General features: G+C 57.6%; 45 protein-coding genes, 1 tRNA gene and 2 pseudogenes (1 of these 48 running past the window's edge). 19 read left to right on the top strand and 29 right to left on the bottom strand.

What is annotated here, in order from left to right; all coding sequences use genetic code 11:
* On the top strand, positions 1-443 hold a 443-nt coding region (locus tag AC559A_RS08800; RefSeq protein WP_498817530.1), incomplete at its 5' end, for an exopolysaccharide biosynthesis protein.
* Positions 444-660: 217 nt separating this feature from the next.
* Here the strand turns inward: AC559A_RS08800 and AC559A_RS08805 are convergent.
* The 18 genes and pseudogenes from AC559A_RS08805 to AC559A_RS08890 form a co-directional block, all read right to left on the bottom strand.
* Positions 661-1,878: a 2,3-bisphosphoglycerate-independent phosphoglycerate mutase gene (locus AC559A_RS08805; protein WP_498817532.1), complete on the bottom strand. Its 1,218-nt coding sequence runs from the start codon at positions 1,876-1,878 to the stop codon at positions 661-663.
* A 343-nt stretch (positions 1,879-2,221) separates the two neighbouring features.
* On the bottom strand, positions 2,222-2,446 hold the full coding sequence (locus AC559A_RS08810; protein WP_498817534.1) for a hypothetical protein: 225 nt from the start codon (positions 2,444-2,446) through the stop codon (positions 2,222-2,224).
* Between the two features lie 42 nt (positions 2,447-2,488).
* A complete protein-coding gene (locus tag AC559A_RS08815) occupies positions 2,489-2,776 on the bottom strand; it encodes a hypothetical protein (RefSeq protein ID WP_498817535.1) in 288 nt (95 codons plus the stop codon).
* Between the two features lie 69 nt (positions 2,777-2,845).
* Positions 2,846-3,154, bottom strand: a complete 309-nt coding sequence (locus AC559A_RS08820; protein WP_498817537.1) for a sll1863 family stress response protein — start codon at positions 3,152-3,154, stop codon at positions 2,846-2,848.
* A gap of 72 nt (positions 3,155-3,226) precedes the next feature.
* A complete protein-coding gene (locus tag AC559A_RS08825) occupies positions 3,227-4,180 on the bottom strand; it encodes an L-lactate dehydrogenase (RefSeq protein ID WP_498817539.1) in 954 nt (317 codons plus the stop codon).
* A gap of 57 nt (positions 4,181-4,237) precedes the next feature.
* Positions 4,238-4,588, bottom strand: a complete 351-nt coding sequence (locus tag AC559A_RS08830; protein ID WP_498817541.1) for a putative PEP-binding protein — start codon at positions 4,586-4,588, stop codon at positions 4,238-4,240.
* Positions 4,560-4,736: pseudogene (locus AC559A_RS08835) on the bottom strand (PEP/pyruvate-binding domain-containing protein); the annotation flags it as partial. The gene AC559A_RS08830 and the pseudogene AC559A_RS08835, both read right to left, overlap by 29 nt.
* Positions 4,737-5,210: 474 nt before the next feature.
* On the bottom strand, positions 5,211-8,378 hold the full coding sequence (locus AC559A_RS08840) for a PEP/pyruvate-binding domain-containing protein (RefSeq protein ID WP_498817543.1): 3,168 nt from the start codon (positions 8,376-8,378) through the stop codon (positions 5,211-5,213).
* Positions 8,285-8,644, bottom strand: a complete 360-nt coding sequence (locus AC559A_RS08845) for a CNNM domain-containing protein (protein WP_498817545.1) — start codon at positions 8,642-8,644, stop codon at positions 8,285-8,287. Before AC559A_RS08845 ends, AC559A_RS08840 begins: the two co-directional genes overlap by 94 nt.
* A gap of 428 nt (positions 8,645-9,072) precedes the next feature.
* Positions 9,073-9,177: pseudogene (locus AC559A_RS08850) on the bottom strand (desulfoferrodoxin FeS4 iron-binding domain-containing protein); the annotation flags it as partial.
* A 65-nt stretch (positions 9,178-9,242) separates the two neighbouring features.
* Positions 9,243-9,584 carry a sll1863 family stress response protein gene (locus AC559A_RS08855; protein WP_498817546.1) on the bottom strand — a complete coding sequence of 114 codons (342 nt, stop codon included), beginning with the start codon at positions 9,582-9,584 and terminating at the stop codon, positions 9,243-9,245.
* A gap of 26 nt (positions 9,585-9,610) precedes the next feature.
* On the bottom strand, positions 9,611-11,461 hold the full coding sequence (treZ, locus tag AC559A_RS08860) for a malto-oligosyltrehalose trehalohydrolase (protein WP_498817548.1): 1,851 nt from the start codon (positions 11,459-11,461) through the stop codon (positions 9,611-9,613).
* A gap of 147 nt (positions 11,462-11,608) precedes the next feature.
* Complete coding sequence (gene radA, locus AC559A_RS08865; RefSeq protein ID WP_498817550.1) at positions 11,609-12,988, bottom strand: DNA repair protein RadA; 1,380 nt, start codon at positions 12,986-12,988, stop codon at positions 11,609-11,611.
* A 96-nt stretch (positions 12,989-13,084) separates the two neighbouring features.
* Positions 13,085-13,939, bottom strand: a complete 855-nt coding sequence (locus tag AC559A_RS08870; protein ID WP_498817552.1) for a DUF3426 domain-containing protein — start codon at positions 13,937-13,939, stop codon at positions 13,085-13,087.
* Positions 13,940-14,028: 89 nt separating this feature from the next.
* Positions 14,029-14,556, bottom strand: a complete 528-nt coding sequence (gene hpt / locus AC559A_RS08875; RefSeq protein ID WP_498817554.1) for a hypoxanthine phosphoribosyltransferase — start codon at positions 14,554-14,556, stop codon at positions 14,029-14,031.
* Between the two features lie 234 nt (positions 14,557-14,790).
* The gene (locus AC559A_RS08880) at positions 14,791-15,267 is read right to left on the bottom strand and encodes an N-acetyltransferase (RefSeq protein ID WP_028571569.1); all 477 of its coding nucleotides are present in this window, start codon (positions 15,265-15,267) and stop codon (positions 14,791-14,793) included.
* A complete protein-coding gene (locus AC559A_RS08885; RefSeq protein ID WP_498817556.1) occupies positions 15,264-15,755 on the bottom strand; it encodes a TlpA disulfide reductase family protein in 492 nt (163 codons plus the stop codon). The genes AC559A_RS08880 and AC559A_RS08885 overlap by 4 nt, the downstream gene beginning before the upstream one ends.
* Before the next feature lie 38 nt (positions 15,756-15,793).
* Entirely contained in the window at positions 15,794-18,250 is a 2,457-nt protein-coding gene (locus tag AC559A_RS08890; protein WP_498817558.1) for a homocysteine S-methyltransferase family protein, read from the bottom strand.
* Between the two features lie 273 nt (positions 18,251-18,523).
* Here AC559A_RS08890 and AC559A_RS08895 point away from each other — a divergent pair, with 273 nt between their 5' ends.
* The 8 genes from AC559A_RS08895 (at position 18,524) to AC559A_RS08930 (ending at position 26,463) form a co-directional block, all read left to right on the top strand.
* Complete coding sequence (locus AC559A_RS08895; RefSeq protein WP_498817560.1) at positions 18,524-19,696, top strand: sigma-70 family RNA polymerase sigma factor; 1,173 nt, start codon at positions 18,524-18,526, stop codon at positions 19,694-19,696.
* Positions 19,680-20,453, top strand: coding sequence for an HD domain-containing protein (locus AC559A_RS08900; RefSeq protein ID WP_035261365.1), 774 nt, complete (start codon positions 19,680-19,682; stop codon positions 20,451-20,453). The genes AC559A_RS08895 and AC559A_RS08900 overlap by 17 nt, the downstream gene beginning before the upstream one ends.
* A 92-nt stretch (positions 20,454-20,545) precedes the next feature.
* Entirely contained in the window at positions 20,546-22,255 is a 1,710-nt protein-coding gene (locus AC559A_RS08905; RefSeq protein WP_498817562.1) for a tetratricopeptide repeat protein, read from the top strand.
* Between the two features lie 289 nt (positions 22,256-22,544).
* Positions 22,545-23,327, top strand: a complete 783-nt coding sequence (locus AC559A_RS08910) for a hypothetical protein (RefSeq protein WP_498817564.1) — start codon at positions 22,545-22,547, stop codon at positions 23,325-23,327.
* 99 nt (positions 23,328-23,426) lie between these two features.
* Positions 23,427-23,819: a hypothetical protein gene (locus AC559A_RS08915; protein ID WP_498817566.1), complete on the top strand. Its 393-nt coding sequence runs from the start codon at positions 23,427-23,429 to the stop codon at positions 23,817-23,819.
* 25 nt (positions 23,820-23,844) lie between these two features.
* Positions 23,845-24,294, top strand: coding sequence for a ribose 5-phosphate isomerase B (gene rpiB, locus AC559A_RS08920; protein WP_498817567.1), 450 nt, complete (start codon positions 23,845-23,847; stop codon positions 24,292-24,294).
* Between the two features lie 15 nt (positions 24,295-24,309).
* Positions 24,310-26,295, top strand: coding sequence for a transketolase (gene tkt, locus AC559A_RS08925; RefSeq protein ID WP_498817569.1), 1,986 nt, complete (start codon positions 24,310-24,312; stop codon positions 26,293-26,295).
* A gap of 81 nt (positions 26,296-26,376) precedes the next feature.
* Positions 26,377-26,463 (top strand) — tRNA-Leu (locus AC559A_RS08930).
* A 285-nt stretch (positions 26,464-26,748) separates the two neighbouring features.
* On the opposite strand, the gene AC559A_RS08935 is transcribed toward AC559A_RS08930, so the two are convergent.
* From AC559A_RS08935 to AC559A_RS08955, 5 genes are all read right to left on the bottom strand, one after another.
* Positions 26,749-28,872, bottom strand: a complete 2,124-nt coding sequence (locus AC559A_RS08935) for a PAS domain-containing hybrid sensor histidine kinase/response regulator (protein WP_498817571.1) — start codon at positions 28,870-28,872, stop codon at positions 26,749-26,751.
* Entirely contained in the window at positions 28,869-30,137 is a 1,269-nt protein-coding gene (locus tag AC559A_RS08940) for an HDOD domain-containing protein (protein ID WP_498817573.1), read from the bottom strand. Before AC559A_RS08940 ends, AC559A_RS08935 begins: the two co-directional genes overlap by 4 nt.
* Before the next feature lie 99 nt (positions 30,138-30,236).
* Positions 30,237-34,916, bottom strand: coding sequence for a PAS domain S-box protein (locus AC559A_RS08945; RefSeq protein WP_498817575.1), 4,680 nt, complete (start codon positions 34,914-34,916; stop codon positions 30,237-30,239).
* A gap of 83 nt (positions 34,917-34,999) precedes the next feature.
* Positions 35,000-37,252: a PAS domain S-box protein gene (locus AC559A_RS08950; protein ID WP_498817577.1), complete on the bottom strand. Its 2,253-nt coding sequence runs from the start codon at positions 37,250-37,252 to the stop codon at positions 35,000-35,002.
* Positions 37,253-37,283: 31 nt separating this feature from the next.
* On the bottom strand, positions 37,284-40,565 hold the full coding sequence (locus AC559A_RS08955; protein ID WP_498817579.1) for a PAS domain-containing hybrid sensor histidine kinase/response regulator: 3,282 nt from the start codon (positions 40,563-40,565) through the stop codon (positions 37,284-37,286).
* 892 nt (positions 40,566-41,457) lie between these two features.
* On the opposite strand from AC559A_RS08955, the gene AC559A_RS08960 reads away from it, so the two are divergent.
* Both AC559A_RS08960 and AC559A_RS08965 read left to right on the top strand, forming a co-directional pair.
* Entirely contained in the window at positions 41,458-42,963 is a 1,506-nt protein-coding gene (locus tag AC559A_RS08960) for a sensor histidine kinase (protein WP_498817581.1), read from the top strand.
* On the top strand, positions 42,911-43,192 hold the full coding sequence (locus AC559A_RS08965) for an HU family DNA-binding protein (RefSeq protein ID WP_498817716.1): 282 nt from the start codon (positions 42,911-42,913) through the stop codon (positions 43,190-43,192). Before AC559A_RS08960 ends, AC559A_RS08965 begins: the two co-directional genes overlap by 53 nt.
* Positions 43,193-43,243: 51 nt before the next feature.
* Here AC559A_RS08965 and AC559A_RS08970 read toward each other — a convergent pair whose 3' ends face one another.
* On the bottom strand, positions 43,244-43,498 hold the full coding sequence (locus tag AC559A_RS08970; RefSeq protein ID WP_498817583.1) for a DinB/UmuC family translesion DNA polymerase: 255 nt from the start codon (positions 43,496-43,498) through the stop codon (positions 43,244-43,246).
* Between the two features lie 142 nt (positions 43,499-43,640).
* Here AC559A_RS08970 and AC559A_RS08975 point away from each other — a divergent pair, with 142 nt between their 5' ends.
* Complete coding sequence (locus AC559A_RS08975) at positions 43,641-44,060, top strand: Lcl C-terminal domain-containing protein (RefSeq protein ID WP_498817585.1); 420 nt, start codon at positions 43,641-43,643, stop codon at positions 44,058-44,060.
* Between the two features lie 138 nt (positions 44,061-44,198).
* Complete coding sequence (locus AC559A_RS08980) at positions 44,199-44,681, top strand: Lcl C-terminal domain-containing protein (RefSeq protein ID WP_498817587.1); 483 nt, start codon at positions 44,199-44,201, stop codon at positions 44,679-44,681.
* A gap of 76 nt (positions 44,682-44,757) precedes the next feature.
* On the opposite strand, the gene AC559A_RS08985 is transcribed toward AC559A_RS08980, so the two are convergent.
* Entirely contained in the window at positions 44,758-46,866 is a 2,109-nt protein-coding gene (locus AC559A_RS08985; protein ID WP_498817589.1) for a dipeptidyl-peptidase 5, read from the bottom strand.
* 331 nt (positions 46,867-47,197) lie between these two features.
* On the opposite strand from AC559A_RS08985, the gene AC559A_RS08990 reads away from it, so the two are divergent.
* The 3 genes from AC559A_RS08990 (at position 47,198) to AC559A_RS09000 (ending at position 48,909) form a co-directional block, all read left to right on the top strand.
* Positions 47,198-47,689 (top strand): TspO/MBR family protein, encoded by a 492-nt coding sequence (locus AC559A_RS08990; protein ID WP_035261369.1) that lies wholly within the window; start codon positions 47,198-47,200, stop codon positions 47,687-47,689.
* A 251-nt stretch (positions 47,690-47,940) separates the two neighbouring features.
* Positions 47,941-48,390, top strand: coding sequence for a nucleoside deaminase (locus AC559A_RS08995; protein ID WP_028571579.1), 450 nt, complete (start codon positions 47,941-47,943; stop codon positions 48,388-48,390).
* A 60-nt stretch (positions 48,391-48,450) separates the two neighbouring features.
* Entirely contained in the window at positions 48,451-48,909 is a 459-nt protein-coding gene (locus AC559A_RS09000) for a hypothetical protein (RefSeq protein ID WP_498817591.1), read from the top strand.
* Between the two features lie 61 nt (positions 48,910-48,970).
* Here AC559A_RS09000 and AC559A_RS09005 read toward each other — a convergent pair whose 3' ends face one another.
* The 3 genes from AC559A_RS09005 to AC559A_RS09015 form a co-directional block, all read right to left on the bottom strand.
* Positions 48,971-49,528 carry an arylesterase gene (locus AC559A_RS09005; RefSeq protein WP_498817593.1) on the bottom strand — a complete coding sequence of 186 codons (558 nt, stop codon included), beginning with the start codon at positions 49,526-49,528 and terminating at the stop codon, positions 48,971-48,973.
* A 65-nt stretch (positions 49,529-49,593) separates the two neighbouring features.
* Complete coding sequence (locus AC559A_RS09010) at positions 49,594-49,959, bottom strand: DUF4087 domain-containing protein (protein ID WP_498817595.1); 366 nt, start codon at positions 49,957-49,959, stop codon at positions 49,594-49,596.
* The gene (locus AC559A_RS09015) at positions 49,850-51,136 is read right to left on the bottom strand and encodes an ATP-binding protein (protein ID WP_028571591.1); all 1,287 of its coding nucleotides are present in this window, start codon (positions 51,134-51,136) and stop codon (positions 49,850-49,852) included. The genes AC559A_RS09010 and AC559A_RS09015 overlap by 110 nt, the downstream gene beginning before the upstream one ends.
* A gap of 605 nt (positions 51,137-51,741) precedes the next feature.
* Between AC559A_RS09015 and AC559A_RS09020 the strand changes: the two genes are divergently transcribed.
* The 3 genes from AC559A_RS09020 to AC559A_RS09030 all read left to right on the top strand — a co-directional run bounded on the left by AC559A_RS09020 (position 51,742) and on the right by AC559A_RS09030 (position 56,279).
* Positions 51,742-51,876, top strand: coding sequence for a hypothetical protein (locus AC559A_RS09020; RefSeq protein WP_498817597.1), 135 nt, complete (start codon positions 51,742-51,744; stop codon positions 51,874-51,876).
* 96 nt (positions 51,877-51,972) lie between these two features.
* Positions 51,973-54,402 carry a PAS domain S-box protein gene (locus tag AC559A_RS09025; RefSeq protein WP_498817599.1) on the top strand — a complete coding sequence of 810 codons (2,430 nt, stop codon included), beginning with the start codon at positions 51,973-51,975 and terminating at the stop codon, positions 54,400-54,402.
* Positions 54,399-56,279 carry a YgiQ family radical SAM protein gene (locus AC559A_RS09030; RefSeq protein WP_498817600.1) on the top strand — a complete coding sequence of 627 codons (1,881 nt, stop codon included), beginning with the start codon at positions 54,399-54,401 and terminating at the stop codon, positions 56,277-56,279. Before AC559A_RS09025 ends, AC559A_RS09030 begins: the two co-directional genes overlap by 4 nt.
* A gap of 13 nt (positions 56,280-56,292) precedes the next feature.
* Here AC559A_RS09030 and ligA read toward each other — a convergent pair whose 3' ends face one another.
* Positions 56,293-57,671: the 3' portion of an NAD-dependent DNA ligase LigA gene (gene ligA / locus AC559A_RS09035; RefSeq protein WP_498817602.1), read on the bottom strand. 673 nt of this gene lie beyond the right edge of the window; the window shows 1,379 of its 2,052 coding nt (coding positions 674-2,052); its start codon lies off the right edge, out of view; its stop codon occupies positions 56,293-56,295.

The raw sequence follows: 57,671 nt of genomic DNA on the forward strand, positions 1-57,671 counted from the left end.
ATCTCCTGGAAAACAGGGATCGAAAACCACTCACTCCGAATACAGATAGTACCACAGGGGAGAATTGCCAATTCCACGTCCAACGTCGAAGAGCCAAACATTTTTGGCTGCCGTTTTGGCTGCTGCAACGCTCCGTGGCTCATAACAGGCTCGAAAAGGCGCTGAAATTTTCGCGTCCGTATGCCCGCGTCATTGATCGCTGGCTCCGACCACGTCTGACTATTCTGGTCCGCCGGACCGGAACATACTTCATCGCACTGTTCTGCATCTTCATAGCCGTCGGCTTGCCGGCAATGGAGTTGGTGCCTTTTTTGGCCACAAGTGCCGGGGTTGCACTCACCATACTCGGCCTTTCGCTGGTCGTCCGCGACGGATTTCTGGCGCTGCTTGCCTACATATTCACGGCCGCCACCACTGGCCTGGTTATTTCTCATTTCCTATGAATTCTGCAAACAGCAATTCTACACTGACATTGATACTGGTATACATTGCGGGCGGCCCGAACTGGGCATATACCGAGCTTGGTGCAAAAAAAGTCATTTTGCACCAAGCTTGTTGATAGTTGATGGTTGAATGTTGAATAAAAACAGAATATTATATTATTAGTGTTACGTCCCGCAAAGACGTTTTTTGGACTTTTGCAGTGACATCATCGAATGGTTACGCGCCGAACTTGTCCAGGCGCAGGCCATTGGCCATAAGCAACGGCACGATGGATATGGCGGGGAAACGAGGACCCAGGCCGCCGGCGATGCAGGCTGTTTCCGAAAAGTGACGCACGCCGTCGGGGCGGCAATACGGTGATCCGATCATCAGCGGCACGGGATGCCAACTGTGCGCACGCAGAGCGGATGGTGTGGAATGGTCCCCGGTAATGCAGATGACGTCCGGCTCCAGGTGCAGTATCTCCGGGATTTTTCCATCCACTTCCTCGATCAATGAAACCTTGCGATCAAAATCGCCGTCTTCACCGGCACTGTCCGTAGGCTTGTAGTGGACGAAAAAAAAGTCGTAATCCTTCCAATCGTCCTTCAACATTTGCAGAGAAGCATCAAAATTTTCGCATTCAAGCGCATCCATGCCCACGAGCCTGGCCGCGCCGCGATACATGGGATAGTTGGCCAGTGCGGCCGCCTTGACTCCGTAGGTACCGGCCAAGCCGGGCCAAGCCGGACGCTGGGAAAACCCCCGCAGTAAAACCATGTTCGCGGGGTCTTCTTTCTTGAGCCGTTGCGCTGCCTGTCGCACAAACTCATTCACCATGTGCGCGGTCTTTTCTGAAGCCGCATCGTCTCTCTTTTTGGATTTTGCCTGCAATGGCTCCTTTCCAGTCGCCTGAGGATCGGTGTCCAACACCTCCGCGCCCAGATCCTCACCGCGCAGGACAAGCAGAAAACGGTAGTCCTTGACCGGTTCCAGAAACAGCTCAACGCCTTCAAGTTCAATATCCCGCAACAGTTCCAGCTTTTTCGCGGTGACCTCGGTGCTGATACGCCCGGCGCGGCGATCCGTGACCCGACCTTCCTGATCCACGCTGCAGAAGTTACCGCGAACAGCCACATCTTCGGAGCGCAGGTCAAAATTCACGCCCAGTGCCGCGAGCACTCCACGACCCACTTGGTATTGTTGCGGATTATAGCCAAAAATTGCCAAATGCGCCGGCCCACTGCCCAGGGTTACCCCGTCGGCATACGGCGTGTGCAAGCCGCAAATACAGCGCTGGACCAGGGCATCCATGTTTGGTGTTTTCGCGGCCTCGAGTTCCGTGCCGACGGCATTGCCGCCGGAAAGGCCGCCCAACCCGTCGATGACCAGCAGCACAATTTTTGTGTCCGCCGGCTTGGCCAGTGTTCGAAGTATATTGAAATCAATCTGCATGTGGTCCCTTTCCTTTTACGGTTCATCCGGCCTGAGATAGTTTTCTGAGCGTATTGTATCTACTCAACACATTTTGTGTCCGCCCTTGCTCCGGCAATCGGAGTCGGGGTCGCTATCGGAATCGGAATCGGAACAGGAAATATTATGGACGCTTCCCAGCGTTTTCGATCCCGATAGCGAAGCGCCGATCCCAACTCCGCCCCCGGCAACGGTATTACTCTATGCTGAAGAGATACAGCGTATTTTTGAATAATGAACCGCCCGCATCGTTGAAGCACCCCTGGCTGCGTTCCCACGCTGGAGCGTGGGAACGATAAAGCCGACGTGCGCCAATAACACCGAATCACCCCTTCCTGATTTGCTGATACAGGCGTTCCGCGTCCTCTCGGCGGCATAGCTCGGACCCCGGCGTCATGACCGCCGCTGCGCCGGCGGCCACCCCGAAGCGCAATGCATCCTTGCGAAGCTGTATTTTGCTCCGCAAAGAGGCGTAGCGGAGCAGAATCAGCCCATTTCTCGGGGACTGATGAACCAGGAAGCCAAACTGGTTTTCAAAAAAAAAGGCCATCCCGCGTCACGACGAGGGATGGCCCGTGCTTACCTTGTTCGGTTAATTGTTCCCAGTGACGCTCTCGATGGCCTCATCCACTTCTTCACCCGCCTCCTCGGCCGGACCGGATGGACTCAGAGCGTCGCCGATGCTCTCGGTGGCATCGTCGATCGTTTCTCCAGCCCGTTCCGCCGGGCCGGAGGGATCCACGGTGTCCTGAATGGATTCGACGGCTTCATCAACCTGCTCCCCAGCCTGCTCGGCCGGCCCCTGTTCAGAGCAGGCCAGGAGCAATGCACTCAAGCCCAGCAAAAAACTAAAATACAGCAATTTCTTCAGTAAATACATTGTATATCCTCCATTCAATCGTAAAAAGCTGTGTGCTCCGTCACAATAGATGTTCAATAGACGGCAAGCTTATTTCTTTTCAACATCCCGCTCAAAGCGGGCCTTGGCCGCCGAATACCCTTCCTTCAGCGCGTCCCAGGAAGTCTCGACGCCTTTTTTGAGGTCTTCCCAGGTGGATTCACTGGCCTGCTGCAGCTGTTCCAATTTGCTTTCCAGTTCTGCGCGCTTGGAGCGCAGGGACTCGATTTGTTCCCGGTACTCCACTTCCTTCTCGGCCTTGACCTGCCTGGCCTTGGCCGACAGTTTGTCAATATCAGCGTTCCATTCATCAATCTTTGCTTTGAATTTCTCAACATAGGCTTCTCGATTCTCGGACATGGTCGTTTCCTCCTGGTTGCTGGTAATTGTGAATTGTGCTGCTTGTCTGGCCAACCCGGCCAATCCGGAAGATCAATACCCAACCGAATCCAACCCCTCCCGCAAAACCTGGGCTGATTTGCGCAAGCCCTGCTCCTCGTTTTCGGCCAGGGGATTGGCCAGCACCTGCTCGATGCCTTTTGCGCCCACCACGCACGGTAAAGACAGGCTGACATCCTGCAACCCATACACCCCCTGCATCAAGGTGCCCACGGTGAGCACGCTGTTCTGATTCATCAGCACGGCCTCGGTGATCCGGACCATGGCCAGGCCGATGGCGTAGTAGGTGGCCTGCTTGCGCTTGATCACGTGATAGGCGGCATTCCGCACGTCGTCGTCGATCTCCTGCTTCTTGGCTTCAATGGATTTGCCGCAGGCCTCGCAATAGTCCATCAGCGGAATGCCGGCGATATTTACCCGACTCCAAACCAGCACCTCGCTGTCGCCGTGCTCGCCGATCACATAGCCGTGCACGTTTCGGGCGTCCACGTCGTAATACTCGGACAGCAGATGCCGGAAACGCATGGTGTCCAGGACGGTGCCCGAGCTGATCACCCGCCCCGGAGGCAGCCCGGAAACCTTCAAGGCCACTTGGGTCAGGATGTCCACGGGATTGCTGACCATCAGCAGGATTGCATCGGGGTTGTGCTCTATTATTTTGGGCACAATATCCTCGACGATCTTCACGTTGCGCTTGGCCAGATCCAGACGGGTCTCCCCTTCTTCCTGATTCGCGCCCGCGGCGATAACCACGATATGGGCACCCTTGCACATCTCGTAGCCGCCGGCACGGATGTCGATGGGCTTGGTGAAGGGCAACCCCTGGCTCAAATCCATGGCCTCGCCCTCGGCCCGGGCCGCGGTGCGGTTCACCAGCCCGATCTCCCGAACCAGCCCCTTGATGCACAGGGCATAGGCATAGGACATGCCCACCAGCCCGGTACCGACAATGGTCACCTTGCGGTGTCTGTACAAATTATCCTGCATAGGAACTCCTTGTTTGTTTCACTTTCCCGTCATGATTGAATCTTGCCCCAAAACCGCTCATTCGCTCTCAATTTCCGCCACGCGCTGAATGACCTGCAGTACGCTGTTCGGCTGCAGAGAGATGGAGTCGATGCCGGACCGGACCAGGAAAGCGGCGAACTCCGGATCGTTGCTGGGGGCCTCGCCGCAGATGACCACCGGACTTCCGGCCGTGTGCGCGGCATCGATGAGCATCCGAATCAATCGCTTGATCGATTCCTCGCTTTGATCGAAGAGTTCGGCCAACTGTTCCGCGTCCCGGATGATGCCCAGCACGAGCTGGGTCAGATCGTTGGACCCGATGGAAAAGCCGTTGAACCGTTTCGCGAAGGCCTTGGCCTCCAGAATCGGCCTGCGTGGTCGTGGCAAACCCGTCCGGGACCTGGATGTCCTTTTTTTTCAATTCCCTGATCATCTCGCCCAGCGAGGCGTTCTTGCCCCCCACCGTATCGACGTCCTTCGAACTCAGGTCTTCAAACCAGCTGATGTATTGGGTCTCGGAATTCGTGTCCTGCATGGGATCCTCCGTTGTTGCTGTTCCACCAATGTCGCTTGGTGACGGTATTGCGTCCGTCCGGCCGTCGGGCCGTAGGCCCGTCGATCCGTGGGCATTGGCGCCAGGAAGTTCCCATTATGTGGGTATTGCACGCTCGGAGGATATACGGGAAACCCTGTATTTCGATGGGGGAAACGGTGCACTCTGGAGCATGGCAGTCCGAAGTTTCGCGTTTCCGAGTGGAAAGGCGGGAAGGAGCATGAGGAGTTATACTCGGTTAGACTGAAAGTTTAAATTTAACGCAACTACACATAAATGGTACTGGTACTCGATTGGTACGTTACCGTAAATATTACTGTAATCCTGAAGGGATTCAATCGTAAAGCCGGTGGTTTCAACCACCGAAAAATGGTCTCCCCCAATCATCGAGTCCTGAAGGGACGACATAAGTCTCATGCACCCAAGACGGGACAAATATATCCAGCTGGAAACAGGTTACACCAGCAAATTGCGTTCTCCATGCTCATCCTGTGCGACCATCTGCTTGAAGGAGACAACCGCGTCAGCCTTGGACCAGAGGCCGCAGAAACCCTGAACAGGATCTTCGGCCTGGACTTCCAGCACCACGCTGCCGTCCATGCTTGCCTGGACAGTGCTTCCCTGGACGGCAACGGCCAGTTCGTACCATTGCCCTGTTTCCAGCACGAATTCCGTTTTGGCCAATTCATGACGTGTGCCTCTGACGAAGCGGAATAATGCGGCATTGCCTTTCAGGGCGTCGATCCGAAAAACAAAGTAATTACCGGCATTGGTCAAACCAAAAACCAGCCCGGCGGCCATGTCGATGCACCCGGACTCGCATCTGGCCGTGACCTTGACGGAACCGCTTTCAAGGTGGCTTTCCTTGGCAATGGCCAAGGGAAAATAAGAATACGCCTTGATGGATTCCAGGAAGGAATGGTAGCCCGAGCCCGTGACCTTGCCCAGCAAACAGGCCAAACCAGAGGAAACCGGATCGACGAGCTTGCCGCCGTCCTGACGAAGGATGCGTTCCCCGTCTTCTTCCAGTTGGCTCCAGTGCCCCTCGCGGAGGTAGAAGCCAGGAACGCCGTCTTGTCCGGTTTTGGCCAAGAAGTCGTAGTCTGCGTTGAAAAACATTTCGGTCAAGCGGTCCACGTCCTTTTCGTCTTCCAGGGCCACGTCCAAGAGCCGGCTGCATGCCAGCAAGCGACCCAAATGATCCAGCTTTTCCAGGACCAGAGGTGCGTCGTACCCCTTCAAGGAGGCTGAAAGAAAATCCCCTTTGGTTTCGGTCTGAAAATCGAGTTTTTGAAGGATGTTCGCCAACAGCAGGACTCGCAGCGATTTGCCGTAATACCCGCCGGCCCCGCCGGAAAACTGGAACGTCACGTGGTTGCCCGATCCCTCTTCCGCGCAAAGGACATCCAGGTTGGCGTAATGGAATCCGAACTTGGCATTGAGGTTTAGATAATCCCGGGCCACCAGGGCGTAGCTGTGCTGCTCCCCGCCGCGCTCCATTTCTCCCAGGCCGCCACCGGCCATCAGGCCACCCAGATTGCGCAGATTCAGGTCCACGGAACTGGACCAGTTCAGTCCCGGGTGGGTCAATCCGTGCCAAAGGGCCTGCAAGGGGATGGACCGGACCTGGTCCGGTGAGACGGTGTCGCAGCTTGTAACATCGGAATCCAGGCCACCGCCCAGGTCAATGATCCGAATGCGCAAGGGGATGTCCGTGACCAGTTCCGCGGAAGGGTGTTGCTCATGGTGCGCATCGTCGGACAGGGAAAACATCTCTGTGATGCTCTTTTCATGCAGATAGCGGATCACGTCGTGAATGGTCCGGCAATGGTCCGGGGAGAAGGTTTCGGCCGCTGGATCCGTCAGGTTCAAGGGCGAGATTTTTTCCATGATCGCGCCCAATCGCCGGTGCATCGCCCCCGGCATGGCCTGACGCGAAAAGACCGGGGTTTGGTCAAGCCAGTCCTGGATGCGCCCCGCGTAAACCGTCGTGGTCCCGGCATCCATGGTGATCTCTGTACCCTGGTCGATCCGATGGGTCGCCTCCTTGGCGTCCACGATCGCGGGGATGCCGAACTCCCGGGCCACTGAGGCCAGATGGCTGCCCACCGCGCCCATGTCCGTGATCACCCCCTGAACCACGGACATGTACCGGGCGAGTTCCGGAGAGGTGGTCCGAGCCACCAGAATCACTCCTTCGGGGACATTCCCAGGATCCGCGGAGGTAACCACAAAAGCCTCCCCTGCAGCCAGCCCCGGGGATGCGGTCTTGCCGGCGCTGAGCAGCACCGGATGCTTGGCCGAGTCAATCTCCGACCGTTTCGTCGAAGCCTTTTCCGCCACCTTCAACGGACGAACCTGCAGGATCCGGATGCGGCCCTTCTGGTCAATGGCCCACTCAATGTCTTGGGGGCTCTGGAAATACTCCTCCAGTTGGATGCCATAGCGGGTCAACATTTCAATATGCCGGTCGTCCAATACCGGCGTGTCTTGCCGCTCGGCGGAGACGTCCTCGGTCCGGGTGCCGCCCTGGTCATCCAGAACAAGCATTGTCTGCTTGCGGGCGATGTCGCGACCCACCACGCTGAGTTTGTCTTTTCGGACCCGGTAGACATCCGGACTTTGCTCTCCCCCCACCAGCGCCTCCCCCAGCCCCCAAACCGCGGAGACGGTCAGTTCATCGGGTTTCGCGCCGGAAGGGTCCACGCTGTACAGGACGCCGCTGCCCATGGCGTCCACCATGGGCAGCACCAGCACGGCCATGGGCGTTTCCTCGTCCGTCAAGCCATGCTGCATGCGATACGTCAGGGCCCGGGCACCGTATTTGCTCGCCACGACACGTTGATAGGCTTGCAAGAGCCCGGCCTTGTCCACTCCCAGGACCGAGGTGTACTGTCCGGCAAAGGACACTTCGCCGTCTTCGCCCACCGCGCTGCTGCGCACGGCCACCGGACAGTTCTCCCCATAGCTTTGTTCCAACGCGGCATAGGCCTCGGTGATCGCCTTGTTCAGCTCCTGCGGCATTTCAGCCTGGAGCACGGCTTGCCGGAGCTTTCTACTGGCGCTGTCCACCTCATCCTGGGAATCCGAGCGCAGTTTGTCCAGCTCCTGCTTGAACGTCTCCTGAAGCTCGTTCTCCCGCAGGTAGGTCCGAAACCCCTCGGCCGTGATCACAAAGCCGGGGGGGACCGGCAGGTCCAGTTGACCGGCCATGATCCCCAAATTCGTGGCCTTGGCCCCGACGAAGGTGACCATTTCCGGAGTAATGTCCGTCAACGGCAATACCAATTCTTTCCGGGATTCGGCCATGGGCTGCAACTCGGCCAAAACCTCGGCGCCAATCTTCTCCACCACGCGCTCCAACTTGGCATATCGTTCCCCGCGCAAGATCTGCATGGACGAGGCCATGGCCTTGACCGACTGCAACAGCAGGCCCAGCTTGGTATTGATTTCCGCGGCACTCAGGACCCGGCCGCCATGATAGGCCGTTTCCATCTCGGCCATGGCGTCGAGTGCCGCGTAATTGTTCTCTAAAAAATTCTTGAACTGACTGTATATTTCCGCATAGGGGGACTGTTCGTCCACCAAAAGAAAGCATCGGTTTTTCGCTTCGGATTTGGGCATATTGGCGCCTTTGTTTTTTGAGGTTCAGCACTCACGGCCCCGGTCAAAATGGCAACCATGGTAATCCCGATCTGGGCCGTGGACAAAAACTTGTCCATCTTGTTCTTCAGCAGCAACGCTACGCGGGCCCTGCGACTGCCCTCATCCCCCAATGTCTTGAGCCGCGCCTTGCGCGCCGCCATCAAGGCCATCTCGGACATGGCGAAAAAACCATTGACCAGAATCAGGACAAGAATGAACACGGCTTCGAGAGAAGCGTAGGACACGTGAATCCTCCTATGTTCAGGCTCGATGAATGCTGATTATCGTTCCCACGCTCCAGCGTGGGAACGCAGCAGGGGACGCTCCAGCGTCCCGTCTTGTTCAGCACCAGGGATCAATTCCGACCAGCACCGGCTGCCCGAGGCAGCCATGCGACGACGGTGCAGGCCAAAAAATGGGGCTTTTCCGGCTCCTGGATGACATATCGGCTTCTGGCCATGACTGCTATTATTCGGGACGCTGGAGCGTGGGAACGATCGGATGAATTCACAATAAAAAACAGCAGAGTGGCGGCAACTTGCCGGTCCACTCTGCTGTCGGACGGGTTCAGCTGGCTTTGAGATGCCTGGGAGGTGTCACACGCATGTCATTATTCGTTTGATGTTTCCCCGGTGCCGACGCTCATCCAGACATTCTCCTTGAAAACCGCCTTTTTCATCGGTTCGCCGCAGCAGACCAGCTCTCCGCCACCGGCCTCTTTCACTTCCACGACATTGCCGCACAATTCACACTTGTAGCTTTCTCCGACGCTGGGCATGAAAACCTCCTGGTATTGTTAGATGTTGTGAGACAAAAACACGAAGTGCAGAGTTGCACCAAAGGCTACTCTTCTCGCTTCTTGCTCCGCCCTTCTTCCCGGCCTTCCTGATACCCCTTTTCAAAAGCGGTTTTCGCCCGGGAAAAGCTTGCCTTCCAGACCTCCCACGACGATTCGACGCCCTGCTTGAGTTCTTCCCAGGCGGATTCTCCGGCATTTTGGAGATCGGCAATCATGTCTTCCAACTCTTGGCGCTTTGCCCGCAACTCTTCAAGTTCCTGCTGATACTTGATTTTTGCGTCCGCTTCGGCCTGGTCCGCCTTGGCCGTCAATTTGTCGATATCCGCGTTCCATTCATCAATCTTGGCTTTCAGTTTCTGGATATACGCATCTCTTGTTTCCGACATGATCTGTTGCCTCCTTGTTCAATTCGTCATTTTGGGACCACGGTCCACATTACGCCCCAGCCCTCCAATTCCACGCCACTTTTTTTTCGTTGAGCGGAAGGCGAAACATAGATGATATCCAGTGAATCAGGATCAGTTTTCAGGTCAAAGTTCGTCAGGAACAGCTTGGAACCGAGATTGCCCGTCATGCGCAGGACGCGGCCATCGGTCAAGGGCCAGTCCACGGTCAGCACACTGGACGCCTGGATGTGCCAAGTTGCGGCTTTGGGCTGGATCAGTCCCAGCAGGGGCACGATGCGCTCCTGGCGCAGGGCCAGGAGATCCCGGTAGAAGGTCAGCCATTGGGAGTGCTCCACGGAATAGCGCTCATCCCAGTTCAAAACGGCGCTCAGGGCCGTGGCCGGGTCGTTGGGGTCCGGGATGCGCTCGCGCATGGCAGGGTCGGCGAACTCGGGAAAGGCCGCGAACTCCTTGCGCCGGCCTTCCCGGACCGCGTCGGCCAGATCGCCCTGGAAGTCGCAAAAAAACGGAAAAGGCTGCTCCGAGGCCCACTCCTCGCCCATGTAGAGCATGGGGATCTGCGGGCTGAGCAGGTACATGGCCGTAAGGGCCGTGCGTCTTTCCATCGGGGCCAACCGGGTCAGCCGATCTCCCAGGGCCCGGTTGCCGATCTGGTCGTGGTTCTGGATAAAAGCCACGAAGGCTTCCGGCGGAAGATGAGAGCTGGGCTCACCCCGAACCTGGTCCTCCCGGTGGGGTGAGGGCTTGCCCTGATAGGCGAAGCCCTGGGCCAGGCACCGGCCCAGCCGGTCCAGCACGTTGTCCGCGTAATCCGCATAGTAGCCCTGGGTCTCCTCGGTGCCCAGCACATGGTAGACGTGATGAATGTCATCGTTCCACTGGGCCACGTAGTATTTCGGTTCGCCGTTTTCCGCCCGGTCCAGAAACCGGGCCTGATTGGCGTCGTTTTCCAGGACCAGGTGCACGTGCCGGTCCTTGGGCAGGACTTTGGCCACGGTCTGGGTCAATTCCTCCAGAATATGCACCGGCCCGTCGTCCTGGATGGCATGCACCGCGTCCAGGCGCAGACCGTCAAACCGGTACTCCCGCAGCCAGTACACGGCGTTGGCGATGAAAAAGTCCCGGACCTGGGGCACCGAAAAATCAATGGCCGCGCCCCAAGGCGTCTGGTGGGCATTGGTGAAGAACTGGGGAGCGTAGAGATGCAGGTAGTTTCCTTCCGGGCCGAAATGGTTGTAGACCACGTCCAGAAAAACCATCAGCCCCAGCCCGTGGGCCTCGTCGATCAGACGTCGCAGGTCTTCAGGCGTGCCATAGGCCGAATCCGGGGCAAAGGGCAGAACCCCGTCGTAGCCCCAATTGCGGCGGCCCGGAAAATCAGCCAGGGGCATCAGTTCCACCGCCGTGACGCCCAGGTCCTTGAGATACGGCAAACGAGACCGCACTCCGTCGTAGGTGCCTTCGGTCGTGAACGTGCCCACATGCAATTCATAGAGCACCGTCTCCGTCCAGGGCCGCCCCTTCCAATCCGGATTTTTCCAGGTAAACCCGGCGGTATCCACGACCTGACTCGGTCCGAAAACGTCCTCCGGCTGAAAACGTGAACCCGGGTCCGGAACCAGAGTCTTGTCGTTGATTTTGAAATGATACAGGGAACCGGGCCCGGCCTCTGAATTCAGAACCTCGTGCCAACCGTCCTGAGTTGCCGGCATGGTTACATTTTCCTCCTGATCCTGCCCCACCAGGACTAGGTCCACCTGCTTCGCTTCCGGTGCCCAGAGTCGGAAACGTACGCCGTTGTCTTCGAGAATCGGGCCAAAGGGAATGTGATTATTTGGTACAGTCTGTCTGTTCATATTCGTTTCCCTTGATCTGAGTGAGAATGAAAAGATTGAACCACTGTGCGAACCGTGCACACCATCTAAAGTAGCCCGCAGTTCGCCAAGACGCCAAAGCTATACTTTCCGGACAACGGCCTGCTGAGGATCGTTGACGATGGGCCGTCAGGCTCGCGGGGAATGGTCGACTTCGAGGTTGGGGGTGGAAGAGCCGACGTTTCCGAACAGGAGTTTGGCCAGTTCGGCGACATTGGTCACGCCCTGAGGGGTGTCGGCGCTCCGAGGAGTAAGGATGGGGGAGTAGCCGAGGCGTCGGGCCTGGCGGTCGCGGACGTCCTGGCCCAGAACCGGGCGGACTTGGCCGTTGAGGTCCACCTCACCCCAGAGCACGGCTCGTTCGGGCAAGGGCTTGTCCAGGAAGGACGACAATACGGCGGCCACCACGCCCAGATCCAAGCCGGGATCCTGAAGACGCAGGCCGCCGCCGATTTTGGTATAGATGTCGAACTGGCCCAGGGGCAGGCGCAGGCGCTTTTCCAATACGGCCAAAAGCAGGTGCAGGCGGTTGGCGTCAAAGCCCAAGACGGTCCGGCGAGGCATGGCCAGGAAGCTCTTGGTGGCCAGGGCCTGGACCTCCACGGCAAAGGGCCGATAGCCGTCCAGGGCCATGACCAGAGCCGTGCCGCTCAAGCTTGGGTCCCGGTCGCCCAGGAAATACGTGGAAGGGTCCGGAACCACGGTCAAGCCGCGCTGCTCCATCTGGAACACCAGCAGTTCGTTGCTGGGGCCGAAGCGGTTCTTCTGCACCCGCAGCAACCGGAACATATGTTGGCGATCACCCTCCAGGGAGAGCACTGTGTCCACCATGTGCTCCAGGAGCTTGGGGCCGGCGATGGAGCCGTCCTTGGTCACGTGCCCGACCAGAATCAGACAGCAGTTTAACTGCTTGCAGCTCTCCACCAAGCGGGTGGCCACGGTGCGGACCTGGCTGACGCTGCCGGGCAGACCGTCGGACTCTTCCGTGGACACGGTCTGGACCGAGTCCACGATCAAGAGGGCCGGAGGCGTTCCGGCCTCCAGCATGGCCAGCACGTCTTCGAGCCGGTTGGTGCTCAGGGCGTCCAGACCGGGGACCAGGGCTTCCAACCGCTGGGCCCGGGCCTTGATCTGGCCTAAAGATTCCTCGCCGGAAACATAGACAACCCGCCTGCCGCCCCCGGCCGCCTGGGCGGCCAGTTGCAAAAGCAGCGTGGACTTGCCGATCCCCGGCTCTCCTCCCACCAGCATGGACGCCCCTGGCATCAGCCCGCCGCCCAGAACCTCGTCCAGCCCGGAAAGCCCGGTTGTCCACGCCGAAGCTGGAGCGTCGCCACCTTCGGTCAGACTGACGGGAGAGGAAATGGGCCGGATGTCACGGCGGACCGGAGAGGACTTTGGAGCTTCCTGGAGCGTGTTCCACGCTTTGCAACGCGGGCACTGTCCCTGCCACCTCGGGGACCGGGCCCCGCAGTCGGTACAGATGTGGAGGGCGGGGGGAGTTTTCATCGGGGAGGATGGACGGGGTTATACCGTTCGGTCGACAAATATCCTCCCGTTAGGGTACGGCGGGCCGTGCCCTTAACGGGAGGTATCCGAAAAAAACTACCTCGGCGGATGCTGGGCGCCGACGACTTTCAATCCGTATTCCTGAACGGTATCCGGGGGATTGGGAAAAACAACCATGAACTGAACGTCCATTCCGGGACGAATATTGGTGTTGTTGGTCAGGATGCCGACCCGGGCGCTCAAGGCCGCCTCCAATTCCTGCTCCGAAAGAATTTGGAGCTGAAACAAGGAGACGGAGTTACCGGCCAAAAATTCCTGGCGCTCCACCACCTGTCCGGCGGCGTCGAACAGACTGGCCTCGATGCGGAACAGTTCCATGGGCGCCGGAAAATCGTTGCGGGCCTTGCCCTCAATGACGAACAACTGGCCGATTTTCTCGTTGGTGACAAAATACTGGCGCACATTCTGCAACGAAACCAAGTGCACGTCTTCCGGGCCGAGCACTTCCGGCTCCGCGACGTGCTCGGGCTCGGAGGAACCGAACCAGGACGTAACGGTATCCACGGCTCCTTGAGAATACAGGAACGCCGCCAGGGCGATGATCGCGACCACGAGACCGGCCACGACATAGGTCATGGTCTTGTTTTTCGGCTCTTCCGTGGGCTGGATTTCCACGGAATATCGTTCCTCACCGTCCTTGGTCCGGCCCTTGCCGTCCTCTTCGGGCTCCACCTCGTCCAGCCAGTCGAAGTCTTCCTTCTGGTCCTGGTCCAGGTCATGCTCATGGGCCTGTCCCTGGGTCTGTTCGGACTTGACGTCGAACTCCGCGCCCGGCGGAGCAACGAAAAAGACATGGTCGCAGCGGATGCACCGGACCTTCGATCCATCCGGACCAATAACGGATTCGTTCAAATTGTATTTGGTGTCGCAGTTGGGACATTGGATCAACATCGTTTTTCCCCTCGTGTTCCTCTGATCATTCCGAGTTTTTCACGCGTCGGTTCACATGCACAAAAGGGACCAGCGGGAATATGTTCCGGTCAGACGTCCGCATTCAAGGTATAGACCGCCGGGAGATGACGGTAGCGTTCCGCGTAGTCCAGTCCGTAGCCGATGACAAAGCCCTCGGAAAGCACGAAGCCAGGAAAATCCACGCTCACGTCGACTTCCCGCCGTTCCCGCTTGTCGATCAATGCGCAGACGCGCAGACTTTTCGCACCGCGCATCCGCAACACGTTCAGCAAATACAAGGCGGAGTGGCCGGTATCCACGATGTCGTCCACCACCAACACATGCTTGTCCTGCACGGGAAGTTCCATGTCCTTGGTGAACAGAATCCGCTCTTTGCGCGAAGTCTGCGCACCGTAACTGGCCAAGCGGACAAAATCCACTTCCGGCTCGATGGGCATGGCCCGCACCAAGTCGGCGAAAAAGATGAACGCTCCTTTGAGCACGCAGACCATGATCAATGGCTCGTCGCTGTAATGTTCGGAAATGTTTGCTCCGAGTTCCCGGACTCGTTTGGCAATGGCCTCGGCGTCAATGATTAGTTGCATGGATGTGGTCATGGAGTACTCGGACAAAGTTTAATTTTAAAAGTTTGGAACTGCTCAGCTTCTTCGCAGTATACGCAGCCTGGATAGCATGATTGCTCCGGCAATCGGGGTCGGTATCGGCGCTTCGCTATCGGAGTCAGAATCGAAACAAGAAGAATTGAGAACGCATCCCAGCGTTTTCGATCCCGATACCGATCCCGACTCCGGTAACGGTATTACTCAATGCTGAAGAGTTACCAAAAAAAATTACATATCTATGGCCATGGCGATTTCGTCGCAGTCCGGGAACTTGGGACAGTGCAGGCAATCGGCCCAGACCTTCTGGGGCAGATTGTCCTTGCTGACCACCTGAAATCCGATCCGTTCGAAAAAAGTCGCTTGATAAGTCAGTGTGAACACTCGATAAATACCCAAGGTGATGGCGTCGCTCAGACACGCTTCCACCAGTCGGCGCCCCCAGCCCTGTCCTCGGCACTCCGAAGCCACGGCCAGGGAGCGGACTTCGGCCAAATCCTCCCAGGCGATGCTCAAGGCGCAGCATCCGAGAATCGCCCCGCCCTGGCTCGGGGCCAGGACGAAAAAGTCCCGCAGGTGGCTGTAGAGTTGATTGTAGGAGCGCGGCAACAACAGGCCCTGCTTGGAACAGTCCATCAACAAGCCGTGGATGGTGCGGACGTCCTGAATCCGGGCCTTACGGATGTAAATCGCGGAGGGTTCGGTCATGGGGTGATTAAGCGGCCAACGTCCTGGCACAGTGTTTCGGGGGATGTCAGGCCTTCCTCGACGATCACCAATGCTCCGGCGGCGTCGTAGACATGCAACAAGGGGATGGCCCCTACGCCCAGTTCGGCGCCCAGGCCGTCTTCAGCCAGGAATATTGGATAGTTCAATTGATTGACCTTCAGAAAACTGCGCAGGGTTGCGGGGTTGAAGTCCAGGGAAATACCGAGCATGGCCACCTCTTCCTCGGAAAAACTGTCTCGGCATGCCATCAGCGCCGGCAGCTTTTTGCGACACGGCCCGCACCAAGTGGCCCAAAAATCCACGACCACCACCTTGCCTCTCTGCTCACGCAAAAAATCGAAAAACCCCTGAACGTCCATTACCGGCAAATCATCGGTCCTCTCGGCTTCATTGGCCCAGCAGGCCCGAAACGGAGTCGAAGCGACCAAGGCCAGCAACAGGAGCGCGGGAAGTAGCATTTTTTTCATGTCCATCTCCCTTGTGCCGGAACAACGAAGAGCGGCGATCAAGAAGCCTCGGCCCGGCTCCGGGCATCCTCTCCAAGCAATCTCGCGGCCAGGCGAACCGCGGCCACGGCGTCCGGGGCGTACCCGTCCGCGCCGATGGATTGCGCGAAGTGCTCCGTGACCACGGCCCCGCCCACCATGACCTTGGTGGAGAGGCCGAGTTCCTTGACCATCCGGACCGTGTCTTCCATGCGGACCATGGTCGTGGTCATCAGCGCGGACAAGCCGATCAGACCGGCCTGTTTGTCCTGGGCTGCCCGGACGATGGTCTCGGCAGGCACGTCTTTGCCCAGGTCGTGCACCTCGAATCCCATGTTGCGCAGCATCAGGCAGACGATGTTCTTGCCGATGTCGTGAATGTCCCCTTCCACCGTGGCCATGATGATCCGGGCCCGTTGCGCGTCTCCGGCACTCTCTCGGAGCAGGGGCGTCAACCGGTCAAAGGCCCGCTGCATGGTCTCCGCGGAAAGAATCAATTGGGGCAGAAAGAACTCTCGGGTTTCATACCGTCGCCCCACTTCCATGATCGCCGGGATCAGTTCCTCGTCCAACAAGGTGCCAGGCTGGGCCCCGTCTTGCAACGCCGTTTCCAGGAGAGCAAGGATCCGGTCCTTGTCGCCCTGGATCACCGCTTCCCCGAGAGTCAGTGCGGGCTTGGCCGTGGAGCCGCCCTGGCCGGTGGTCGCGGAGCCCGCGGACCCGGCTCCCCCGGCGCTCCAGTCGGCATAGCCTCCGACAAAGTTCTTGGCCTGGGCGTCCCGGGCCAGCAGGACTTCCCCGGCGGCCAAAGTTTCCTGTACTCGCCGCGCCCCAGGATGGGCAATGACCGCGCAGAGGCCTTGGGCCATGGCCATGGCCAAAAACGTGCTGTTCAGCAGCTCCCGGGCCGGCAGGCCGAAGGAGATGTTGGACAGGCCGATCACCGTGGGCAGGCTCCATTCTTCCCGACAAGCCCGGATGGTCCGCAGACAGTGCTTCGCGGACTCCGGCTTGGAGGAGACCGTCAGGGCCAGGGCGTCCACCATGATCAGACGCCGGGGAATCCCGAGGTCTTCGGCCCGGCGCAGCAGATTTTCAATGATCTTCAGTCGCTGGGACGCGGTTTCAGGCAGGTCGCTTCCGGCCAGGGGCAAAAGGATGAACGGCGCGCCATAGGTCCGGCACAGCGGCCCCAACACTTCCATCCGGCCGCTTTCTCCGCTGATGGAATTCACCAGGGGGGACCCCGGATACTGGCGCAAGGCCGCTTCGATGGCTTCCGGCTTACTGGAGTCGATGCTCAAGGGCGTGGGAAAACGGGCGGTCAGGGTGGAAACGAGGTCCGGCAGCAGAACGGTCTCGTCCACCATGGGCGCGCCGACGTTGACGTCCAGCACTCCGGCCCCCTGGGCGATCTGTTGCCCGGCCATGTCCAGGGCCAGAGCATGTTCTCCGGCCTGAAACTGGGCGGTCAACTGCTTCTTGCCCGTGGGATTGATCCGCTCGCCGATGATCACCAACGGCTCCCGAGGCCCGATACAAACCGAGACGGCCCTGGAGGTCAGGATCAGATCCGGTCCTCCGGTCACATTGCGGGCCTCGAGCGCAGCGACGTCCACGTCCCGCAAAGCCTGGGCCATGGCTCGAATATGGTCCGGACTGGTGCCGCAACAGCCTCCCACGCCCTGGACGCCCAAAGCCGGAAAACGAAGCATCCGTTCGGCAAAGGGGTGGGGTTGCAGCGGAAACACCGTCTTTCCGTTCTCCAGCACCGGCAATCCGGCGTTGGGCTGGACCAAAAGCGGCGTGGTCGCCCGGGGCAGCATGGCCCGGATGATTTCCTCCAGGCCCTCGGGACCGAGGCTGCAATTGGTCCCGATCAGGTCCACCCCGAGGTTTTGCATGGTGTCCAGAAAGGTCAGCGGCGAAGTACCGGTCAAGCTGGAACCGGATTCAAAGGTCATGGAAACGGCCACGGGAAGATCGCAAACCCGGCGGGCCGCCACCACGGCCGCCCGGATCTCACCCAGGTCGAACTGGGTCTCGATCTGAATCAGGTCCGCGCCGCCCTGGGCCAGTCCGGCGATCTGTTCCGCGAAGGCGTCCACCAGCTCCGAAAAATCGACCTTGCCCAACGGCGCCAGCAGTTCACCGGTGGGGCCGACGCTGCCGGCCACGAACCCCTTGTCTCCCGCGGCGCTCCGGGCCGTTTCGGCCATCTTGCGGTTGAAGGAGCGCGGGTCGAGACCGGAAGGCAGTTTGAACCGGGTCCCGCCGAAGGTGTTCGTGGTCAAAAACATTGCCCCGGCGTTCAGATAATCCTCATGAATCCGAGCAATCACCTCTGGATTGCGGTCTCCGAACTCTTCCGGCGATTGGCCGGGTTGCAGCCCACGGGCCTGAAGCTGCGTCCCCATGGCCCCATCGAACAGGAGTATTTTTCCGGATTGAATCAGCGATCTGACCTTTTGGCTCATTATGGTTTCGCTCCGACTTCGACTAGTAAGGATATACGTATATCGGGGCCACGCGGGATTTTCCACGACTCGGTGAAGCCTCGCATTATCGAGACGTTACCCCGAAAAAGGAACGCTTACTGAAAAACATTGAAAAGGACAAATAAAAAATATAGGATCACCGATCATGACCCTGGGACCCAAGCCACCGGAACCCTTCGTTTCACCCGCCGCGGTTCACCCGCACCCGATGCGCTCCCACCCGAACGGACCGAGCAACCGGATACTTCCCGCATGAAGCAAAAGACTCGAGTCGCCGCAACCGCGACTGCTTCCAAAGGTTCATCCCGACTGAAGCAGGGTTTCCATCATGCCGAACCTTCGGACGATTTGGCGGACGATTTGGCGACCGACGTGACCGACGACATGTCCGAAGACGCGGTTGATCCCGAAGTCGAACTGGATATCGAATCCGATATTCAACCCGAGACACCACCCAAGGGGAGGTTTGAGGGTGAAAAAGACGCCGTTCTTGACGTCCCCGATATCGCTGACGCCCCAGGGCCCATCGACCTTTCCCTGACGCCCTCCTCCCCGGCGATCCGGGACTCAATGCAGCTCTATCTGCGGGAAGTGAACCGGTTTCCGATGCTCAAGCCGGATGAAGAGTTCACCCTGATCCGCCAATACCGGGAGCAAAACGACACCAAGGCCGCGTTTCGGCTGATCTCTTCCCACCTGCGTCTCGTGGTCCGCATTGCCATGGACTTTCAACGCAGCTGGATGCAAAACATCCTGGACCTGATCCAGGAAGGCAACGTCGGCCTGATGAAGGCCGTGCAGAAGTTCGACCCGGAACGGGGCATCAAGTTTTCCTACTACGCTTCATTCTGGATCAAAGCCTACATTCTCAAGTTCATCATGGACAACTGGCGCATGGTCAAGGTCGGCACGACCCAGACCCAGCGCAAGCTCTTCTACAACCTTGGCAAGGAGCGCCAACGCCTGCTCAATCAGGGTTTCGACGCCAGCACGGCTTCCCTGTCCAAGAGCCTCAACGTCAGCGAACAGGACATCACGGAGATGGACCAGCGGCTGGGCAGTTCGGACATGTCCCTGGACGCCCCGTTTTCCGAAGACACCAGCATGACCCGCATGGACATGCTGCCCGCGCTGAGCACGCCCGTGGACGACCTCCTGGCCGAAGAGCAAATGGTCGTCCTGCTCAAAAAACAAATCCAGAAGATGATGCCCGAACTCAACGACAAGGAACGGGACGTCCTGGAGCAGCGCCTGATGAACGAGGAGCCCGTGACGCTTCGCGAGATCGGAGAGAAATATAATATCACCCGTGAACGGGTCCGCCAGATCGAGGCCCGTTTAATCGAAAAAATCAGGGATAATTTCTCACATAACCTGGCAACCGCGACCGATAAAGGAACGGAAGACCATGTTGAAAGAACTTGAGTTGGTGAAACAGGAGGCCAAAAGCTTGGCCGGGGTTCAACCTCCGCCGCGTTTTTACGACCGGTTCGCGCCGGAATTGGCCTTTTCCAAGGAATTGTTTTTCGATCACCCCCTGGTCGTCCGATGCTGCGAGGACGTTCTACCGTTTCTCGCCGACGACTACGGCCACGGAATCGAACATGCCAAAAAGGTCGCCGTGGAATCCGGGGCCATTGCCCTGGCCGAGGCCCGGGCCTGGGGCATGGACCAGGCCAGGCATCTGTGTCTTTTGGCGCAGTTAAGTGGATTGCAGCACGACATCTGCCGCCTGGAGCCGGAGCACGCGCTCCGGGGAGCCGAACTCTCCTTTCAAATTTTGGCCGACTTCCCCTTGACGGATAGGGACAAGGAGATGATCGCCTTCGCCATCCGCAACCATGAGGCCTTCCGCCCGATGGAAACCTCATTCGATCATTTAGAAGAACTGCTGGCATCCTGCTTGTACGACGCGGACAAATTTCGTTGGGGACCGGACAACTTCGGCACCACGCTCTGGGAAATCTGCGATTACGAGGAATGGTGTCTGCGCGAGATCCTGGCCAAATTTCCGGAGGGCGTCGAACGCATCCGCTCCATCGCGAACACGTTCCGCACCGAAGTCGGAAAGACGTTCGGCCCGGAATTCATCGACCTGGGCCTCAATCTCGGCAATCGACTGTACACGCTTTTGCAACGGCATTGCCCATCCCAGAATCAGGCAATGTCCACGAGAAACTGATCAGCGCGCCCATTCGGATCAAGCGCGCCCTTTACGGGCCGTCGCGCTCCGATCAACTTCGTCAATCGCTCCGTAACTAAGGATTTATCTCCGTGACCGCCCATTCGCCGCTGAAGTGTCTTTTTTTGCTGTTCGGCCTGGCCTTCGCCTTTTCCATGGCCGCATGCGCCCCGAAGGTTACATTCACTCCGGAACCGTTCCCGGCCGCGACCATCGCCGACCCGGAGCATGAACTGACGCCCTCGGCCCAGGCCGTGCTGGCCTACCTGGAAGCCCAGGACCTGGCCCGTACGGACGACCAGGAAGGCGCCCGTGAAGCCTTGGCCCTGGCCTTGGCCCTGGACCCTTCGCCCTTTTTGGCAATGGAACTGGCCAACTCCTACTGGCGGGAAGGCCGAAACGCTGAAGCCAGGACGGTTTTGCGCCGCTCCATGGAATCGTTTCCTGAAGACCAAACCCTCCCCTCCGCCCTGGTCAACACCTACCTTGCCGACGACATGGTGGAGGAGGCCATCGCGACCATGGACGAATACCTGCGACGCCACCCTCGGGATTGGGCCATGCGCCGGAACATGGCCGCCCTGCTCTTGCAGTATTCCCGCTTTTCCCAAGCCGCGGACGTGCTCCAGGTCATCCCCGAATCGGAACGGACGGCCGAGGTGTTGTTGTTGCTGGCCAGAAGCAACTCCGGGCTCGGGTTGGTCCGCCAGACGGAAGAGTTTCTCAAGAAGGCCCTGGAGCAAGACTCGAATTTCCTGGAGGCCATGGCCGAACTGGCCTTTTTGTATGAAAGCGAAGGCGACTTGGTTCAAGCCGAGGAAACCTACAGTCGCATTCTCGACCTCCGCCCGGACGCGGACGAAATCCTGCTGCGCATGATCCAGGTCAACATCAAGCTGAACCAACCGGACAAGGCGCTTTCCTTCGCCCTGGGGCAGGAGGGACGGGAAAGCTTCATCCTGGAAGTCGCATTGCTCTTCATCCGCGAAAACCTCTTCCAGGAAGCCGGTGCCGTGCTCGACGCCCTGCCCGAAGAGGACGGTTTGCCGGAGGCCGACTTTTACCGCGCGTTGGTCGCTTACGAAGGGGACAATGACCCGGAACAAGCCCTGTTTTACCTGGGCAGGATTCCGGAAGACCATCCGCACTACGCCCGGGCTCTGAGCTTTCAGGGTTATTTGCTGCTGCAACTGGATCGCCACGAGGACGCCCGGCAACTGGCCCGGGAAGGGCAAGACCTGTTTTCGAACATGAGTGATTTTCTGCTGCTGGAGGCCGAAATTCTGTTGGGTGAGGACGAAATCTCCCAGGCCTCAAGCCTGCTGGAGATCGCTCGCCAAAAGTGGCCCGGAGACACCGACGTGCTCTATCGCTTGGGTTTTCTTCAGGAACAGATGGGCCGACGCCAGGAGGCCCTGCGGACCATGGAGGAGATCATCGTCCTGGATCCGGACCATGCCGAGGCCCTGAATTTCATCGGCTACACCCTGGCCCAGGAAGAGCGCGAACTGGAACGGGCCCTGGTGCTCATCGAACGTTCTCTGCAACTCAAGCCCGGCAGCGGCCACATCATCGACTCCCTGGCCTGGGTGCACTTCCAGCTGGGCAATCTGGATCTGGCCTGGCGGCACATTCAGTCCGCGGTGGAAATCATGGCCGACGATCCGATCATCTGGGAACACTACGGCGACATCGCCGCAGCCCTCGGAAAAACCGCCGAAGCCCGCAAGGGCTACCGCAACGCCCTGCGCCACCACCCCCAAGATCCTGACGCGATACGGCAAAAGTTGAACGCGCTTTGAGAGTCGATCCGGATCGTCATATCCGAGAGGGGCACCCCTCATGATTCCTGTCGTGCGCGTCGTTTCGTGGATTCGGGCACGCCTGCTTCCGGCGTCGGCCGCTTGCGCCGGAACGACTCAAAAAATTGTGGGTATCTACTCAGCACATTTTGTGTCCGCCCTTGCTCCGGCAATCGGAGTCGGGGTCGCTATCGGAATCGGAATCGGAACAGGAAAAATTTTGAACGCTTCCCAGCGTTGTCGATCCCGATCCCGACTCCGATACCGACTCCGGCAACGGTAGTACTCTATGCTGAATAGTTACAAATTGCCTTGGGTCCTGCTCACCGTCTGCGCCCTGCTGAGCGCTTGCGGACCGAAGCCGTTGCCGCCCGGATATGACGACCCGGACCGAGCCTCGGTCGTCTGGTCGCTGTTCCAAGCGTCGTTCGTTCAGGACTGTCACCCCGAGGATTTCTCCCTGCGGGCCAGCGTCAACTTCTCCGCTCCGGACCGACACTCCCGATTCATTGTTTCCATGTGGGGTCGGACGGACTTTCCCATCCGCTTGGACGTTCAGGCCGGCGTGGGCGCCATGCTGGCCCACTGGCGGGAGGACCGCGGCGGATGGCTCGGATATCTTCCCGCTTCCAGGGAGGCCTACGTCGCGAAGACGGTCCAGGAAGGCGCGCGGACCACGGGGCTGTTCATGCCGGTGCGCCTGGACGCCCTGGCTCAGATCTTTCTCGGATGTTGGCAAACTCTCGTTCCCTCGGAATACGAGGCCGTCCGCCTGGTCGACGATATGCTGGAATTCCACGTGACCGGGCATTTCACGCCCCTGATCCTGGTTCTGGCGTTCGACGGGCGGCCAGCGTCCGTACGCGGTCCGGACCACGGCGGCTGGACCGTGTCCGTGGACCAGTGGGAAAGCGACACTCCTTCCAGGCCGCGCCGCGTCAGCCTGGTCCAGGGAGATCAGTCCGCGGTGATCCGCGTCCAGCGCCTGGAAACGGCCGTTGAGCCGTGGCGGGCCGAAGACTTGCGACTGGACGTGCCCCCCGGTTCCACCGTATGGACCGTCCCAAATTGAGCCGAACGGACTGAGCCGAACGGGTTGAGCCAGGCCGCGGCCTTCCGGTCGCTTCACGACCTTCAAGGAAAACAAAAGCATATCCACATGGAGAGCAACATGACCACCACGAATCCCCTCGGCGGCACAAACATGCCGTTACACCGTTCGTTCTGGCTGGGCCTGAAAGTCCTTGGCAGTGAATTGACCTGGCTGTTTCTGCTTGCGCTGCGCAACTGGGAAATCGCGCAACTGCGCAAACGGTTGCGCCAGGAATACCATGCCCTGGGCATGATCGAAGCCGCCGGAGCCGGACTGGAGTTGGCCAAGAACGAGCAGGAGCTGAACATCTTCGACGAGAAGGAGCTGGCCATCAAGCAGATCGCGTTTCTGCTGGACGAAATCGAGTACCTGAAGGCACGGCTGAAGGAAGAGCGAACCGAATACGTCCAACGCCGCGTTCAAAAATGGAAATTGCCCAATGAATCATCAACCGCGTCGATCACTTCATGACCTACAACCGAGCAAGGAGAAACATATGTCGTCACCTACGGTCGTTATAGGCTCCGACCATGCCGGATTTGATCTCAAAGTCTCCATTACGCGCCATCTGCAAGAAGCGGGTTTCGAGGTCAAGGATTTGGGAGCCCGCTCCAAGGAGTCCTGCGACTATCCCCTTGTGGCCGGCGACGTTTGTCGGGACGTCCTGGCTTCGGGACATCTCGGCATCCTGATTTGCGGCACGGGCATGGGCATGAGCATGGCCGCCAACCGCTTTCCCGGCATCCGCGCGGCCCTGTGCACCAATGAATACCTCGCCCGGATGACCCGAGCGCACAACAACGCCAACGTCCTCTGCCTGGGCTCGCGGGTCCTGGGCGACGAGCTGGCCAAAAGCATCGTCGACGTGTTTTTGGCCGCAAACTTTGAAGGCGAGCGCCACCAGCGCCGCATCGAGCAGATTGAAACCCTAAACGCCAATTTATAAGAAAGGATCGCCACCATGAACACCACCGAACCGAACCAACACGCCGTCAACGTCATCAAGGGACTGGTCATGGACGCCACCCGAAAGGCCAATTCCGGCCATCCGGGCGGGCCCATGTCGTCGGCGGACATGGCCTATGTCCTGTTCCACGAGTTTCTGCGCCACGATCCTCGGGATCCGGCCTGGTTCAACCGGGACCGTTTCGTGCTTTCCGCCGGACACGAATCCATGCTGCTTTACAGCCTGCTGACCCTGATCGGGCACCTGAACATCCAGGATCTTCAGGACTTCCGCCAGCTGGGCAGCCGAACCCCGGGCCACCCCGAAGAACACATGACCCCCGGGGTGGAAGCCACTACCGGCCCCCTGGGCCAGGGCTTGGCCATGGGCGTGGGCATGGCCGCGGCGGAGCGCATGCTGGCCGTCCGCCTCGGCGCGGACGTGGTGGACCACTCCACCTATGTCCTGGCTTCGGACGGCGACATGCAGGAACCGGTGGCCCTGGGCGCGGCCAGTCTGGCCGGACACTGGGGGCTGGGCAAGCTGATCGTGTTCTACGACAGCAACCAGATTCAGCTCTCCGGGCCCACCAGCCGTACCGACTGCACGGACTATCGCAAGCTCTTCGAGGCTTTTTGCTGGGACGTCCTGGAAGTGGACGGCCACGATCACGACCAGATCCGCGAGGCCATCCGCCGGGCCAAGGCCGAAACAGCCCGCCCCACCCTGATCATCGGCCGCACGGTCATCGCCAAGGGCACGGCCTCCATGGAAGGAGATTTTGAAACCCACGGCGCGCCGCTCAGCCCGGACGAAATCAAGGCCACCAAGGGCAAGCTCGGCCTCCCCGAAGATGAGACCTTTTACCTCCCCCAGGACGCCGTGAACCACTTCCGCGCCCGATTTCCTGAATTGACCCGGGAAGTCGACGCCTGGAAGCGACACGTCCAGGAGAAGAAGACCGCGGATATGACTTTTGCCCAAACCTGGGACCAGCACGTCGCTCCGCCCTCGCATCGTTCCTTCACCTGGCCGGAACTGGACGTCACGAAAAAGGTTTCCACGCGCAAAGCCTTCGGCCAGTGCCTGAACGAGTTGATCACCCAATTGCCGAACCTGGTGGGCGGTTCGGCGGACCTGGACCCGTCCAACCAGACGACCAAGTTCCGGGATACCACCGGCATCTTTGGCCCGGACAACCCCATGGGACGCAATCTCAGCTTCGGCGTGCGGGAATTCCCCATGGGCGCGATCCTCAACGGCATCGCCCTGCACGGCGGCTTGGTGGCCTTCGGCGCGACCTTCCTGGTCTTTTCCGACTACCAGCGCAACGCCGTGCGCATGTCCGCCATCCAGAACCTCCCGGTCCTGCATGTCTACACCCACGACTCCTTCTACGTCGGGGAAGACGGACCGACCCACCAGCCCGTGGAGCACGCCTGGTCCCTGCGCCTGATTCCCAATCTTCTGGTGATGCGCCCGGCGGACGTCGTGGAAAGCCGGGTCATGATGGAGGTCGCCCTGACCCAGGACAAGCGCCCTTCCGCCCTGCTCTTCACCCGCCAGGACCTTCCGGTCTTGAACCCCGAGACCTTCCCCCAGACAGCCGAAGCCGCTCGCCGCGGAGCCTACGTCCTGCACGACCCCGCCGACGGCGCCCCGGAAATGCTGATCATCGCCACCGGCTCCGAAGTGCACCTCGCCCTGGAAGCGGCCAAAATGCTCCCGGACCAGAAAATCCGGGTGGTCAGCGCCCCGTGCCTGGAACTGTTCGAGAAACAGACCCAAGCCTACAAGGATGAAGTCCTGCCGCCCCGGATTCAAAAACGCGTCGCCGTTGAAGCCGGCCGCTCCGATCCCTGGTACAAATACGTCGGCCTCGACGGAGTCGTCCTGGGCCTGGACCACTTCGGCGACTCCGCCCCAGCCGGCGCCCTGGCCAAAAAATACGGCTTCACCCCGGAACACCTCGTCTCAATCATCCAGGCGAAATACGCATAGCCGCCAAACGAGAACCAATGGGAAACGAACAACTTCAGGCTTGACAGGCATACCTCTCCCAAGCTAGATGCCTCCCTTTACGCCGGGGTGGTGAAACTGGTAGACGCACTGGACTCAAAATCCAGCGGGGGAAACTCCGTGTCGGTTCGATTCCGACCCCCGGCACCAAAGAAAATCAAGGGTTTACGATGAAAATCGTAAACCCTTTTTTTGTATGACCTCCTGCAAAATCCATTTTTTATCCAACTCCTGTCCAACCAATCTGTTGCAGTCCTCTTTCTACAAGATCAAAATCACGCCTTGTCCCACTTCCTGACTCTCGAGATTTCTGATCAACAATCTTCAAATAATCGAGTTCCTGCCAAAGATTTCTTCGGGAGATTGGCTTGGTCAGCCAGAGTCCGTCAAGCACGATTCATGGATTATCGGGATACTCTGATTAAAAATAAGCGGTTACAGGCCAGCGTGTTTCGACAGCATCTTCTCCAAATCATCGACTCCTACTGGTTTGCCCAGGTAGTCGTCCATACCCACAGCCAGAAAACGTTCCCGGTCGCCGGGTTGGGTATGCGCGGTCACGGCGATAATCGGAATGTTTCTTTTGCCGCCGAGAGACGTTGACTCCCGGATGGCTTTTGTCGCCTCGTCGCCGGTCATTACCGGCATCTGAATGTCCATGAGGATGCAGTCGAAATCATTCTGTTTCAGGAAATCCAATGCCTCCTGGCCGTTATTGGCCAGGGTCACGGCATGCCCGATTTTTTTCAGGATTGACCGCATAAACAATTGGTTCAGCGGATCGTCTTCAGCCAGAAGGATGTTCAGACGCTTCTTGGCCTCTCCCGGCAGAGATACGGCAGCATCAAGTTCAGCATTGTCCCCTACCGGCAGACCAAAGGGGAGGACAACATGCACCGTTGTCCCTTGGCCGACCACGCTTTCCACGTCAATGTTCCCACCCATCAACGCCACAAGCCTGCGGACAATGACCAGGCCCAGCCCCGCGCCCTGATAAGGCCGGGTGTAGGAGCCGTCCACCTGGGCGAAGGGTTGGAACAAGTCCTTGAACTTGTGGTCAGGGATGCCGATGCCGGTATCGCAAATGGAGAACATGATTCGTGTGTCTGCGCCTTTGGCGGCGGAAAGGGCGGCCAGGTGGAGCTGGACGGAACCCTTGTCCGTGAACTTCAAGGCGTTGCCCACCAGGTTAAACAGGATTTGCTTGACCCGAACCGCATCGCCCACGATACGCTCAGGAACGTCAGGAGCTTTGGTGGATTCCAGGGCGAGTCCTTTTTGCCGAGCGGTTACAGTGAACAGGCCGTGGATGGACTCCAGAATTTCGCTAAGGTCGAACTCCGCAGGACAAATGACCATCTTTCCTGCCTCGATGCTGGAGATGTCCAGGATGTCCGAAAGGAGGCGGGTGAAACGGTCCGATGACTGGATGGCAGCGGCAACGAATTTCTGTTGTTCCTCGTCCAGAGATGTGGTCTGCAAGAGTTGCATCATGCCCATGATGCCGTTGAAGGGCGTGCGTAGTTCGTGGCTCATATTGGACAGGAATTCGCTTTTGGCCCGGTTGGCGGCCTCGGCTTTCTCCTTGGCATGGATGAGGGTTTGCTCCGCTTCCTTGCGTGCCGAAATGTCCAGCACAAAGCCATCGTGGTAAAGCACCTCGTTGCCTTGGTCACGGACGGCCCTTGAACTTACCAGTGCCCAGAACATGGTGCCGTCCCGTTTCTTGACCCGCACCTCCCAGTTCACAATCAGGCCCGGCTCATCCATCAATGCCTGATATCGACGGCCGTCAGCAGGATCATAATATAACTGTTCTGTGATGATCTTACCTTCACGTAGCATCTGAGCTGACGAGTCATAGCCCGCCATTCGGGCAAAATAGGAGTTGACCTTGAGAAATTGCCCCCCTGGAATCGTCCAGAAAATCCCCACAGGTGTGTTTTCAAAAATATCCTGATACAAGCGTTCCGTATGCTCGGCATACTTCGCCAGCTCTTTGTTCAACTTGCGTATGTGCGTGTAGGTCTCGATACTTTCCAATGCAGACGCACAGGAGAGCAATACGATGGAAAGCAGGGCAAAGCTGGTGTCGGAAATCTCTGACTTGTCCTGGTCCAGGATGCCGACAAACATGCCCCTGGTGCGGTGCGGTGTAGCCACCGAGCGCAGCAAAAGCACGTTTTTGCTGACCTTACTCGCTAAAACAACAGGTTTGTTGCGCTTGAGAACCCAGGCAAAATAGTGATCCTCTATAAGCTGTTCAACTTCAATCCCAAGGGCCTCCCCAACTTCCGGGACATCGCAAAAGGCTTGATAAAAGGAGTTGGAAGGCTCATCCACAAGATACAATGACACGGCCTTGAACTTGATCAGAGTCTTAAGGCGATGCGCCGTTTCACGCAAAAGGGACTCTCTATTCATGGACTTGTCTGCGGACATGTCAAAGGAGCCTAAACTGGCAGCCATTTCCAGGGCATCAATTGAGTGACGCCGTTGCTCGCGCAGGAAGCGGACTTCTTCCTCAAGACGAGCAATGCGATCTTCAGCGGAACTCATGTTGGGTGCTTCCTGTTGAAAAAAATATGGAAAATTTCATCAATCTGTCTTTGGGCCTGCTGAACCATTGGAGCCAGGTCAGCGATATCAAGCTTAAGGATTTCCCAGGCCGCATTATGTAAATGAGGAAACACCCCCTCCCCACTGGCTCCGGAACCGACGGCCAGGGCCAAGGTGTTGGCCAGATGGATAGTGCTCACATCCTGGATATACTTTGAATTGCTTGGCTCGTGGTGGTAACGAACCATGTGCTCCAAGGTCGAGGGCATTCTCCAGCCTTTGCAAAGCATCCCGCCCACCTTGGCATGGTCATATCCAAACAGCCTTTGTTCCGCATGAAACAAAGGAATCCCTTCGAACCTGGACAAGGCCATGGCGTCCAAACAACGCTCGGGGGACTCCTTGATCATCAGCAACCGCCCCAGGTCATGGAGCAGGCCGCCCACGAAAAAACGCTCGTCACTCCCTCCCTTACAGTTGGAAGAAAGCAAACTTGCATAAACCCCACAACTGATGCTGTGTTCCCAGAAATCCTTCATGTCCAGCACGTCCAATGGGATGCCGTCAAAAACTTCGACCACGGAAATACCCATGGCCAGAGAGGTCAGCTCTTTGGTGCCCACAAGGGCCACGGCCCTGCTGATGGAATCAACCTTGGAAGGAAATCCGTAAAAGGCGCTGTTCACCAGCTTTAAGAGCTTGGCTGTGAGGCTACTGTCCTTGCCGACAACCTCGGCGATATGGAACGCGGAACTCGTGGGCGATTCCATGACCTCCATGACTTTATGAAACGTTGTCGGCAGGGAGATTAATTCCGTCTCACCTCGGACAAGGCGCAGGGCCGCCCGGACCCCCTCTTCCGGCGAAATGGGAGGGTCGGGTAGATCTGTCGGCTGCTTGAGCCGTCCATCGTCCTGGGGCAAAACACCCCCGTCGGCCAATTGCTGTGCGGTCCTTTCGAGGGCGATCCTGGAAATTTCAGCCATTGCCGGATGGTCCACGTTCGCGTTGCGCAGCCACGGCCGCAAAAACAGTCGGCTCTTTTCGAGCAGTTCCTGGTCGATTAAGGCCATCTTGGCCTCATGCAAGCGTTGCTGGTCCTGCCCAGGCACGTCCGCCTGTCTGACCCCCCAGGATTTGCAGGTCTTGATGGTCCTATCCTCAAGCACAGTTCCCTTGGGAAGCAGAAAACGTCCCTCAGGAGTCAACAGGTCCGATGCCAAAACCATCCCAGGCTCAACAAAGTCGATATTTACAAGGCCCATATGTTTCTCACCTCAACCAAGATTAGGCCGAATTGTTGTTCAGCAAAAGGCTACTTGTCCACTCCTGATATCCGCTGATCAGACAAGTGCTCTACCGATCTACGCATTAACTCCTCCACCATGTCGAAAGCCCTGCCCCAAGGCCTTCTCCAGGTCCTCCATGCGCACCGGCTTGGCCAGATAATCGTCCATGCCTGCTTCAAGAAACTTCTCCCGATCTCCGAGCATGGCGTAGGCGGTCAGGGCGATGATGGGGATTCTGGGTTCACGGTTCAACGGTTCACGGTTCACGGTTGGGGCCGTGGTGTCGTCGGGATGGGTTGCATTTTGCGCAACTCCGTCGGGCGCACCGCGGTGCGCCCCTACATCAATACCGTCAACCGCTATCTTGCCAACCGTTGAACCGTGAACCTTTCCACGTGAACCGTGAACCCCTCCCTGAACCTCAATGGCGCGGATGCGCCGCGTCGCTTCCACGCCGTTCAGCACGGGCATCTGCACGTCCATCAGGATCACGTCGAAGTCCTGACCTTGATACAGGTCCAGGACCTGCTGTCCGTCCTCGGCCAGGGTCACGGTGTGTCCCGCCTTTTCCAGCAGTTTCATGATCGGCATGGCATTGGACGGTTCGTCCTCGGCCAGCAGGATGCGCAGACTTCGCTTTGCTTCGGCCAAATTTCCTGACTCTTGCTCAGCGGCAATGCTCACTCCCTCGGGCAATTTGAAGGGCAGAAGCACACGCACCGTGGTCCCTTCGCCAACGACGCTTTGCATGGAAATCTTCCCGCCCATAAGGCCCACAAGACGTTTGACAATGGCCAACCCCAAACCGGCCCCCTGGAAGCTGCGGGTGTAGGAGCCGTCCACCTGGACAAAGGGCTGGAACAGGCTGTCCAGCTTGTCTTCCGGGATGCCAATGCCCGTGTCGGAGATTGAGAAAAGCATATTGAAGGCGTCATCCTTGCCGGTGCCCAGCGAGGTCATTTCCAGCCGGACATAACCTTGTTTTGTAAACTTCAAGGCATTGCCCACCAGGTTGAACACAACCTGCCTGACTCGCGCCTCGTCGCCGAGGAGGTGCGCGGGGATATCCGGATCAATGGCACATTCCAGATTGACGCCCTTGTCCCTGGCCGTGACCTTGAACAAATCGGAAACCGAATCGCCAACGTCCTGGACCTTGAATTCGGCCTCAAAGATATCCATCTTCCCCGCCTCGACCCTGGACAGGTCCAGGATATCCGAGAGCAGCCGGGTCAGCCGGTTGGCCGAGGACTTGGAGAGGTTAACATATTGTTGTTGATCGGCATCCAGGGTCGTTGTCTCCAGGAGCTGCATCATGCCCATGATGCCGTTGATGGGGGTACGGATTTCATGGCTCATGTTGGCGAGGAACTCGGATTTGGCCTGGTTGGCGGCTTCGGCCTGTTCCTTCGCCTGGATCAAAGCCTGTTCGGCCCGCTTGAGATCAGTCAGGTCGATATCGATGCAGAACATTTCCGGTAGCTGGTTAGGTTTCTGGACAATTGCATGGCTGGAATAGACCTGAATATGTGATCCATCTTTGCGTTTGAGCTGAAGTTCGGCGCTTGGAATCGGGATTCCGCTTTCAGACATGTCTTTCATTTCCCGAATGACGTCTTGGCGCATATCGGCTGGAATAATCAGGTCCACAAGATTCTTTCCAATAGCTTCATCCGGTGAGAATCCATAGAATCCTTCAGATGCTCTATTCCAGAAGAGCGTTATGCCGTCCATCGCATATCCCTGGACTGCGACAGTGGGCACATTCTCAAACAGATTGCGGAAACGTGCTTCACTCTCTTGCAGTGCCTCTTCGGCTCGTTTCTGCTCTGTGATGTCCCTGAATTCAACAACTCGAACCATTTTACCCTTGTATGGAATATTTCTCGCCTCAAGGCGAAGAGGATATTCTTCCCCATTTTTGCGTAATCCGAAAGCTTCATAGGGTTTTTCATACCCGGCAAGAATATTGCTCATCACCACTTCACGGGACTTTTCTGCTATCAGGAGCAGTCCATCCATTCCGATAAGCTCATCATAACTAAACCCGGAAATTTCCGAGAGCCCATGGTTGCACTCCAGGATGATGCCTTTATCGTGAATGGTGATGCCGCCGAAAGATGCATTGTGAAGAGCCTTGAAACGCTCTTCGCTTTCCCGCAGCTCATCTTCAGCCCGCTTGCGATCGGTAATGTCCCGGGAAAAAATACTGACACCGATGACCTGGCCATGCTCGTCACGGATCGGGCTATGGGCGACTTCTAAATACACCCTGGAAAGGTCCTGATTGCCGGAAAAAGCCTCATCTATGAACGATTCACCACGCAAGGCCCGATCCAGATTACGACGGGAAATCTCCTTGTCCTCCTCAATGGTTTGATATTCATAAAGACTTTGTCCAATCTTGATGTCCACGCCATACAGCGCCTTCATCCCCTGGAAATGCCTTTTATTGAAACTGGTGTATCGGTATTCGCGGTCCAGAGAGAAAATGGGGGTGTGGCAGCTCTCCATGATCCCCTCCAGCAGTGCATTCTTGAAGCGCAATTCCTCCTCAGCCAAATAACGTTCCGTAATGTCCCGATTGACAACAATGGCAGCTTCAACATTTTCCTGTTCGTCAAGCACTGGTGCAGTATAATTGAGGATAATTTTTTTCTTGCCGTCAAAAGCGTCGATTTCCAGTAGTTCATCAATTATGGTTACCTTCTTATTCACGGAGTGTGCTAAGGCCCAGTCTTCTGGAGCAATTTCCTGCCCGGAAGGAAGGCGTCTGGCCTTGAATACACCGTATTCACTGTGATCAACTTTGGGCTCCATCCCCCAAATACTTACACCTGCCGGATTGCCCTGCATGAGTTTTCCGTTCTTGTCCGCAATCCACAAACCGATGGGCAATAATTCGAAGACTTTTTTGAACAGGCTCTGGCTTTTTTGTAGCGCCGTCTCAGTCTGCTTAATCTCAGTGATGTCGCGAATCACACCAACCAGTAGTTTTTCACCAGTATCGGGCATTGTAAGTAACGTTTTCTTGGTGGAGATCGCATGCCGCACACCATTCAAGTCGGTAAAATACTCTTCGCTAATGTTACACTCTCCGGTTTCAAAAACAAATTTGTCTTTTTCCCAGAATACATCCGCTTCTTCCCTGGGGAAAAATTCGTAGTCGGATTTGCCGAGTAATTCCTCGCCAGAACGGCCCATAAATGCGCAGAAAGCTTCATTTAGCCGTATCCAGCGGTGATTCATGTCTTTAACGAATACAGGATCTGGGACAGCGTTGAGGATAGTATCCAGGTAGGTCTCAGCATAGCGGCGTTGTTCCACTTCCTGGATGAGGCGCTGCTCGCTTTCCCGCAATGCTTGTTCTGCCCGCTTGCGGTCGGTGATGAACCGTGCCTGCTGCAGATTCTGGTACGCGGAGTTTGAAAGCTGGGTGGCGAGTGTAAAGAGCGCGTTGGCAATCTGCTCAAACTGCTGGCGTGACATTGCAGGCACTTCACGAAAGGCTTCTGCCGCGACATCTTCATCGACACCAATAGTTCGGGCGTAAGCGCGTATTTTATCCTCGTCCTGCTCCTCGTCGCGCACTTGACCGATAAGCCAGTTGGCGATGTGACGGTCGCCAACATAAATGGCTGCACCAGCATCCCAGAGACCGCCGCTCAGGCAAGTCTGCACTACGGGTCCGCCAGGATTCATGCGCCCCAATTCGGAGTCAGACTTGATGCAGTTGGCATGGCCGATTTCGGTTTTGCGAATTATTTCGCACAAACGACAAAAGTTGGTCGGTGCAGTGATGGGTGTACCGTCGGGATGCGTGATCAGAGCCGCCACATTGGTTGCCTTGGCGAAATCATCCTGCAGGCGCTGCAGTTCGGCAATGCTGAACAGTTGATCAAAACCAAACCATTCGGAACTGTCCAGCGGCTGTGTAAGCGCCACCAGACGTTTTTCCAAGGCATCCTCGGCCTGTTTGCGTGCCGTAAAGTCTCTTGTGCTGAACAGAATTTTTTCTGGATTGCCGTGTTCGTCATGAATGAACTTTCCGACGGTCTCAAACCAGAGATAGCTCCCATCCGCCCGACGGTACCTGTACTCGACCTTTCGTCCGTCCTCCCTGTTGGCCAAAAAAACCGCAAAAGCGGTTGCAACTGCCTGGTAGTCATCAGGGTGGACATGCTCCATGACGTTTGCGCCGATCATTGCGTCCAGGTCATACCCCAGAACGGCATGGGAAGGCGCGAGGTACGTATAGTTGCCCTCCAGGTCGGTAATGGACACCAAGTCAAACATGTTTTCCGTAATGGAATTGAGTCGTTGCGTCTGTTCTCGCAATCCTTCATCAGCCTGTTTCCGTGCGGATATGTCCGTGGTGAAGCCTTGATAGTAAATTATCGCACCAGTCTGATCCCGAATCGCCCGTGCGTTGCGAGACACCCAGAAGATTGCCCCGTCCCTCTGACGAAACCGACATTCGTGATTGACCACCTCGCCGTGCTCTTCAAGCAACCGGATGAATTCCTTCCGGTCTTCCGGGTCGGCATACACCTGGGTTGCGATGTCCGTGACCGCTTCGATCAGTTCATCTGGCGAATCATAGCCATACATCCTGGCAAGGGCAGGGTTGGCCGAGATAAAGCGCCCCTCGGGCGTGGAGGAGAAAATGCCGATGGGCGCGTTATCGAAGATGTCCTGAAGATCGACGCCCGGCACAGGGTTGGGTCCGTTTTGGGCTGGTGATCGCTTGGGCATGAAGGACTCCAAGGGGTTCGAGGAAAAAGTGGGAAGGTTCACGGTTCTACGGTTCACAGTTCAACGGTTGAAGGCATCCTGGCTTACTTCGCAGGTAGGGTGAAACACACCGTGGTCCCCTTGCCCAGCACACTTTCCGCCCGGATTTCCCCGCCGTGCTGCTCGATGAACTGTTTGCACAGGACCAGCCCCAGGCCGGTTCCCTTTTCGCCTTCCGTGCCCAACTGCCGTTTCTCTTTATCCAGGGTGAAGAGTGTGGACAACACATGCTCCTTCATTCCGATGCCGTTATCCTGAATCGACACCCTGACCGTCCGCCCTTCCTGGCGAGCCCTGATGACGATCTCGCCGCCCCGGTGGGTGAACTTGATCGCATTGAAGAGGACATTGCGGATCACGGTCTTGAGCATGGGCTGGTCGACAAGAACCGTCAGACCTTGGGGGAAATCTTTGCGGATTGTGATATCCTTGGCCCTGGCCATGTCCTGGCCGGTGGAGAGCCCCATGGTCATCAGGTCGTTCAGGCTGCTCGACGTGGGCGCATAATCTATGCCCCCCTGGCTCATGCGTGACCATTGCAGCAGGTCTTCAAGAAGTTCAAAAGTGTTGACAGCGTTTTTGTGCATTTCCTTCGCAAGAAAGCGGAAATCCTGTTCGGAAAAGAGCTCAGGTTCCATCGCCAGCATTTGCGTCGATCCCACAAGGCCGGACATGGGTGACTTGAGGTCGTGGGCAATGATGGTGAAGAGCTTGTCCTTTTCGGCCAAGAGGTGTTGTAGTTGTTCGGTCTTGTTCCTGATTTCGGCCTCGGCTCGCTTGCGCTCACTGATTTCGCGAACAAAAACCAGGGCTCCATCCTCCCCTTGATAGGTGATGGGCACCGCGGACACTTCCACCGGCACCCTGGTTGCATCCAGGCGAAGATAGACCTGTTCCAGATTTGGCACGGCCTGTTTCTGCTCGTTGAGGAGCCTGGTCCTCTTTTGAACCTGTTCGCGGAACTCCTCGGGGGAGCGGTCCATCACGGACTGCCTGAGCAGCTCCGACTGGGAATGCGCGCCAAAGAGAGCCAGGGCAGCCTGGTTCAGGTAGGCGAACTTGAGATCGGTTTGCACGAAAACCGCATCAGGTGCTCCTTCCACGATGGAGCGAAACCGTTCCTCGCTTTCCTTGATTTGCTGGGTATCCTGGAGGCGCATCAGGGCTATACCGATGCTATCGCTGATCTTTTCAAGGAAGTGAATCAAGTCCAGGTCGAAAAAGTCCTTGCGGTGATCATTGAGCTGGAGCAGACCCACGATTTCCAGGTTCGCCCGCACCGGTACAAGGGCCACGGATTGATACCCTTGGTGGATGCATGTGTTTCTGGGATGAAGCCTGGGGTCTTGATTTCCCGGCAGTTCCAGCAACGGGAACGAATCATTGGTCCAGCAACTACCATTGGGCGTGAACAGCGGGTTTGAGGGGTCAGTCTGCCCTGTAAGAACCAAGCCGCAGGTGCATTCCAATGCGGGCTCCCCGGCGGAATTCCTGCAGACATCCCCATGCGAGTCACGCGCCAATAAGGTGTTCTCCTGATGCAGAAAATCCTTGGAGAAACCATGATGAGCATAATAGGGGAAGTCGTCTCCCTTACGCAGACGAATGCCGCATGCGTCGATCCCTGTTTCCTGCTGGATGCTTTCCAGGATAAGATTGATACCATTGGCGAGATCTTGCGAGTTGTTGAGAATTGCGAGAATTCGGGCCACGAGTTGCTGCCGGCGTTCGAAGCGGGCTTGAGAGCTGCGGTCGTTGAGGACGAGTAAAAGATGCCGGACAGTTTGTTTTTCTTGTTGTCCGTAATGGATGTTCTCCACGCGTCCCGTGCACCTGACCTCAAGCTCTCCGGCCTTAGCGTTCAATCTGAAGTCGAGGTGCTTCTTCTCGGGATTATTGAAAAACGACTTGAAGCGGCCGTAGAACGCGGACCGGTCAGTGGAGACCATCAAGTCCGCCAAAGGCTTGCCAATCAGGTGATGGGGCTCGAGGCCAATCATGGCTGCGAATGTCTTGTTCGTCTGGAAGATGACCCCTGCCTGATCAATGATCAGGTACCCAGCCGGGGCAATGTTGAAAAGCTCCGCGTAACGTTCTTTGACGGATTCCAACTGTCTCTGGGCATTGCGCAGTTCCTCGTTTTGCAGTTCCAGTTCGATCTGATTGACCTGATAATCATGGATCAGCTCCCTGACCTTTTCCGGCGGGAGATCCTCGACAGGCCTTGATGTGTCGGCCAATAGCGCTTCGGCCTGCTTGCGCAATTGCTCATTTCCGGCGTTAAAATCTTTGTCCATGCGAATCCTCTGTCAACCACATTTGCACCGGCTACTGGCGTGTTCCCTCAGATTGGTGGAAATGTTTCTCCAGCACCCGATTCAAATCCTCCATCTTCACCGGTTTGGCTAGGTAGTCATTCATCCCGGCTTCAAGGAACTTCTCTCGATCACCGAGCATGGCATAGGCGGTCAGGGCAATGATGGGGATTCTGGGTTCACGGTTCAACGGTTCACGATCGTTGGGTTCACGGTTCAGCGGTTCACGGTTCACGGTTGGGGCCGTGGTGTCGTCGGGATGGGTTGCATTTTGCGCGACGCCGTCGGGCGCACCGCGGTGCGCCCCTACATTAATACCGTCAACCGCTATCTCGCCAACCGTTGAACCGTTGAACCGTGAACCGTGAACCTCAGCGGCGCGAATGCGCCGCGTCGCTTCCACGCCGTTCATCACCGGCATCTGGATATCCATCAGGATCAGGTCGAAATCCTGCCTGGCGAGCGCATCCAGGGCCTGCTGCCCATCCTCGGCCAGGGTCACGAAATGCCCGGCCTTTTCCAAGCGTTTCATGGTTGGAAAGGAATTTGACGGTTCATCCTCGACCAGGAGAATGCGCAACCGTGGGGAGGAAAGCAAAGACGCTCCGTCGGAGAGTTCCGGGGAAGTATTGCCACGAACCTTGAAATACAGGGCAAAATGCACTGTGGTTCCCTGCCCGAGGGCGCTTTCGATACATAACCGCCCATCCATGAGTTCAATCAGCCGCTTGACAATAGCCAGCCCGAGTCCCGCGCCCTGGTGCGTCCGCGTGTAAGAGCCATCCACCTGCACGAAGGGCTTGAACAGATCGTTAAGTTTATCGTCAGGGATGCCGATGCCCGTGTCGGTCACAGAGAACAGTATCCGGACGGCCCCTTCCTGCCAGGAGCGGATCGGTTGCATCCGGACGGCGACCTTCCCGCTTTCGCTGTATTTCAGCGAATTGCCCACAATGTTGAACAGAATTTGCCGCAGCCGGGCCTCGTCGCCCATCAGCCTTCCGGGGATCGCCGGGTCAATGAAGCATTCCAGGCCCATTCCCTTTTTTCTGGCCGTCACGGTGAACAGGCCGATGATAGAGTCTTGCAGCTCTGCCATGCTGAACTCGGACTCGTGATACTCCATCTTACCGGCCTCGACCCTGGACAGGTCCAGGATGTCGGAAAGCAGCCGTGTTAAGCGCTCGGCGGAAGAATTGGTCAACTGAACGTATTGGCGCTGCTCTTCGTCCAGCGCTGTAGTCTCCAGAAGCTGCATCATGCCCATGATGCCGTTGATGGGCGTTCGGATTTCATGGCTCATGTTGGCCAGGAACTCGGACTTGGCCTGATTGGCCGCGTCGGCGGCAAGCTTGGCATCACGCAGAGCGGACTCCAGACGCTTCTGCTGAGTGATTTCGGTGGTCAGGGTCGCCACGCCCAGAAGGTGCTGCTCATCAGTGTCGTAGACCGGGAATTTTTTTGTCAGAAAAGTCCGCATGGTCCCGTCGTCACCGGGAAAAAATTCTTCCGTTGTATGGACCTGTCCAAAAGGGAGACCCAAGGCTTTCTTGTCGTTTTCCATGTAGGCCTGGATTTGTGAATCCGTGGCCAGCCCTTTGAAAAGTTCGGCATCCGTCCTGCCGACAAGTTCCGCTTGGTTCGCGAATCTCGTCAGACGCAAGTAGGCCCGGTTTACCGCGATGTATCGAAGCGTAGGGTCTTTCATTACCGCGATGCTGTCGACGTTTTCCAGGATCTGCGCCAAGGCGCGCAATTCTTCCTCGGCTTTTTTGCGCTGGGTTATGTCGCGTATCAGCTCAACTGTATAGAGGACTTGTCCATCCCCTGAAAGAATCGGATTGGTCCGGCAATTGAGGTGCATGTTCAGTTCCGGCACAAACTTTTCCAGAGCCACCGGGCGCTTTGTTTGGATGGCTTCCAGGGTCGCACAGGGTTTGCAAGGAGCGTTTCTGCCGATGAGCTCAAAGCACCTGGTTCCTTCAAGGTGCTCCTGGTTCAGGTTCAAAAACTCGTATCCGGCCTTGTTGTAGAGCACCACGCTCAGGTCCGGTCGCTTGACGCTCATGATGTCGGGGATATTGTCCAGTATCCCTTCCAGCAGCAGGGTCTTCTCCCTGAGTTCCTGCTCCCGCTTCTTCCGTTCGGAAATGTCAAGGCCAACACCGGTGAAATACTGCTGACCGTCGATGGTCAGCAGGGCTGCCGTGAAATGCATCGGAATACGGAAGCCGTCCTTGGTTTGCAGATACGCTTCGGCCTCGCCATACCCCTGCTCCATGGTCCTGGCGATGCCGTGGTTGACGGCTGCCTGGCTTTCCGCATCCCCCCAATACCAATCCATCAGGTGCATATTCGCCAGTTCGTCCGCGGAGTACCCGGTCAGGGTTTCGTGCATCTTGTTCCAGCGAATCAGCTTGCTGTTCGCGTCGTAGACATAAATCATTCCTGGGCTGCTGGTGAAAATTGCCTCGGTGAACGTCTTCTCCATCCGGTATTCCGCTTCGGCAACTTTTTGCTGGGTGATGTCTCTCAGGAACCCTTCGTAGACGAAGTCGCCGGTTCCATGCCTCTTGAGCCTGGTGTCCATGGAAACCCAGATCGTACGCCCATCCGTGCGTTTCAACTCAGCTTCAAAACTTTTAACGACATGCTGCTTCTGCAGCAGATCCACATAGATTTTTCTGTCTTCGGGGCGGACATAAAGCTGTTGGGCAATGTCCGTAACGTGTGCGATCATTTCTGCGGGACTTTCGTATCCGATCAATTGTGCGTAGGCGGTATTCAAGGAAAGATAGCGTCCTTCAGGAGTCGATTCAAAGATTCCAATAGGTGCATTTTCAAAGAGTTCCCGGTACCTGGCCTCACTCTTTCTGCGTGCGTCTTCCGCTCGCCTGCGCTGGGTAACGTCAGTGATGAACCCCTGATATTGAGCGATGTTGCCTTCTGCATCCCGAACACCACGCCCACTTCGAGACACCCAGATGACCGTACCATCCCGGCGAACCATCCGTAACTCCTGGTCCTTGGCCTCGCCTTGCTCTGCAACAAGGCGCTTCAATTCATCTCGATCAGCAGGGTCGGCATAAAGTTGCGCGGCGATGTCCGAGACGGACGCAATCAAGTCCTGTGGGGAGTTGTACCCGAACATTGTTGCCATGGCCGGATTGGCCGCCAAAAACCGGCCATCCGGGGTGGACGTGTAGATTCCGATGGGGGCGTTGTTGAAAAGATCCTGGAAATCGGCAAGGGCTTGGAAGGGAGTGGTGTTGGAAGATATAGAGGCGTGATCCATGGATGACCTTCATGCAGGTAAAAGGAAGGAGTTCAGGAGCCGTAATCAGGGTGGCCCGTGACAGATCAGAATGTACATACTGATTTGTGATTAATTTGTGAATTATTGCCCAAAAAATATCGTAACTCTCTGGTCCACAATCAAATTTCTTCGGGAGATTGCCTTGGTCAGCCAGAGCCCGTCAAGCCCCGTGGCCCTGGAAAGGGCAACATAAAGTTGGCCATGGGCGAAACAGCATCCACCTCGGAGGTCGAGGCACACCTTGGGAATGGTCATGCCCCGGCTCTTGTGAATCGTGATGGCCCAGCCCAGGCGTAGCGGGTACTGCTCAAACTTGCCCACACTTCCTTTTCCAGCTTCCCGTTGGCCCAGGTGTAGGCGATGGATTCCCAAAAGCGTATACTTGAGCTTGCAGTAGACAAGCTGCGCAGCGCAGGACAATACGCAGAGCAGCTCTACAGCGCCATGATATCCGAAGTATTCGGGGCAGCTATCGACTTTTTTTGTCTGGACCAGGAATTATGTCAAAGATCATAGATGGTTGCTTTGCAGGCAGCAACCTCGAAAGTTGAGGGCGTAAGAGTTAAGCTGGCCGGGTAAGGCCTTAGGTGATGAGGACTTCCCCGGTTTTTTTTTGGCAGTTGACACGGTTGAAAAAAGGCAGGAAGAAATGCCAAAACTTGTCGCAACTTGAACAAAGTTGAAATGTTTTTGCAGCCCCTAATCTGGGCTACGCCTGATACTTTCCGCCTGTATTCATTTGCTGCCATCCTTTCCCCTTGATCTCTCGGGAGCCCGTATGACGCAGAAGCAAGCCCCCTGAAATTCCTGCCGCTCAAGTAGCCTTTCCCAACTCCCACTTCAGAATGTGCTCCAGTATCAGGGTATCAACATGGACACCACCGAGACAAAGCTAGCCGAGCAAGCCTTGCAGGAAGATGCTGCTCGACGCCGTATTCTGGTTGACCAGTCCAGGGATGGAATCGTTGTGCTGAACCAGGACGGAAGCATCCATGAAGCGAACAAGCGTTTTGCTGAAACGCTCGGATACACTCACGAGGAAGTTCTTCAGCTTCACGTATGGGACTGGGACAAACAGTGGTCTCGCGACCTGCTCATTGAGATGATACAACAAGTCGGGGCAGAAGGTGACCACTTTGAAACACTCCACCGACGTAAAGACGGCACATTCCTTGACGTTGAAATCAGCACTAACGGAGCCATGATTGGTGGGCGAAAACTCGTATTCTGTATTTGTCGTGACATAACCGTTCGCAAGCGAGCAGAGTATGAAAACGCCAAGAGTAGAGAGATGCTGCTCCAGGCTGAAATTTTAGCGAGGTTGGGCTGTCTGGAGTGGGACATCCCTAACGATACTTGGTTCGTCTCGGACAATTGGCGTCGTATTATGGGCCATAACTCCCCACGGTTGTCTTCGTCGGAATTATTCGCCTACGTTCACCCAGAAGATAGGTGGCGTGTCAGGAAGGCTATTGCCACGACCATGAGCACCGGGAAGCCATACGATATTCAACACCGCATCCTGCAAGGCGACACTGGCGAAGTCTGCCATGTTCAAACCTATGGGGTGGTGGAGCTTAACAAGTCAGGCGAGCCTGTTCGGGGCTTTGGGACTATTCAGGACATCACCGACCGTAAACAGGCCGAGGAGATAATCAGGGCCGCCAATGAACAGCTTCAGAAGGCCAATGCTGAAAAGGACAAGCTTTTCTCCATCATTGCCCACGACCTCAAGTCGCCCATGTCCGGGCTTGTGTCTTCAACAAAGATGCTGGCTGATGAATCAGAAGTGTTTTCTGAACAGGATATTCGCACCCTCACAAGGGAAATGCATAAAAGTATAAAGAATACGTTCGCCCTCCTGGAAGACCTGTTGCAATGGTCCCGCATGAACCAGGGTGGCATCGATTACGCACCAACGCCATGCAGCTTGAATGAGCTGCTCAACATGGGACTGTCCACGGCCCAAGACTTGGCCAAGAGCAAGGGAATCTCCATCCGCCAAGATGCTCATCAGGGGCTGACCGTCCTGGTTGACCAGCCCATGATCAAGACCGTGATCCGCAACATTCTCTTCAATGCCGTCAAATTCACCCGGCGCGGAGGCGAGATTGCCGTTTCCTTTAAACAGGAGGGTCCGACCGCAACCGTGGCAATTCAGGACACTGGTGTGGGTATGAACGAGCAGGTGCTGTCTTCAATTTTTACCATAGAAAAAAAACGACAGTTGGGCACTGAGGGCGAAAAAGGCACCGGTCTGGGGCTGATCCTGTGCAAACAGTTCATTGAGCAGCACGGTGGGCAAATCTGGGTGGAAAGTGAGCCTGGCAAGGGCACGACGGTGTTTTTCACGCTGCCGGGTTCACAAGAAGACTGACCGCACACGCTGGGAAGCCAGGAAGCACGTCGAATCCCTGCTGGCCATCATGAAGACCGCCATCATGCACGACCACGCCCTGCTGATCTCCGGGTTCGGCAAGTTCGAGGCGTATGCAAAGAAGGCCAGGAAGGGCCGCAACCCGGCGACCAGCGAGGCCATGACCCTGGAGCCGCGCAAGGTGGTCGTGTTCAGGCTGTCGAAGAAGTTGAGGGATGAGTTGAATTAGTGGTTGGCATCAGTGAATAGCAGAACATGAACCTCACCTTCACCGGCCCCTTCACTTTCGCAGGCCCTGACTCAGTCTTTGAGGCCCCCTGCTCTGCTTCGGCTGGCGCCTACCGCACTGCTGAGAGCGAAGGCGTTCCCCTACCCTGGCCGCATACCCGGAAACAATCTGCTCAAGCTGATCCTTGTCCGTGACGGCCTTGGCGAAGGTCCGCGAGCAAACGATGCTTTTGGCCCTTGCGCTCTGCCCTCGACACCAACAGCTTTCCAGAATTTCTCGGGTCGCCAGGAATGTTGGCAGTGCCAACGGAATGGGCGCAAACAGTGCGGCTTTATGCGGTTGGCGCTTTCCTCTACCATCTTGGATTCATGCTGCTTTATTCATGGCATGGATCGTGCTTAAAGAGATGCAAGACCACTACGGTCCAACCTCAACAGGAGAAATAATCATGAAGAAGCTTCTCGCGATTGCAATTATGGCGGTTCTGCTCTGTCTGTCCGGGCAGGTTATGGCCGAGACGATTACCGATGTATGCGTGGACAATAGAGATGGGACCATAACGGACAAATGGAAAGGCCTTATGTGGCAGATTCCGACGGCTGGTTCAATGAACTGGAATGACGCTGTGAGTTACGCCTCCGGACTTTCACTGGGTGGCCATTCGGATTGGCGGTTGCCAACCACGAATGAGTTAAAAAAGCTGTACAACTCGCCATGTAAAAGAATGATGGACGTTAAGCCAGGAGACTACTGGTCGTCCAATGGGTCTTCTGATCAAGCCTGGGCCGTGCACTTCCACGACGGTGTCGAGGGCCGCTACAATGCGAACAGCGGCTTTCACGTGCGGGCAGTGCGTTCGGCACAGTGATGGATGATTTGATTCTTCGGTGATTTGGCCCTTTGGCCAGGATGAGGTTGTCGCTGAGGACAGCCTCAACCTGCCAAAGAAGAAGCCTGAATGTTTTCAGCTTTTTAAGATCATTAGATATCATCAAGGAGCATCGTCATGAGAAAAATGTGGAGAAAGGCTTTCGGAACAGCGGCCCTGGCTTTAATGCTCTGCCTGACCGGGATGGTCATGTCCGGCACGACCTTTGCCCAGCAGTGCGTGGACAACGGAGATGGGACCGTGACGGATAACGGAACCGGCCTGATGTGGCAGAAAGCAACGGCTGGTCCAATGAACTGGGATGCGGCCATGAGTTATACTTCCGGCCTTTCATTGGCTGGACATTCTGACTGGGCATTGGCTGATGCAAATACACTAGTCAGATTGTATTCTTCGGCATGCAAGTCAATGCTAGAAGGGGCAGCAGATTCTTTATATTGGTCATACACCTCTACTGGTTCCGAAGCATTGACAGTCACCTTCAACAGCTCTGATACAATTTCTGTTGATAAATCCATCCGTCACCATGTTCGTGCCGCACGGCAAAATAATGATGGATACACAAAAGCGACTTGCAGACCGTGGTGTGTGTCGAATTAAATAATTTGGAATGAAGCGAAAAAAACAGATAGCCAGTCAATTTAGACATTTATCTGTTAAAAAACCTGTCACTGGATCAGTGATTAGCGGTTGCACCCCCGCCGCCTGTCCACCGATCCGTCCAGTCCAGAACGGTCCGATACCACAGTACGCTGTTCTGAGGCGACAGAACCCAGTGGTTCTCTTCGGGGAGATAGAGCAGTCTGGCGGGAATGTCGCGCAGCCTGGCCGCATTGAAGGCGCTGAATCCCTGGGATTCCGGAACCCGGTAGTCGCGTCCCCCGTGGATGACCAGGAGAGGCGCTGTCCAGTTCTGGACGAATCGGTGCGGAGACGCGGCATAGCTGCGTTGAACGCTGGGATTGTCCCTGTCCCAGAACGGCCCGCCAAATTCGGAGTTGACGAAAAAGATTTCTTCCGTCTCCAGGTACATTGATTCCAGGTTGAAAACACCGTCGTGGGCCACCAGCGCCTTGAAGCGGTTGTCGTGGTTCCCGGCAAGCCAAAAGACGGAAAACCCGCCAAAACTCGGCCCCACCGCGACCAGACGGTTGCTATCCACCCAAGGCTCTTTGCCAACGTCGTCGATGGCCGACAAGAGGTCCTGCATGGGCTGACCGCCCCAATCCCCCAGAATGGCTTCTTTCCACTGCTGCCCAAAGCCCGGAGCTCCCCTGCGATTGGGACCGACGACCACGTAGCCTCTCGCGGCCAGGGTCTGCAAATTCCAGCGGTAGGACCAGGAGTGGTCCACGGAAACCTCCGGCCCGCCGATGCAGTAGAGCATGGCGGGATAGGTTTTTTGAGGGTCGAAATCCGGCGGCAAGACGACCAGGACGAGCATCTCCTGGTTGTCAGTGGTTTTCACCCAGCGTTCCCGGACCTCGCCAAGGGCAAAGGACGACAAAAAATCGTCGTTGACGCGGGAGATGTTGAGCATCTCCTGATTGGCCGGATTCAGGAAGAAAACCTCTCCCGGTTTGGACAGGGTTGATTTGACCGCGACAATGGCGTTGCCCGCGCTGACCAGTTGGGAAAAGGTGTGTTTGCCCTCGGTCAGGGGGGCGATGTCGCGGCTGGCGGGATCAAGGCGGTAGATCTGGGTTGAAGCGTGGCGCAGGCTGGTTAAAAAGATGGCCTCGCCGTCCGTGGACCAGACAAACTCGCTGACGTCCTGATCAAGGCCTGTTGTCAGGTCAGTGATGCTCTCCGAAACCAGGTCCAGGACCAGCAGCCTGTTCTTGTCCGCTTCGTAGCCGTCCCGCTCCATGCTCAACCAGGCAATGCGCTTTCCGTCCGGAGAGAATTCCGGGTTGCCGTCGTACCCTGTTCCGGTGCTCAGGGTCCGGGTTTGGCCGGTATCCAGGCTGTGGAGCATGATCCGTGAATCCGTGGACAAGGCGTAGGCCTTGCCGTCGATGTTTCGGGCGGAATAGGCGAGGGATCTGCCGTCAGGACTCCAGGCAACCTGCTCCATGCCGCCGAAGGGTCTGAGCGGGGACTCCAGCCCCAACCCCCGCATGATGTCCACGTACTCCCCCAGTCCCGCATCGGAATACTTAGCCACATGGAGATGGCTGAACGACTCAATCCAGGTGTCCCAATGCCGATACATCAGTTCGTCCACGATCCTCGCGTGAGCCTTGTCCAGACCGGCGAACAGATTCTCATGCCCGGCCTCGGAAGGGACAGGGCCGGCAAAGACGATGTTTTCCTGTGTCGGCGAGTAGCTGAACCCTGTGACTTCGGCAGGGATGTCGGTGAGCCGCGTACGCCCTGAGCCGTTAGGATTCATTTCCCAGATTTGCCCTTGATGCAGGAAGCCGATCCGCGCCCCGTCGGGTCGCCATTCGCCCTGGCCGTCGTTGCCGTTGTTCTCAGGCGAGATGCGCCGCCTGTTGCTCCCATCCATATTGGCCACATAGAGGTGACTTTGGCCGATATTGCCCTCCAGGTCGAAGTGCTTGACCGAGAACAGCACCTGGGACCCGTCCGGGGAAATCCGGGGATCGGAAACCCGACCGATCTCCCAGAGGGCTTCCGGGGTGAGCAGGCTCGCGACCTTGCTGTTCTGTTTTGAATCCGCCGTTGCTGTGAATATGTTGAAAAAACAGAAAAATATGATAATTATCCCGACAAGCCCGAGGCGCGTATATCCGCCCGCGGTTGTTTCTTGATCATTCATCGTGTTGTTTCCTCCGTGGGGATATGTTGTCCGCGAGTTGGCCGTCCGGCATATTTTTTCAAGTTTGAATCCTTATGTACACAGCCTATTCTTGCCCAACTCACCCCAAACATCGGGATCAGCGCCAAGCACCAGCTGAGGCCGTGGCCATCCGCATACACTGGCCGTCGCCGATCTCCAAGCTCAACATTTGATCACAGTACGCCTCTCATTGCCCCACTCCCTGTTTCCTGATACTCACATCCAGACCATAAATCACACCACCCCGGCGTGTTCCACTAACGGCTGGGAACGCCTGGGCCGTTAAAAACCCGTACAGAACATATTGAGAATGAACAGCAAACGCACGCAAGTCTTCGCCCTTCTGGCTTGGCTTGCCGTCACGTTCGTCGCCGCGGCCGTGGGCGCCGGGGCTTCGATCAACGCCCAGTCGTTCTACACCCAGCTTGTCCAACCGGGATGGGCGCCGCCGGGGTTTGTGTTCGGGCCGGTCTGGACGGCGCTCTACACCTTGATGGGCCTCGCGGCATGGCTGGTCTGGCGTGAAGGAGGGCTCAAGAACATCCGGGCCGCCCTGGGTCTCTACCTTATCCAACTTGTCTGCAACGCGCTGTGGAGCTGGCTCTTTTTCGTCTGGAATCTTGGCCTGCTCTCATTTTTGGAGATCCTGTCGCTTCTAGCCCTGATCCTGGCCACGACAATGTCCTTTTGGCGAATCAAGCCTCTGGCCGGAGCACTGCTCATGCCCTACCTGCTCTGGGTGATCTTCGCCGCGTTCTTGAACTATTCGCTGTGGCGGATGAATCCTCAGGTTCTGGGATAAAAACTGACAGCCGCCTTGGGTTCAACTGAGCCTGCCACTGAGCCTGCCACATCATCCGTCTCTTTTCCGGTTCCAGGCGCTACACCATCATTACGTTTCGAGGGTGACCGGCTTCTCGTCGTCAACCATCCTACAAACAGGAATTGTCCATGTCTCCAGGCCACACACCAGACCAAGCATCTGACCACGCATTTGGCCAAGCATCTGACCAAGCATCTGGCCAAGCATCTGGCCAAGCCTCTGGGCGCTTCATGCGCGAGGCCATCAGGCTGTCCAGGGAAAGCGTCCGGCAAGGCGGCGGGCCGTTCGCGGCCGTGATCGTGAAGCACGGCGAGATCATCGCCCAAGCCTCCAACAGCGTCACCCTCGACAACGACCCGACGGCCCATGCCGAGATCAACGCCATCAGGCAGGCCTGTCGCGCCTTGAACACGTTTGACTTGTCAGGTTGCACGATCTTCACATCCAGCGAACCATGTCCCATGTGCCTGGGGGCGATTTATTGGGCCCGCCTGGAGAAAATCTACTACGGTAACACCAAAAAGGACGCGGCCGACATCGGCTTTGACGACGCCTTCATTTATCAGGAGTTGGACGCTCCTCCTGAAAAACGCGCCATTCCCATGGTCAACCTGTTGCCGGAAGAGGCCGGGAAGGCGTTTACGGAGTGGGAAGCCAAGGAAGACAAGGTCGAGTACTGACGGAGAAGCTCTAAGCCATTACCGGAATCATCATCCCAGGGCGGGCACGAAACCATCTTGATGGTGAACGACGAGCCCGAAATCCCGGAGTTGACCCAGGAGGCCGTGTGCGTGTGCGATGCCGATGGAGTAAACACCGATGCCGAAGTGGCCTTCCTGGAACGCCTGCGCTCAGCCCTGGGGCTGGATGCCCAGGCGTCAACGACCTTTGCCACGGAGGCAGCGGCCATTGCGGGCTCCTCCTTTGAGACGGAAAGCGAACCGGCCCCCCAGATCCCGCCAGTCTCAAAAGTCCCGCCAGTCCCACCAGTCCCACCAGTTTCCGGCAGGCCCGAGGCCCAAGTCAACGCCCCTGAGTTGGACAAGATGATTCTCAACACCGCCATCCTGAACGGCGCACTGGAACTCCTGCCCCAGTCCCTGGCCTCCATGGCGATTCTCCCGCTGCAGATGAAGATGGTTTACAAGGTGGGCAAGGCCTACGGCTTTGAGCTGGACCGGGGCCATATCAAGGATTAGATCGCGGGGTTGATCCGGGGGCAGTGAAGGTTTGTGGATTCAATAGAGAGTCAAGCCACGCTCACTCACCCAACACCTCGTCAAGCAAGGGCCGCAATACCGGCAACACAGCGGCCACGATGGCGTCCACACCGGCCTCGTTGGGGTGCAGGCCGTCGGGGAGGGTCAGATCCAGGTTGCCGGGAATGCCTGGGAGAAAGTCGGGCATCAGGGGCACCTGCTTTTCCCTGGCCAGTTCCTGATAGAGATTGTGGAACCGTGCGTCGTACTCGCCCTGGCCGGACAGCGAGCGGACGCCGGTCAGGAGCACCAGCGCACCGGCACCTTGGCATTTTTCGATGATCCGCGCCAGATTGGCCTTGATCTCTTCCACCGGCAACCCCGAATACCAGTCGTTGGTTCCGAACTCGACAATGACGAGGTCAGGGTTATGGGCAAGAAGGCGATCAATGCGGCGCAGGCCGTCATATGCCGTATCCCCGGACACGCCGCCGTCGATCACTCGGACATCCCTGCCTTCGTGATTCAGAATCTGTTCCAGCCGGGATGCAAAGGACGCTTCCGGCGCAAGGCCGTATCCTGTGGTCAGGCTGTCGCCCAGGGCCAGGATCGTGATCATGATTGAGCTCCATGGTTTCTACGAAAAATGAAAACCGTTGGGCAATGCCAACGGGCATTCACTGCTTATTCCAGCATTTCCCCGATACCTCGAAGTGTTGGAGACGAAAGGCAATCCTGCAAAAACAAAGGGGTTAAGCTTATGATTGCCGTGACTTCGCCTTGAAGGTTTGCTTCAAATTCCATGTCCAAACAACCATATCCGTAACTCCCAACATTTGTCGTCACCCATTGGCTCGGAGCAAACTCCGGCCAGTCCCAATCCTGGTCCAACTGGTACCCGAAGGTCTGATCGCCGCCGTTTGGCCGGTCGAAGCTTAGCTCATAACTGAGACTGGGGCCGCCAAGCCCAGAATGTCGAAAGCGGCAGGCCGTAAATGTTCTCTCCCAATGCAAGCGGGCGGTCTCCAAGATAGAAGAGGATGCCGACAACCTGCCATGTCCTGCCAGGCCCCAAGGTTTTGAACCAGCGCAGGTTTTTGATGTCATCCGCGTTCAATGTCGATGACGCCTTGACTTCCATGGCCACGAGCATCCGATCGCACTCGGCCAGCAGATCCACTTCCCGGCCTTCCTGGTTGCGCCAGTGCCAGAGCCGCCAGTCGCGGGCCAGATAAGGCAGGTTTTTTACCAGTTCATTGTGGACATAGGTTTCCAGAAGATGACCCAGTGCAGTCTGATCCCCTGTCGGTCCAAACGAGGTGGAAGAAAATCCCCTGATGGCGGCGGCAACCCCGGTATCAAGAAGGTGTACCTTGGGACGTTTAATTTCCCGACCCGCCGCTCCGGATGCCCAGGCACCCAGTCGCTGCGCAAACGACAAGCGGGTCAGGACATCAAGATATTGTTCCACCGTGTTGCGCTGGACACCGACCGCTGAGCATAACCGCTCAATGGAAAATTCCTCAGCGGTTCGGGAGGCAAGCTGATCAATCAGCCGACGCAAGGCGTCGGTTTTGCGGACTTTGAGAACATCGGCCACATCACGATCAACAAGAGCATCAATGGCATCACGGTATCGTTTGTTGCGAGGCCGGTCGGGCAGGTCGCGAATCTCGGGATAACCGCCTTGGACAATCAGGTCGATGTACGCTTGACGTCCGGCGGATGGGATGTCCGGAAGCGTGGCCAGGGATGGGTTTTCAGCTGCCCAGTCCAGAATCCTGGCCGGACCGTAGCGGAAAGCCTCGGCAGCGCTCAGCGGATGCAACATCAACGTGGAAACCCGCCCGGCCAGGGAATCGGTCACATGTGCGGCGGCGAAGACGTTGGACGATCCGGTCAGGAGAAACTGCCCCTTCTGGCGACGTTCGTCCACAATGCGCTTGATGGCCAGTGCCAGCGCTCGGGATCGCTGCGCCTCGTCGATGACCACGGGTGCGTCTTTGGCGTTCGCCGTCAAAGCCGTCAGTTGGCCATAAGGATCGGTTTCCATCGCGGCGAGGACGCCGGTATCGTCAAGGCTCACAAAGTGGCTTGAGCCGAGCAGATCCCTCACCAATGTGGTCTTGCCCACCTGACGCGGACCTATGACGTTCACGACCCGCGTTGATCGGAGCGCACTCTCCACCTCGCCGCACAGATGTCTCGGAAGTAATTGCTCAGACATTCATTGTAATCTTATTTGGTTATGAGGGATGCTTCAGAAAAGGTCTGGACTTGGGCACAGGCGGCCACTGGTAGTGATGGCGGATCGTCCTTGTCTTCCTTGGATAATGACGAGACGCCTTCAGTCCCAGCAATGCGCATCTTGGAATGACAATCAATGACGAAACCGCCCCAGTTTTTCCAACGATTTGGCATGAACGTTCCGGAAAATTTGTAATAGCTTCCCCGGCAAAGTGTCAACAGTTAAGCCGTCAAATTACCAATAGTACACGATTCGGAGGATTGCTCAACACCGGCTCTACGATTGAATCCCTTCAGGATTAGTATCTACTCAGCACAATTTTACGTCCGCTCTTGTTCCGGCAATCGGGGTCGGGGTCGGTATCGGAATCGAAACAGGAAAAATTATGAACGCTTCCCAGCGTTTTCGATCCCGATCCCGATTCCGACCCCGACAACAGCATTGCTTTCATCCTTCGTCTTCCCCTCCCTAGCCAGAAAGATCGCCGCGCGGTCGCCTGTCCGCCCTTGATGCCAGTCACGTTTTCGGGAAGAATGCGAAGCGGGCGGCCTTGAAGCGAAAATGGCGGACCGTTCGAGGTCGCCATGGGCTTTGATGACGCCTTTATTTTTCTGGAGTTGAACACTCCTCCTGAAAAACGAGCCATTTCCATGATCAACCTGTTGCCGGAAGAGGCCTTCACTCATTGGGAAATCAAGAACGACAAGATCGAGTACTAACGGAGAAAGCACCGGAATCGGAGTTTGTGCATCCCGCGGGCAAGAACCCGCTCCGTCCCCAGAAAACCTACAGCCCCCAACTTTGCCGGAGGCCGCATGACCTGGAGTCGCCCCTCTGAACCAGACCCCGACCAACCAACATTTCCTGACGCCCAGGACATCCTGGCGAACGCGCCCATCGGCATCTCCATGTCCACGCCGGAAGGCCGCTTCATCTCGGCCAATCCGGCCATGGCCATGATGCTCGGCTATGCTAGCCCGGAAGAACTGATCGCGTCCATTACGGATATCGCCGCTCAAATCCATGCCGACCCGCGGGACCGGGATTCGTTGCTTCGTCTTCTGGAGGACAAGGACGAGGCGGCCAACCAGGAGTGCCGATTTCGCCGCAAAGACGGGACGTTCTTCTGGGTGTTCCAAAATGTCCGCACCGTCAAGAATGGGAATGGACGGATCGTCGCCTGCCAGGAGTTCACCCAGGACATCACCGCGCGGAAACAGGCGGAAGAAGCGCTGCGGGAGGAGGTCGTCCGGCGTCGCATCCTTGTTGATCAGTCAAGAGACGGGATCGTGGTTCTGAACGAGGATGGGAGCGTTTACGAAGCCAACAAAAGATATGCTGAAACGCTGGGCTACTCCCCGGAAGAGGTCCGGCGACTCCACGTTTGGGATTGGGAGATCAACTGGGGCCGCGAACAGCTTCTCGAAATGTTCCGAAAAGTCGACGAAGAAGGGGATCACTTTGAAACACGCCACCGACGCAAGGACGGCACGTTTTATGACGTTGAAATCAGCACCAACGGAGCCGTGATCGGAGGGCGAAAACTTATTTTCTGCGTTTGTCGCGACATCACCGAGCGTAAGCGAGCCGAGGCGGCGCTGCATCATTCACGCGACTTGCTGAACTACATCGTGGAGCACATGCGCAGCGCCGTCGCCGTCCACGACCGGGATTTGAGATACATTTACGTAAGTCAGCGCTATCTCCAGGAATACGGGGTTCAAGAAACAGACGTCATCGGAAGGCATCACTACGAAGTGTTTCCCGACCTGCCGCAAAAATGGAGAAAAGTTCACCAAAGGGCGTTTGCCGGAGAAGTGTCCAGCGCCGAGGACGACCCATACCATCGCTCTGACGGCAGCGTGGAGTGGACTCGCTGGGAGTGTCGGCCCTGGTATGAACAGGATGGCTCGGTTGGGGGGATAGTCGTGTATACCGAGGTCGTCACGGAGCGCATAATGGCGGAGCAAGCCCTTCGTCTGGCCAAGGAGCAAGCCGAAGCCGCCAACAAAGCCAAGAGCGAATTCCTGGCCAACATGAGCCATGAAATCCGCACTCCCATCAACGGAATCATGGGCATGATGCAGCTTTTGGAGACCACTTCCCTGGATGTCGACCAAAGACAGTATGTCCAGCTATGCACAGCCTCGGCGGAGCGGTTGACCAGGCTGCTGTCGGACATCCTGGATCTTTCCAGGGTCGAGGCGGGCAAGATGACGATCCATGAGGCCGAATTCATGGTCCGGGAGCTTGCCGATTCCGTTTCCGGCCTTTTCACCTTCAATGCCAGAACCAAGGGAGTGGAACTCGATTGCAGCATCGACCCCGCCTTACCACCCAAGCTTGTCGGAGACGAGGCGCGAGTCAGACAGATTCTCTTCAACCTGGTCGGCAACGCCCTGAAATTCACCGACAAGGGACATATCCGTGTTGCAATGACTTCGTTGGAATCCGACATGAATGACAGCGTCAATGTGCTGCTCACCATCGCGGATACCGGCATCGGTATTCCGGGAGACAAGGTGAAAGACCTCTTTGAACCGTTCTTTCAGGTCGAGGAATCGCACACGCGCAATTTTCAGGGCGCTGGCCTTGGCCTGCCGATAGTCAAGCACCTTGTGGAACTGATGGGCGGGAAAATTTCCGTGACCAGCACGCTCGGCGAAGGAACCGCAGTAAATGTGCTTCTGCCCTTCAAACTTCCCAAGGGCGAAGGCGTCCTTGACCAACACGAATCGAAGCGACTTACGGAGAGCGGGCTGAAACTACGTATTCTCCTGGCCGAAGACGAACCGTCCAATGCCCTGCCGATCATGAAACTGTTGGAAAAGGCCGGATACGCCGTGATCCTGGCCGAGGACGGCCGCCAGGCACTGGATCTGCTCGCGGCCCACGACGTCGATGTGATCCTGATGGATATCCAGATGCCGGTAATGAACGGACTGGAAGTAACGCGAGAGATCAGGAGGTTGGAACAAGAAAGAGGGAATCAGGAGTTGAAGGATGGAGATCAGGCGATGAACGTCAAAGAGCGAAGCTCCGACCTTCAGTTCTCAGGTTTCAGCCCTCAACCCTCCTACCGGCGTATGCCGATCATCGCGCTGACCGCCTACGCCATGCTCGGAGACCGGGAGAAGTTCCTGGAAGCGGGGATGAACGATTATTTGGCCAAGCCGGTCAGGATGGAAGATTTGGAGAAAGTTTTGGAACGGGCTGTCGGGCAGAGTGACGGACGGACCTCATGAAGCGCCCCACGCCGCGGCCCCAACCGGAATTCCTGCCCATGAGCCGTGCGGAAATGGACGCCTTGGGGTGGGACGAGTTGGACGTGCTGCTGGTCAGCGGGGATGCTTACGTCGACCATCCGGCCTTCGGTGTTCCGCTTTTAGGCCGGTGGCTGGTAGCCCACGGCTTTCGGGTGGGGATCGTGGCCCAGCCGCGCTGGGATACGTTGGATGACGTCCAGCGATTGGGACGTCCCCGGCTTTTCGCCGGGGTCGGGGCCGGGGCGCTGGACTCCATGCTGGCCCACTACACCGCGTTTCGCAAGCTCCGCCGGGACGACGCCTATACCCCTGGAGGGAGCGCCGGAGCCCGGCCGAACAGGGCGTGCATCGTCTACGCCAATCTGCTGCACCGGGCCTTTCCCGGGCTGTTCGTGGCCCTGGGCGGCATCGAAGCCTCCCTGCGGCGCATCGCCCATTACGACTTCTGGACGGACAAGGTCCGCCGCTCCATCCTCCTGGACAGCAAGGCCGACCTGCTGCTGTACGGCATGGCCGAACGCGGCATTCTGGAGCTGGCCCAGCGCCTAGATCAGAACCTGGACCAAAACCTGGGCCAGACCGCCGATCCAGGCTCCACGCCCGCCCAACTCTCCGTCGGCCCTTCAGTCAGCCTGGACATTGAGACCCTGCTCCAGATTCCCGGCGCGGCCTTTGTCTGCCGCCCGGAAGAACTGCCTCCGCTCCCTTCCACCCTGGAACTGCCTTCCCACGAAACCATCCTGGCCTCCCCGGACGCCCTGCTCCAGGCCACCGCGCTGCTGGAAGAGCATGTCCACCAGGGCAAGGATACGGCCCTGCACCGGATCGGAGACCGACTCCTGGTGCTCACTCCCCCGGCCGCCCCGCTCACGGAAACGGAAATGGACGCGCTCTACGACCTGCCCTTCGCCCGCCGCGCCCATCCGTCCTATACCAAGCCGATTCCCGCCGCGGAAATGATCGCCTCCAGCGTCACCACCCATCGCGGCTGCGGAGGCGGCTGCTCGTTCTGTTCCCTGGCCCTGCACCAAGGCCGACGGATCAGCTCCCGGAGCAAACGCTCCATTCTGGAAGAAATTGCGCGGATGAGCGCCGCGCCGAATTGGAAGGGGGTGATCAGCGACGTGGGCGGCCCCAGCGCGAACATGTGGCGGGCCGTTTGCGCCCTCGAAAAAACAGAAATAGAGGGAAAAGAAGCTGGAAAGAAAGGGCCGGACGGAAAACCCGGCCCCTGTCGTCGGGCCAGTTGTCTGCATCCGACGATCTGCCGTCATTTCCGCGTTGACCAGCAGGCGACTTTGGCCATGCTCGAGGATGTCAGCCGCTTGCCGAAGGTGCGCCACGTGCGGGTGGCCAGCGGGGTGCGCTTCGACCTGCTTTTGCAAGACCCGCAAGCCGCTGAGCATCTGATCCGCCGGTTCGTGGGGGGCCAGCTCAAGCTGGCCCCGGAACACGCCTCCGACAAGGTGCTCCACCTGATGCGCAAGCCCGGCTTCAGCGTGTTCGAGCAGTTTCTGAGCCTGTTTCAGCGCCAGTCCGCCCAGGCGGACAAACAGCAATTCGTCGTCCCCTACCTGATGAGCGCCTTCCCCGGATGCACGGCCCAGGACATGGCCACCCTGGCCGACTGGCTGCGCCGCAAAGGCTGGCGGCCGCAACAGGTCCAATGCTTCGTGCCGACCCCCGGCACCATGGCCACGGCCATGTACCACGCCGGAAAGGACCCACGGGGCAACCCACTGTTCGTGGCCCGCACCGACGCCCAGCGTCAGGCCCAACACCGAATGCTGGTCGAACCCCAATCACGATCCGGACCGCGAAAACCGAAAAAGCAAGGTGACGGAAGAAGCGGCTGAGCACCAAGCCTCTTCACCCTTCATCCCCCTGCTTCACCATCCGCGAAAACTCCGCCCCGTCCAGAACCGTCAGCCCCAGCTCACGGGCTTTCGTCAGCTTGGCCCCGGGCTCGGCTCCGGCGACGACAAAATCCACCTTCTTGGAAATCGCCCCGACCACCGTTCCCCCGGCCTGTTCCACCAGCTTCTGGGCCCGGGTTCGAGACATGTCGGGCAGGGTTCCGGTAAACAGAACCCGTTTGCCGACGAACGGGGAATCCGGTTTTCGGGCCGCTCTCTCCTGATCCCCGGCGCTCGGCCAAAGCCCCAGCTCCCGCAGTTCCTCCAGAAGCCGCTGATTGTCCGGGTTGGTGAAAAAGCCGTGGATGGAGGCGTCCACCTCCGGTCCGATATCCGGGAGCCGTTGCAGCGTTTCCCGGTCCGCCCGGCCCAGGGCGTCCAGGTCCGGGAAATGGTCCGCCAGGACCCGGGCGGTCTGCGCACCCACATGGCGGATGCCCAGGGCGCGGATCAGCGTCGCCAGATCCGCCCGGTCCCGGGCCTGGGCGATGGCGGCGATGATGTTTCCGGCAAGCTTGGGCCCCATCCGATCCAGGGTCAGCAAGTGTTCTTCCCGGAGCCGGAAGATGTCCGCCGGAGTGTGGATCAGGCCCTTGTCCACCAGGATCTCCACCCATTTTCGGCCCAGGCCCTCCACATCCAGCCCGGCCTTGGACACGAAGTAGGCCAGGCTTTCCCGCAACAGCGCCGGGCAGGCCAGGTTCTGGCAGCGCCAGGCCGCCTCCCCGGGCAGGCGTACCGCCGGGGTGGCGCAGGCCGGGCAGACATGGGGAAAGAAGAACGCATGCTCCCCTCCGGTGCGCTCTTCCACCACCGGGCCGACCACCTCGGGGATCACGTCCCCGGCCCGCTGGACCACGACCATGTCGCCAAGCCTCAAGTCCTTGGACCGGATTTCGTCCTCATTGTGCAGGGTGGCCCGGGACACCGTGACCCCGGACAAGGCCACGGGCTCCAGCACGGCCACCGGCGTCAGAACCCCGGTCCGGCCAACCTGGACCTGAATGTCCAGCAATCGGGTCACGGCCTGGCCGGCCGGGAACTTCCAGGCCAAGGCCCAGCGCGGAGCCCTGGCCGTGGCCCCCAGGCGGCGCTGCTGTTCCAAATCGTTGACCTTGGCCACCACCCCGTCGATTTCGTAGGCCAGGGTGTCCCGGAGCCGGGCCACGTCGGCGTAGTGGCGCTCCACGTCCGTCGGGTCGGAGCAGAGCCCGGAATGTTCCGGAACGGAAAATCCCAAAGCCCGCAAGCCGTCCAGAATCTCTTTTTGCGTCGCCCAACCTTGTGCGCCCTCAGGCCACTCCACCAGGCCCACGCCATAGGCGTAAAAGC

Origin of the sequence: Desulfonatronum zhilinae (assembly GCF_900182865.1) — a bacterium.
GTDB classification, from domain to species: Bacteria; Desulfobacterota; Desulfovibrionia; order Desulfovibrionales; family Desulfonatronaceae; genus Desulfonatronum; species Desulfonatronum lacustre.

Coding starts and splice junctions, on each gene's coding strand:
- AC559A_RS08805 (WP_498817532.1), bottom strand. CDS start 1,878: ATGCAGATTGATTTCAATATACTTCGAACACTGGCCAAGCCGGCGGAC.
- AC559A_RS08810 (WP_498817534.1), bottom strand. CDS start 2,446: ATGGCCTTTTTTTTTGAAAACCAGTTTGGCTTCCTGGTTCATCAGTCC.
- AC559A_RS08815 (WP_498817535.1), bottom strand. CDS start 2,776: ATGTATTTACTGAAGAAATTGCTGTATTTTAGTTTTTTGCTGGGCTTG.
- AC559A_RS08820 (WP_498817537.1), bottom strand. CDS start 3,154: ATGTCCGAGAATCGAGAAGCCTATGTTGAGAAATTCAAAGCAAAGATT.
- AC559A_RS08825 (WP_498817539.1), bottom strand. CDS start 4,180: ATGCAGGATAATTTGTACAGACACCGCAAGGTGACCATTGTCGGTACC.
- AC559A_RS08840 (WP_498817543.1), bottom strand. CDS start 8,378: ATGCCCAAATCCGAAGCGAAAAACCGATGCTTTCTTTTGGTGGACGAA.
- AC559A_RS08855 (WP_498817546.1), bottom strand. CDS start 9,584: ATGTCGGAAACAAGAGATGCGTATATCCAGAAACTGAAAGCCAAGATT.
- treZ (WP_498817548.1), bottom strand. CDS start 11,461: ATGAACAGACAGACTGTACCAAATAATCACATTCCCTTTGGCCCGATT.
- radA (WP_498817550.1), bottom strand. CDS start 12,988: ATGAAAACTCCCCCCGCCCTCCACATCTGTACCGACTGCGGGGCCCGG.
- AC559A_RS08870 (WP_498817552.1), bottom strand. CDS start 13,939: ATGTTGATCCAATGTCCCAACTGCGACACCAAATACAATTTGAACGAA.
- hpt (WP_498817554.1), bottom strand. CDS start 14,556: ATGACCACATCCATGCAACTAATCATTGACGCCGAGGCCATTGCCAAA.
- AC559A_RS08880 (WP_028571569.1), bottom strand. CDS start 15,267: ATGACCGAACCCTCCGCGATTTACATCCGTAAGGCCCGGATTCAGGAC.
- AC559A_RS08885 (WP_498817556.1), bottom strand. CDS start 15,755: ATGAAAAAAATGCTACTTCCCGCGCTCCTGTTGCTGGCCTTGGTCGCT.
- AC559A_RS08890 (WP_498817558.1), bottom strand. CDS start 18,250: ATGAGCCAAAAGGTCAGATCGCTGATTCAATCCGGAAAAATACTCCTG.
- AC559A_RS08895 (WP_498817560.1), top strand. CDS start 18,524: ATGAAGCAAAAGACTCGAGTCGCCGCAACCGCGACTGCTTCCAAAGGT.
- AC559A_RS08900 (WP_035261365.1), top strand. CDS start 19,680: ATGTTGAAAGAACTTGAGTTGGTGAAACAGGAGGCCAAAAGCTTGGCC.
- AC559A_RS08910 (WP_498817564.1), top strand. CDS start 22,545: ATGCTGAATAGTTACAAATTGCCTTGGGTCCTGCTCACCGTCTGCGCC.
- AC559A_RS08915 (WP_498817566.1), top strand. CDS start 23,427: ATGACCACCACGAATCCCCTCGGCGGCACAAACATGCCGTTACACCGT.
- rpiB (WP_498817567.1), top strand. CDS start 23,845: ATGTCGTCACCTACGGTCGTTATAGGCTCCGACCATGCCGGATTTGAT.
- tkt (WP_498817569.1), top strand. CDS start 24,310: ATGAACACCACCGAACCGAACCAACACGCCGTCAACGTCATCAAGGGA.
- AC559A_RS08935 (WP_498817571.1), bottom strand. CDS start 28,872: ATGAGTTCCGCTGAAGATCGCATTGCTCGTCTTGAGGAAGAAGTCCGC.
- AC559A_RS08940 (WP_498817573.1), bottom strand. CDS start 30,137: ATGGGCCTTGTAAATATCGACTTTGTTGAGCCTGGGATGGTTTTGGCA.
- AC559A_RS08945 (WP_498817575.1), bottom strand. CDS start 34,916: ATGCCCAAGCGATCACCAGCCCAAAACGGACCCAACCCTGTGCCGGGC.
- AC559A_RS08950 (WP_498817577.1), bottom strand. CDS start 37,252: ATGGACAAAGATTTTAACGCCGGAAATGAGCAATTGCGCAAGCAGGCC.
- AC559A_RS08955 (WP_498817579.1), bottom strand. CDS start 40,565: ATGGATCACGCCTCTATATCTTCCAACACCACTCCCTTCCAAGCCCTT.
- AC559A_RS08960 (WP_498817581.1), top strand. CDS start 41,458: ATGGACACCACCGAGACAAAGCTAGCCGAGCAAGCCTTGCAGGAAGAT.
- AC559A_RS08975 (WP_498817585.1), top strand. CDS start 43,641: ATGAAGAAGCTTCTCGCGATTGCAATTATGGCGGTTCTGCTCTGTCTG.
- AC559A_RS08980 (WP_498817587.1), top strand. CDS start 44,199: ATGAGAAAAATGTGGAGAAAGGCTTTCGGAACAGCGGCCCTGGCTTTA.
- AC559A_RS08985 (WP_498817589.1), bottom strand. CDS start 46,866: ATGAATGATCAAGAAACAACCGCGGGCGGATATACGCGCCTCGGGCTT.
- AC559A_RS08990 (WP_035261369.1), top strand. CDS start 47,198: ATGAACAGCAAACGCACGCAAGTCTTCGCCCTTCTGGCTTGGCTTGCC.
- AC559A_RS08995 (WP_028571579.1), top strand. CDS start 47,941: ATGCGCGAGGCCATCAGGCTGTCCAGGGAAAGCGTCCGGCAAGGCGGC.
- AC559A_RS09000 (WP_498817591.1), top strand. CDS start 48,451: ATGGTGAACGACGAGCCCGAAATCCCGGAGTTGACCCAGGAGGCCGTG.
- AC559A_RS09005 (WP_498817593.1), bottom strand. CDS start 49,528: ATGATCACGATCCTGGCCCTGGGCGACAGCCTGACCACAGGATACGGC.
- AC559A_RS09015 (WP_028571591.1), bottom strand. CDS start 51,136: ATGTCTGAGCAATTACTTCCGAGACATCTGTGCGGCGAGGTGGAGAGT.
- AC559A_RS09020 (WP_498817597.1), top strand. CDS start 51,742: ATGGGCTTTGATGACGCCTTTATTTTTCTGGAGTTGAACACTCCTCCT.
- AC559A_RS09025 (WP_498817599.1), top strand. CDS start 51,973: ATGACCTGGAGTCGCCCCTCTGAACCAGACCCCGACCAACCAACATTT.
- AC559A_RS09030 (WP_498817600.1), top strand. CDS start 54,399: ATGAAGCGCCCCACGCCGCGGCCCCAACCGGAATTCCTGCCCATGAGC.